The sequence below is a fragment of the Micromonospora vinacea genome (assembly GCF_015751785.1).
Classification (GTDB): domain Bacteria; phylum Actinomycetota; class Actinomycetes; order Mycobacteriales; family Micromonosporaceae; genus Micromonospora; species Micromonospora vinacea.
Genome location: NZ_JADOTY010000001.1, coordinates 4,333,889 through 4,390,563, shown reverse-complemented (window position 1 = coordinate 4,390,563; position 56,675 = coordinate 4,333,889). Strand labels below are relative to the sequence as shown.

The 56,675-nt window shown below is 70.9% G+C and carries 51 protein-coding genes (1 of these 51 cut by a window edge); 16 read left to right on the top strand and 35 right to left on the bottom strand.

The features are described from left to right. The 3 genes from IW249_RS20740 to IW249_RS20730 all read right to left on the bottom strand — a co-directional run. Window positions 1-48 carry the start of an acyl-ACP desaturase gene (locus tag IW249_RS20740; protein ID WP_181518646.1) on the bottom strand. The gene continues 894 nt to the left of window position 1, outside the view, so the window shows 48 of its 942 coding nt (coding positions 1-48); its start codon is at window positions 46-48; its stop codon lies beyond the left edge, outside the window. A 71-nt stretch (window positions 49-119) separates the two neighbouring features. Further along, on the bottom strand, window positions 120-1,448 hold the full coding sequence (gene hisS, locus IW249_RS20735; protein WP_196922289.1) for a histidine--tRNA ligase: 1,329 nt from the start codon (window positions 1,446-1,448) through the stop codon (window positions 120-122). Window positions 1,449-1,520: 72 nt separating this feature from the next. Continuing rightward, window positions 1,521-2,231: an MBL fold metallo-hydrolase gene (locus tag IW249_RS20730; protein WP_030488361.1), complete on the bottom strand. Its 711-nt coding sequence runs from the start codon at window positions 2,229-2,231 to the stop codon at window positions 1,521-1,523. Window positions 2,232-2,501: 270 nt separating this feature from the next. On the opposite strand from IW249_RS20730, the gene IW249_RS20725 reads away from it, so the two are divergent. Continuing rightward, complete coding sequence (locus tag IW249_RS20725; protein ID WP_196922288.1) at window positions 2,502-3,386, top strand: peptidylprolyl isomerase; 885 nt, start codon at window positions 2,502-2,504, stop codon at window positions 3,384-3,386. A gap of 59 nt (window positions 3,387-3,445) precedes the next feature. Further along, the gene (locus tag IW249_RS20720) at window positions 3,446-4,285 is read left to right on the top strand and encodes a peptidylprolyl isomerase (protein ID WP_196922287.1); all 840 of its coding nucleotides are present in this window, start codon (window positions 3,446-3,448) and stop codon (window positions 4,283-4,285) included. 97 nt (window positions 4,286-4,382) lie between these two features. On the opposite strand, the gene IW249_RS20715 is transcribed toward IW249_RS20720, so the two are convergent. The 8 genes from IW249_RS20715 to ruvC form a co-directional block, all read right to left on the bottom strand. Beyond that, window positions 4,383-6,905 (bottom strand): RelA/SpoT family protein, encoded by a 2,523-nt coding sequence (locus IW249_RS20715; RefSeq protein WP_196922286.1) that lies wholly within the window; start codon window positions 6,903-6,905, stop codon window positions 4,383-4,385. Between the two features lie 197 nt (window positions 6,906-7,102). After that, window positions 7,103-7,669, bottom strand: a complete 567-nt coding sequence (locus tag IW249_RS20710) for an adenine phosphoribosyltransferase (protein WP_196922285.1) — start codon at window positions 7,667-7,669, stop codon at window positions 7,103-7,105. 78 nt (window positions 7,670-7,747) lie between these two features. Continuing rightward, a complete protein-coding gene (secF, locus tag IW249_RS20705; RefSeq protein ID WP_196922284.1) occupies window positions 7,748-8,944 on the bottom strand; it encodes a protein translocase subunit SecF in 1,197 nt (398 codons plus the stop codon). Window position 8,945: 1 nt separating this feature from the next. Further along, window positions 8,946-10,865 carry a protein translocase subunit SecD gene (gene secD / locus IW249_RS20700; protein WP_196922283.1) on the bottom strand — a complete coding sequence of 640 codons (1,920 nt, stop codon included), beginning with the start codon at window positions 10,863-10,865 and terminating at the stop codon, window positions 8,946-8,948. Window positions 10,866-11,140: 275 nt separating this feature from the next. Continuing rightward, the gene (yajC, locus tag IW249_RS20695) at window positions 11,141-11,497 is read right to left on the bottom strand and encodes a preprotein translocase subunit YajC (protein WP_196922282.1); all 357 of its coding nucleotides are present in this window, start codon (window positions 11,495-11,497) and stop codon (window positions 11,141-11,143) included. Window positions 11,498-11,619: 122 nt separating this feature from the next. Next, a complete protein-coding gene (gene ruvB / locus IW249_RS20690; protein WP_196922281.1) occupies window positions 11,620-12,687 on the bottom strand; it encodes a Holliday junction branch migration DNA helicase RuvB in 1,068 nt (355 codons plus the stop codon). Between the two features lie 87 nt (window positions 12,688-12,774). Beyond that, the gene (gene ruvA, locus IW249_RS20685; protein WP_091401818.1) at window positions 12,775-13,377 is read right to left on the bottom strand and encodes a Holliday junction branch migration protein RuvA; all 603 of its coding nucleotides are present in this window, start codon (window positions 13,375-13,377) and stop codon (window positions 12,775-12,777) included. After that, a complete protein-coding gene (gene ruvC, locus IW249_RS20680; RefSeq protein ID WP_112584546.1) occupies window positions 13,374-13,901 on the bottom strand; it encodes a crossover junction endodeoxyribonuclease RuvC in 528 nt (175 codons plus the stop codon). The genes ruvA and ruvC overlap by 4 nt, the downstream gene beginning before the upstream one ends. A 343-nt stretch (window positions 13,902-14,244) precedes the next feature. On the opposite strand from ruvC, the gene IW249_RS20675 reads away from it, so the two are divergent. Together IW249_RS20675 and IW249_RS20670 are read left to right on the top strand one after the other, a co-directional pair. After that, window positions 14,245-15,027, top strand: a complete 783-nt coding sequence (locus IW249_RS20675) for a 3-hydroxybutyrate dehydrogenase (RefSeq protein ID WP_196922280.1) — start codon at window positions 14,245-14,247, stop codon at window positions 15,025-15,027. A 14-nt stretch (window positions 15,028-15,041) separates the two neighbouring features. Further along, window positions 15,042-16,961, top strand: a complete 1,920-nt coding sequence (locus tag IW249_RS20670) for a helix-turn-helix domain-containing protein (RefSeq protein WP_196922279.1) — start codon at window positions 15,042-15,044, stop codon at window positions 16,959-16,961. Window positions 16,962-17,041: 80 nt separating this feature from the next. Here IW249_RS20670 and IW249_RS20665 read toward each other — a convergent pair whose 3' ends face one another. The 8 genes from IW249_RS20665 to IW249_RS20630 form a co-directional block, all read right to left on the bottom strand. Beyond that, window positions 17,042-17,650, bottom strand: a complete 609-nt coding sequence (locus tag IW249_RS20665; RefSeq protein WP_196922278.1) for a TetR/AcrR family transcriptional regulator — start codon at window positions 17,648-17,650, stop codon at window positions 17,042-17,044. A gap of 11 nt (window positions 17,651-17,661) precedes the next feature. Next, a complete protein-coding gene (locus tag IW249_RS20660; protein ID WP_196924880.1) occupies window positions 17,662-19,230 on the bottom strand; it encodes an MFS transporter in 1,569 nt (522 codons plus the stop codon). 84 nt (window positions 19,231-19,314) lie between these two features. Then, the gene (locus IW249_RS20655) at window positions 19,315-19,986 is read right to left on the bottom strand and encodes a transcriptional regulator (RefSeq protein ID WP_307788649.1); all 672 of its coding nucleotides are present in this window, start codon (window positions 19,984-19,986) and stop codon (window positions 19,315-19,317) included. A 78-nt stretch (window positions 19,987-20,064) separates the two neighbouring features. Continuing rightward, on the bottom strand, window positions 20,065-21,078 hold the full coding sequence (locus IW249_RS20650; RefSeq protein ID WP_196922277.1) for a branched-chain amino acid ABC transporter permease: 1,014 nt from the start codon (window positions 21,076-21,078) through the stop codon (window positions 20,065-20,067). Further along, window positions 21,075-21,956 (bottom strand): branched-chain amino acid ABC transporter permease, encoded by an 882-nt coding sequence (locus IW249_RS20645; RefSeq protein WP_196922276.1) that lies wholly within the window; start codon window positions 21,954-21,956, stop codon window positions 21,075-21,077. Before IW249_RS20645 ends, IW249_RS20650 begins: the two co-directional genes overlap by 4 nt. 55 nt (window positions 21,957-22,011) lie before the next feature. Continuing rightward, window positions 22,012-23,262 (bottom strand): ABC transporter substrate-binding protein, encoded by a 1,251-nt coding sequence (locus IW249_RS20640; protein ID WP_372432985.1) that lies wholly within the window; start codon window positions 23,260-23,262, stop codon window positions 22,012-22,014. A gap of 51 nt (window positions 23,263-23,313) precedes the next feature. After that, on the bottom strand, window positions 23,314-24,006 hold the full coding sequence (locus tag IW249_RS20635; RefSeq protein ID WP_196922275.1) for an ABC transporter ATP-binding protein: 693 nt from the start codon (window positions 24,004-24,006) through the stop codon (window positions 23,314-23,316). Next, window positions 23,993-24,754 (bottom strand): ABC transporter ATP-binding protein, encoded by a 762-nt coding sequence (locus IW249_RS20630; protein WP_196922274.1) that lies wholly within the window; start codon window positions 24,752-24,754, stop codon window positions 23,993-23,995. Before IW249_RS20630 ends, IW249_RS20635 begins: the two co-directional genes overlap by 14 nt. Before the next feature lie 223 nt (window positions 24,755-24,977). On the opposite strand from IW249_RS20630, the gene IW249_RS20625 reads away from it, so the two are divergent. After that, window positions 24,978-25,835 (top strand): SPFH domain-containing protein, encoded by an 858-nt coding sequence (locus tag IW249_RS20625; protein WP_196922273.1) that lies wholly within the window; start codon window positions 24,978-24,980, stop codon window positions 25,833-25,835. Between the two features lie 101 nt (window positions 25,836-25,936). On the opposite strand, the gene IW249_RS20620 is transcribed toward IW249_RS20625, so the two are convergent. Then, entirely contained in the window at window positions 25,937-27,313 is a 1,377-nt protein-coding gene (locus IW249_RS20620) for a permease prefix domain 1-containing protein (protein WP_196922272.1), read from the bottom strand. Continuing rightward, window positions 27,310-27,633, bottom strand: a complete 324-nt coding sequence (locus IW249_RS20615) for a PadR family transcriptional regulator (RefSeq protein ID WP_231393828.1) — start codon at window positions 27,631-27,633, stop codon at window positions 27,310-27,312. Before IW249_RS20615 ends, IW249_RS20620 begins: the two co-directional genes overlap by 4 nt. A gap of 218 nt (window positions 27,634-27,851) precedes the next feature. Between IW249_RS20615 and IW249_RS20610 the strand changes: the two genes are divergently transcribed. Both IW249_RS20610 and IW249_RS20605 read left to right on the top strand, forming a co-directional pair. Beyond that, window positions 27,852-28,115, top strand: a complete 264-nt coding sequence (locus tag IW249_RS20610; protein WP_088999874.1) for a hypothetical protein — start codon at window positions 27,852-27,854, stop codon at window positions 28,113-28,115. Between the two features lie 126 nt (window positions 28,116-28,241). Next, window positions 28,242-28,988: a phosphotransferase family protein gene (locus IW249_RS20605; RefSeq protein ID WP_196922271.1), complete on the top strand. Its 747-nt coding sequence runs from the start codon at window positions 28,242-28,244 to the stop codon at window positions 28,986-28,988. Between the two features lie 6 nt (window positions 28,989-28,994). On the opposite strand, the gene IW249_RS20600 is transcribed toward IW249_RS20605, so the two are convergent. From IW249_RS20600 to IW249_RS20590, 3 genes are all read right to left on the bottom strand, one after another. Continuing rightward, the gene (locus tag IW249_RS20600; protein ID WP_231392588.1) at window positions 28,995-30,170 is read right to left on the bottom strand and encodes an alcohol dehydrogenase catalytic domain-containing protein; all 1,176 of its coding nucleotides are present in this window, start codon (window positions 30,168-30,170) and stop codon (window positions 28,995-28,997) included. After that, window positions 30,167-31,621 (bottom strand): aldehyde dehydrogenase family protein, encoded by a 1,455-nt coding sequence (locus IW249_RS20595; RefSeq protein WP_196922270.1) that lies wholly within the window; start codon window positions 31,619-31,621, stop codon window positions 30,167-30,169. The genes IW249_RS20600 and IW249_RS20595 overlap by 4 nt, the downstream gene beginning before the upstream one ends. 104 nt (window positions 31,622-31,725) lie before the next feature. Next, a complete protein-coding gene (locus IW249_RS20590) occupies window positions 31,726-32,382 on the bottom strand; it encodes a TetR/AcrR family transcriptional regulator C-terminal domain-containing protein (RefSeq protein WP_196922269.1) in 657 nt (218 codons plus the stop codon). Between the two features lie 182 nt (window positions 32,383-32,564). Between IW249_RS20590 and IW249_RS20585 the strand changes: the two genes are divergently transcribed. After that, complete coding sequence (locus tag IW249_RS20585) at window positions 32,565-33,737, top strand: acyl-CoA dehydrogenase family protein (RefSeq protein ID WP_196922268.1); 1,173 nt, start codon at window positions 32,565-32,567, stop codon at window positions 33,735-33,737. Between the two features lie 63 nt (window positions 33,738-33,800). Here the strand turns inward: IW249_RS20585 and IW249_RS20580 are convergent, their stop codons facing one another. The 6 genes from IW249_RS20580 to IW249_RS20555 all read right to left on the bottom strand — a co-directional run bounded on the left by IW249_RS20580 (window position 33,801) and on the right by IW249_RS20555 (window position 42,076). Then, window positions 33,801-34,838 (bottom strand): aminotransferase class V-fold PLP-dependent enzyme, encoded by a 1,038-nt coding sequence (locus IW249_RS20580; RefSeq protein ID WP_196922267.1) that lies wholly within the window; start codon window positions 34,836-34,838, stop codon window positions 33,801-33,803. Between the two features lie 61 nt (window positions 34,839-34,899). Then, window positions 34,900-35,436 carry a SigE family RNA polymerase sigma factor gene (locus tag IW249_RS20575; protein ID WP_196922266.1) on the bottom strand — a complete coding sequence of 179 codons (537 nt, stop codon included), beginning with the start codon at window positions 35,434-35,436 and terminating at the stop codon, window positions 34,900-34,902. Beyond that, window positions 35,436-36,044, bottom strand: coding sequence for a permease-like cell division protein FtsX (locus IW249_RS20570; protein WP_196922265.1), 609 nt, complete (start codon window positions 36,042-36,044; stop codon window positions 35,436-35,438). Before IW249_RS20570 ends, IW249_RS20575 begins: the two co-directional genes overlap by 1 nt. 93 nt (window positions 36,045-36,137) lie before the next feature. Continuing rightward, window positions 36,138-38,318 (bottom strand): FUSC family protein, encoded by a 2,181-nt coding sequence (locus IW249_RS20565; RefSeq protein WP_196922264.1) that lies wholly within the window; start codon window positions 38,316-38,318, stop codon window positions 36,138-36,140. 88 nt (window positions 38,319-38,406) lie between these two features. Next, window positions 38,407-39,819 (bottom strand): FAD-dependent oxidoreductase, encoded by a 1,413-nt coding sequence (locus tag IW249_RS20560; protein ID WP_196922263.1) that lies wholly within the window; start codon window positions 39,817-39,819, stop codon window positions 38,407-38,409. Window positions 39,820-39,892: 73 nt separating this feature from the next. Beyond that, window positions 39,893-42,076 carry a protein kinase domain-containing protein gene (locus IW249_RS20555; RefSeq protein WP_196922262.1) on the bottom strand — a complete coding sequence of 728 codons (2,184 nt, stop codon included), beginning with the start codon at window positions 42,074-42,076 and terminating at the stop codon, window positions 39,893-39,895. A gap of 193 nt (window positions 42,077-42,269) precedes the next feature. Between IW249_RS20555 and IW249_RS20550 the strand changes: the two genes are divergently transcribed. Beyond that, entirely contained in the window at window positions 42,270-42,866 is a 597-nt protein-coding gene (locus IW249_RS20550; protein ID WP_196922261.1) for a hypothetical protein, read from the top strand. Between the two features lie 220 nt (window positions 42,867-43,086). Continuing rightward, entirely contained in the window at window positions 43,087-43,959 is an 873-nt protein-coding gene (locus tag IW249_RS20545; protein WP_196922260.1) for a DUF4231 domain-containing protein, read from the top strand. 60 nt (window positions 43,960-44,019) lie between these two features. On the opposite strand, the gene IW249_RS20540 is transcribed toward IW249_RS20545, so the two are convergent. After that, window positions 44,020-45,408, bottom strand: coding sequence for a cation:dicarboxylate symporter family transporter (locus IW249_RS20540; protein ID WP_196922259.1), 1,389 nt, complete (start codon window positions 45,406-45,408; stop codon window positions 44,020-44,022). A 97-nt stretch (window positions 45,409-45,505) separates the two neighbouring features. On the opposite strand from IW249_RS20540, the gene IW249_RS20535 reads away from it, so the two are divergent. Together IW249_RS20535 and IW249_RS20530 are read left to right on the top strand one after the other, a co-directional pair. Beyond that, complete coding sequence (locus IW249_RS20535; RefSeq protein ID WP_196922258.1) at window positions 45,506-47,092, top strand: ATP-binding protein; 1,587 nt, start codon at window positions 45,506-45,508, stop codon at window positions 47,090-47,092. Next, window positions 47,089-47,784 carry a response regulator gene (locus IW249_RS20530; protein ID WP_196922257.1) on the top strand — a complete coding sequence of 232 codons (696 nt, stop codon included), beginning with the start codon at window positions 47,089-47,091 and terminating at the stop codon, window positions 47,782-47,784. Before IW249_RS20535 ends, IW249_RS20530 begins: the two co-directional genes overlap by 4 nt. A 124-nt stretch (window positions 47,785-47,908) precedes the next feature. On the opposite strand, the gene IW249_RS20525 is transcribed toward IW249_RS20530, so the two are convergent. Both IW249_RS20525 and IW249_RS20520 read right to left on the bottom strand, forming a co-directional pair. Then, window positions 47,909-48,223, bottom strand: coding sequence for a transcriptional regulator (locus IW249_RS20525; protein ID WP_196922256.1), 315 nt, complete (start codon window positions 48,221-48,223; stop codon window positions 47,909-47,911). Continuing rightward, on the bottom strand, window positions 48,223-48,615 hold the full coding sequence (locus IW249_RS20520; RefSeq protein ID WP_196922255.1) for a type II toxin-antitoxin system RelE/ParE family toxin: 393 nt from the start codon (window positions 48,613-48,615) through the stop codon (window positions 48,223-48,225). Before IW249_RS20520 ends, IW249_RS20525 begins: the two co-directional genes overlap by 1 nt. Window positions 48,616-48,891: 276 nt before the next feature. Between IW249_RS20520 and abc-f the strand changes: the two genes are divergently transcribed. Further along, window positions 48,892-50,529 carry a ribosomal protection-like ABC-F family protein gene (gene abc-f / locus IW249_RS20515; protein WP_196922254.1) on the top strand — a complete coding sequence of 546 codons (1,638 nt, stop codon included), beginning with the start codon at window positions 48,892-48,894 and terminating at the stop codon, window positions 50,527-50,529. A 44-nt stretch (window positions 50,530-50,573) separates the two neighbouring features. Here the strand turns inward: abc-f and dnaE are convergent, their stop codons facing one another. Further along, window positions 50,574-54,104: a DNA polymerase III subunit alpha gene (gene dnaE / locus IW249_RS20510; protein WP_196922253.1), complete on the bottom strand. Its 3,531-nt coding sequence runs from the start codon at window positions 54,102-54,104 to the stop codon at window positions 50,574-50,576. Between the two features lie 145 nt (window positions 54,105-54,249). Here dnaE and IW249_RS20505 point away from each other — a divergent pair, with 145 nt between their 5' ends. The 3 genes from IW249_RS20505 (at window position 54,250) to IW249_RS20495 (ending at window position 56,051) form a co-directional block, all read left to right on the top strand. Next, complete coding sequence (locus IW249_RS20505; RefSeq protein WP_196922252.1) at window positions 54,250-54,870, top strand: L-threonylcarbamoyladenylate synthase; 621 nt, start codon at window positions 54,250-54,252, stop codon at window positions 54,868-54,870. A gap of 99 nt (window positions 54,871-54,969) precedes the next feature. Continuing rightward, window positions 54,970-55,509, top strand: a complete 540-nt coding sequence (locus IW249_RS20500) for an RNA polymerase sigma factor (RefSeq protein WP_196922251.1) — start codon at window positions 54,970-54,972, stop codon at window positions 55,507-55,509. Then, on the top strand, window positions 55,506-56,051 hold the full coding sequence (locus IW249_RS20495) for a hypothetical protein (protein ID WP_196922250.1): 546 nt from the start codon (window positions 55,506-55,508) through the stop codon (window positions 56,049-56,051). Before IW249_RS20500 ends, IW249_RS20495 begins: the two co-directional genes overlap by 4 nt. Here the strand turns inward: IW249_RS20495 and IW249_RS20490 are convergent. Continuing rightward, window positions 56,048-56,341: a low temperature requirement protein A gene (locus tag IW249_RS20490; protein WP_307788830.1), complete on the bottom strand. Its 294-nt coding sequence runs from the start codon at window positions 56,339-56,341 to the stop codon at window positions 56,048-56,050. The genes IW249_RS20495 and IW249_RS20490 overlap by 4 nt on opposite strands. Window positions 56,342-56,675 lie beyond the last annotated feature (334 nt).

Genomic DNA, 56,675 nt, shown 5'->3' with positions numbered 1-56,675 from the left:
CAACTCGACGAGCAGGGCGGTCTGGCTCACTGTGGTGCTGACGGTCACGAGAAACTCCCTACGGTGGCGTAACTTACGCTACCGTAGGTCCCCGCGGCCGTCAGCGCCAGTGGGGACACTCAACCGACTGTGGGCTTGAGGTCTCCCAGGGGTGGCATCCACTCCCCCGCTGCGGCCGTGACCTGCTCACCGGAGCGGATGTCCTTCACCTCGTCGGGCGCTCCCTCGGCACCGGGGAACCAGACGTACGGGATGCCGCGCCGCTCGGCGTATCGGATCTGCTTGCCGAACTTCGCCGCGCTCGGCGACACCTCGGTCGGCACACCGCGCCGCCGCAGCGCCTCGGCCACCCGGTTGCTGGCCGTCCGCTGCTCCTCGCTGGTGACCGCGACGAGCACGGCGGTCGGCACCTCCCGCGAGACCGACAGCTCCCCCGCGCCGAAGAGCAGCCCGAGCAGCCGGGTCACGCCGATCGAGATCCCCACCCCCGGGTACGAGACGGCGCCGACGCTGGCCAGGTTGTCGTACCGGCCGCCGGAGCAGATCGAGCCGAAGCGCTCGTAGCCGCGCAGCTGGGTCTCGTAGACGGTGCCCGTGTAGTAATCCAGGCCACGGGCGATGCGCAGGTCCGCCACGCAGAGGCCGGGCGAGTGCTCGGCGGCGGTCTCCACCACCCGGACCAGTTCCTCGATGCCCTCGTCGAGCAGCGGGTCGCTCACCCCGAGCGCCCGGACGGCGTCGGCGAACGAGGCGTCCGGGGCGGAGATCTCGGCCAGGGCCAGGCACGCCTTGGCCTGCGCCTCGCTCGCCCCGGCGGTCTGGGCCAGCAGCTCGGCCACCTTCGCCGGGCCGATCTTGTCGAGCTTGTCCACGGCGCGCAGCGCCGCCTCCGGGTCGGTCAGCCCGATGCCCCGGTAGAAACCCTCGCAGATCTTGCGGTTGTTGACCTGGATCGTCACCGGCGGGATCGGCAACGAGCGCAGCGCGTCCCCGATCACCAGCGGCATCTCCGCCTCGTGGTGCGGGGCAAGGGTGTCCCGGTCGACGATGTCGATGTCGGCCTGGACGAACTCCCGGTAGCGGCCCTCCTGCGGCCGCTCACCCCGCCACACCTTCTGGATCTGGTAGCGGCGGAACGGGAAGTTCAGCTTGCCGGCGTTCTCCAGCACGTACCTGGCGAACGGCACGGTCAGGTCGAAGTGCAGGCCGAGCTGGTCGTCACCACCGGCACCCTCGGCGTCGGCGTGCAACCGCCGGATCACGTAGACCTCCTTGGAGGTCTCGCCCTTGCGCAGCAGTTGGTCCAGCGGCTCCACGGCGCGGGTCTCCAGCGGCGCGAAGCCGTACAGCTCGAAGGTGGCCCGGATCTTGTCGAGCACGAACTGCTCGATCATCCGCTGGCCGGGGGTCCACTCCGGGAAGCCGGAGATGGGCGTGGGCTTGCTCATCGGCGTACTCCTTGCGGTTCCGCGCCCGCGGCGCGGTGGTGTCGTGGGTCCGCGCGCGGCGCGGACGAAGATCTAGAGGCCCCGGGTGGGTGCGGCCGGCGACGTGCCAGCCACCTCGATGAGGTACGGGTTGCTGGCGCGCTCGCGGCCGATGGTGGTGCTGGGGCCGTGGCCGGGCAGCACGACGGTGTCGTCGGCCAGCGGAAGGATCTTGTCGCGCAGGCTGGTGAGCATGGCCGGCATGCTCCCGCCCGGCAGGTCGGTGCGGCCGATCGACCCGGCGAAGAGGACGTCGCCGGAGAGGCACAGCTCGTCAGCCTCCCAGCTCGACCCGGCGCCCGGCAGCCGGAACAGCACCGACCCGCCGGTATGGCCCGGTGCGTGGTCGACGGCGATCTCCAGGCCGGCGAGGGTGAGGGTGGCGCCGTCGGTCAGCTCGGCCACGTCCTCCGGCTCGGTGTAGCTCAGCCGGCCGCCGAAGAGCGACGTCAGGTCGGTCGAGAGGCCCTTGGACGGGTCGGCGAGCATCTCCCGGTCGCCGGGGTGCACGTACGCGGTGATGCCGCGCGCACCGCAGACCGGCGCGACCGAGAAGGTGTGGTCGAGGTGGCCGTGGGTGAGCAGCACGGCGGCCGGATGCAGGCGGTGCTCGGCGAGCAGCGCGTCGAGCTGGTCGAGCACCCCGATGCCGGGGTCGACCACCACGCACTGCTCCCCCGGCGCGGTGGCAACCACGTAGCAGTTGGTGCCGAAGGCGTCCGCGGGAAAGCCGGCCACGAGCACGGGCGCTGTCCTTTCCGTCGAGCAGCTGTCGTCCTGGACAGCAGCCTATCGGGCGCGCCGAGCGAGTTTGCCGCGTCCGTCCCACGCGCCCCGTACGGCACAGTGACAATCTCCGATAAGCGCTGCTCGGGACGGGGTGGACCTCGTACACCACATTCTCAGTCACTAGCCGTACACTCTGGCGGGCGTGTGGCGCGGCACACGTGACGCCCGGACGGGCCGGGGCGACCGGCCGCCGGCGACGACCAGGTAGAGGAAAGGGGAGCACGGGTGGCTTCCAGCAGGGACCGGCAGCGCAAACTGGCGCGGGCCAAGCTCGACCGGCAGTTGGCTCGCCGGGCCGCCTCGACGCGGCGCCGACGGCAGATCCAGGCCGGAGTTGGCGCCGCTCTGATCCTCGTGTTGGTAGTGGCCGGTTCGGCCTGGGCGCTCGGCGCGTTCGACTCCGACCCGAAGCAGAACACGGCCGCGGAGGACACCTGCCTCTGGACGCCGCAGGACGCGACGGCCAACACCAACCTCAAGGACGTCGGCACGCCGGCCACCAAGGATCTGCCCACCGACGGCACCCGGGCGATGACAGTGACCACCAACCAGGGCGGGCCGATCACCGCGGAACTGAACCTGACCAACTCCCCGTGCGCGGCGGCGAGCATCGCCCACCTGGCGAGCCGGTCGTTCTACGACAACACCAAGTGCCACGAGATCACCGCCGAGGGCGCGCTGCGCTGCGGCGACCCCAGCGGCACGGGTCTCGGTGGGCCCACCTACTCGTTCTACGACGAGGAGTTGCCGACCGTGCCGTCGGCGTCCCCGTCGGCCAGCCCGGCCCCCGGCCAGCCGCCCACGTACCCGAAGGGCACGGTGGCGATGATCTCCAACCCGCCGGGCAGCAACGGCAGCCAGTTCCTGATCTTCTTCAAGGACTTCACCACCGCCGACCCGAAGTTCCCGGTCATCGGCCGGGTGACCGGCGGGCTGGACGTGGTGGAGAAGATTGGCGCCCTCCCGACCGTGGACAATGGGACCGGGGCGAAGGTCAAGCCCAGCACCGATGTGACGATCCAGAGCCTCACGGTCGGTGAGCCGGTCACCGGTGCGGCACCGGCTCCCTCGGCCTCCGGCACCCCGGCCAGCAGCCCGAGCGCCGGCTGACCGGGCGCCACCACCCACCCAAGCGGCACCCAGCAGCAGACAGCCAGGAGGATCCAGGCGTGACGTCCACCAGAGAGCGGCAGCGCGCGGCGGCACGCGCCCGGCTCGAGAAGGAGATGGCCGAGCGCGCGGCCAAGGCCCGCAAGCGCCGGCAGACGACGGCGATCGTCAGCGCGGGTGCCGCGCTGGTGCTCGTGGTCGCCGGCACCGTCTGGCTGGCGGTGAGTCTCGGCGGCGACGACGACAAGAGCAACACCGCCGCGCCGGCGGCGGGCGCGGCCGAGTGCGCGTACAACGCGCTGCCCACCGAGCAGCGGCCCCCGCAGATCAAGGACGTGGGGTTGCCGGGCAACCAGCAGTCCGCCAAGGGCGTCCAGACCATGACGATCGACACCAACCTCGGCCCGATCACCGCCAAGGTCGACAGGTCGCTGGTGCCGTGCACGGCGGGCAGCTTCACCCACCTCGCGGAGAAGAACTTCTTCGACAACACCAAGTGCCACCGCCTGGTGACCGAGGGCATCAAGGTGTTGCAGTGCGGTGACCCCAGCGCCACCGGCAACGGCTGGCGGGACACCGACGGCCAGGGCGGCCCGAGCTACCGCATGGCCGAGGAGAACCTGCCCACCGACAAGCGTCCGCCGTACCCGGAGGGCGTCATCGCGATGGCCAAGTCCCAGGATCCGGGGAGCACCGGCAGCCAGTTCTTCATCGTGTTCGGCGACTCTCCGCTGGACCCGGCGTACACGGTGCTGGGCACCATCACCGGCGGCATGGACCTGGTCAAGGACGTGGCCAAGGCCGGCGACGACGGGGCGTTCGCCCAGCAGGCCGGCGGCGGCCACCCGAAGAAGGAGGTCATCATCAAGGACCTCACGATGAGCAACCCGCAGGGCTGACACCCGCGCAGACGACACAGCGCCCGCCGGCTGAGCCGGCGGGCGCTGTCGCGTTCTGTGGGTACGCGTCGAGCCGCGGAACCGATCCGGTGGGTTGTCAGGCCCCGGAGGTGACCCGGTAGGCGTCGAAGACGCCGTCGACCTTGCGGACCGTGGCCAGCAGGTGGCCCAGGTGCTTCGGGTCGGCCATCTCGAAGCTGAACCGGCTCACCGCCACCCGGTCGCGGGTGGTGGTGACGGTGGCGGAGAGGATGTTGACCCGCTCGTCGGAGAGCACCCGGGTGACGTCGGCCAGCAGCTTGTGCCGGTCCAGTGCCTCGACCTGGATGGCGACCAGGAACGTCGAGGCGGAGGTGAGCTTCCAACTCACCTCGACGACCCGCTCGCTCTGCGCGCGCAGGTCCTCGGCGTTGGCACAGTCGTCGCGGTGCACGCTCACCCCGCCGGAGCGGGTGACGAAGCCGAACACCGAGTCCGGTGGGACCGGGGTGCAGCAGCGGGCCAGCTTGATCCAGACGTCGCTGACGCCCCGGACCACCACGCCCGGGTCGCTGCTGCTCTGCCGACTGCGCGGCGGCCGGGTGGCGACGGCGGTCTCGGCGATGTCCTCCGCCGCGCCCTCCTCGCCGCCGTACGCGGCCATCAGCTTCTGCACCACCGACTGCGCGGAGACCTGGCTGTCGCCGACCGCCGCGTAGAGCGAGGCCACGTCGGCCAGGTGCAGGTCGCGGGCGATCGACATGAGCGCGTCGGAGGTGAGCATCCGCTGCAGGGGCATTCCCTGCTTGCGCATGGCCTTGACGATCGCGTCCTTGCCGGCCTCGATCGCCTCCTCGCGGCGCTCCTTGTTGAAGTACTGCCGGATCTTCGTGCGGGCGCGCGGGCTCTTGACGAAGCCCAGCCAGTCCTGTGTCGGGCCGGCCGTCTCGGACTTCGACGTGAAGATCTCGATCACGTCGCCGTTGGACAGCGTCGACTCCAACGGCACCAACTTGCCGTTGACCCGCGCCCCGATGCACTTGTGCCCCACCTCGGTGTGCACGGCGTAGGCGAAGTCGACAGGCGTCGACCCGGTCGGCAGCGGGATGACGTCACCCTTCGGGGTGAAGACGTACACCTCCTGGCTGGACAGGTCGAAGCGCAGCGCGTCCAGGAACTCGCTCGGGTCGGCCGCCTCGCGCTGCCAGTCGAGCAGCTGCCGCAGCCAGGTCATCTCGTCGATGTGCGCGGGCGGGCCGACGATCTGGGTGCCCTTGTGCTCCTTGTACTTCCAGTGCGCGGCGATGCCGAACTCCGCGGTGCGGTGCATCGCGTAGGTGCGGATCTGCATCTCCACCGGCTTGCCGGTGGGCCCGATGACCGTCGTGTGCAGCGACTGGTACATGTTGAACTTGGGCATGGCGATGTAGTCCTTGAACCGGCCCGGCACCGGCTGCCAGTTGGCGTGGATGACTCCCAGCGCCGCGTAGCAGTCGCGAACCGTGTCGACCAGGATGCGCACACCGACCAGGTCGTAGATGTCGTTGAAGTCGCGACCCCGCACGATCATCTTCTGGTAGATCGAGTAGAGGTGCTTCGGCCGCCCGGTGGTCTCCGCCTTGATCTTGGCGGCCTTCAGGTCGGTGCCGACTTTCTGGGTGACCTGCCGCAACAGCGACTCGCGCTGCGGCTGGTGCTCCCCGATCAGCCGGTTGATCTCCTCGTAGCGCTTCGGGAACAGCGTGCCGAAGGACAGATCCTCCAGCTCCCACTTGATCGTGTTCATACCGAGCCGGTGCGCCAGCGGCGCCAGGATCTCCAGCGTCTCCTTGGCCTTCTGCTCCTGCTTGGGGCGGGGCAGGAAGGTCAGGGTGCGCATGTTGTGCAGCCGGTCGGCCAGCTTGATCACCAGCACCCGCGGGTCCTTGGCCATGGCCACGACCATCTTGCGGATCGTCTCGGCCTTGGCCGCGTCGCCCAGCTTGACCTTGTCGAGCTTGGTGACGCCGTCGACCAGCAGGGCGACCTCGCCACCGAAGTCGGCCCGCATCTGGTCGAGGGTGTACTCGGTGTCCTCGATGGTGTCGTGCAGCAGCGCGGCGACCAGCGTGGTGGTGTCCATCCCCAGGTTGCCGAGGATCGTCGCCACCGCGAGCGGGTGGGTGATGTAGGGGTCACCGGACTTGCGGTACTGCCCGGAGTGCCATCGCGCCGCCGTGTCGAAGGCGCGCTGGAGCAGCCGGGCGTCCGCCTTGGGGTGGTTGTCCCGGTGGCTCGCGATCAGCGGCTCCAGCACCTCGCTGACCTGAGAGGTCTGCCAGGGCGCGTTGAACCGGGCCAGCCGGGCCCGGACCCGCCGGCCGGTGGGCGCGTTGGACAGCCCGAAGCCACCGCTGGGCGACGGGTCGACGCCGGCGTCGGTCGGGAACGGCACCACGACACCATCGGCGCCAGGGGACGCCTCGGCGCTCGGCGGGCCGCTGGTCGGACGCACCGCGCTCTCGCCGGGAGCCCTGCCGGAGCCGTTGCCGGTGCCCGTCACCCGGGCCGGCGCGTCGCCTGTCCGGTCGGTCACCGAGCCGTCAGCGTCGCCTGTCGGGTGCACCGTGCCCTCCGCCGGAGGGACGACATCGTGGGACACCGGCCTCCTCACCGCTCGCCGGAAACACGCCGGCCGAAGATCGGCCGACCTGGTCTCGCCCGCCGGACGGGGTACCGCCGGCGTCAGCAAAGGGCAATGCTACCCGCACGGACGGTCCCCTGCCGCTCCGCCGGACGGTCGGCGCCGGGTCCATCCGACGGGCCTGGGATCAAACGGTCAGCAGGGCACCGACCGGCTCAAACGGTCAACAGGGCGTGCACGGGACGCGGTGCCAGTCGCTCGCGCCCGCCCAGGAAGCCGAGCTCCAGCAGCACCGTGAAGCCGGTGACGGTCCCGCCGGCCCGCTCGACCAGGTCCAGCGTCGCCTCAGCGGTGCCACCGGTGGCCAGCACGTCGTCGACCACCAGCACCCGGTGCCCGGCGGTGAAGGCGTCCTCGTGCACTTCGAGGGTGGCCTCGCCGTACTCCAGCTCGTAGGAGACCGAGTGCGCCGGGCGGGGCAACTTGCCGGCCTTGCGCACCGGCACCACGCCCACCCCGGTCGCGTACGCGATGGCCGCCGCGACGACGAACCCGCGCGCCTCGATGCCGACCACCACGTCGAAGGTGTCCCGCCCGTGGTAGGCGACGATCCCGTCGATCACCTCACGGAAGACCTTGCCGTCGGCGAACAGTGGCATCAGGTCCTTGAACATGACGCCGGGCTTGGGAAAGTCGGGCACGTCCAGCACCCGACTGGCGACCAGTCGGGCGGCCTCCGGGCCACTGTCCCCGCGCGCTGCGGTGCTGTGGGTCTCCGTCACGGCTGTTTCGCTCTCCTTCAACGACGAACGGCGTCCGGCAACAGCATGCCGGACGCCGTTCGGGTGTCTCCTGTCGGGTCAGCGCCGCTTGGCGCCACCCGGCCGGTTGCCGCCGCCACCCGGGCGACCGCCCCGGGCACCGGTGGGCCGCTTGCCCGCCGGCCGAGCGCCCACCTTGGGGGCCGCACCGGCCAACGCGGCGGCGTCCGGGTCGACCGGCTCGTCCGTCGCGTCGGCCTGGGCCACCGGGCTCGCGGCACCCTTACCGGGGACCTCGCCTCGGCTGACCGCGCCCCGCCGGGTCAGGACCCGCTTGTTGTGCGCCTGGATCCGCGGGTCGTAGTTCTTCAGCAGCGCCAGCAGCGGGGTGGCCACCAGGATGGAGGTCAGGAACGCCACCGCCATACCGACGAACAGCACCAGACCGAGGTCCTTCAGCGTGCCGGCGCCGAGCAGGCCGGCACCGATGAAGAGCAGACCACCGACCGGCAGCAGGGCGACCACCGAGGTGTTCAACGACCGCATCAGGCTCTGGTTGATGGCCAGGTTGGACGCCTCGCCGTACGTCTGGTTGTTGTTGGCGGTGATGCCCCGGGTGTTCTCCTGGACCTTGTCGAAGACCACCACCACGTCGTAGAGCGCGAAGCCCAGGATGGTGAGGAAGCCGATGATGGTCGACGGGGTGACCTCGAAGCCGACCAGCGAGTAGATGCCGGCGGTGAGGATCAGGTTCGTGATCAGCGAGGCGACCGCAGCGACGGCCATGCGCCACTCGAAGCGCAGGATCAGGTAGACCATCACCAGCGCGATGAAGATGACCAGACCGAGTACGGCCCGCTCGGTCACCTGGCTACCCCAGGCCTCACTGACCTGGTTGTCGCTGATCTGGTCGGCGCTGATGCCGAGGTCCTCGGCGATCTGGGCCTTGACCGCGGTGGCCTGCTCGGCGGTGAGCTGCGGCGTACGCAGCTCGTAGGAGTCGCCGCCCGGGCCGCCGACCTTCTGACTGGTCGCCACCGTGACGCCGGTGTTCTCCGCGGCGAGGGCCGAGTTGACCTCCCGCTCGGCGTCGTCCAGGGTGCCGACGCTGGCCGGCACCTGGAACGAGTTACCGCCGGCGAACTCGATGCCCAGGCTGAACCCACGGATCGAGAAGCTGAGGATCGCGATCAGGACCAGGACCCCGGCGACGCCGAACCAGAGCTTGCGCCGGCCGACGATGTTGAGACCGGCCTCGCCGTTGTAGAGGCGGCTCGCCAGACCGTTTTCAGCCATCTCAGGCCTCCTTGGCGCGCGGGTTGCGGGGCTGAGTCGGCTGGTTGCGGGCCGGAAGTGCCCGGCCCAGACCGCTGACCCGCGGGGACAGGAACGCCCGGGTCCGGGCGAACATCGTCATGATCGGGTGCCGGAAGAGGAAGACCACGACCAGGTCCAGGACGGTGGCCAGGCCGAGCGCGAACGCGAAGCCCTTGACCGTGCCGACCGAGACCACGTAGAGCACCACAGCGGAGAGCAGGGTGATCGCGTTGGCCGAGATGATCGTCCGACGGGCCCGGATCCAGGCACGGGGCACCGCGCTACGCGGGCTGCGCCCCTCCCGGATCTCGTCTTTCAGTCGTTCGAAGTAGATGACGAACGAGTCCGCCGCCACACCGAGCGAGACGATCATTCCGGCGATGCCGGCGAGGGTGAGCGTGAAGCCGATCTGCCGACCGAGCACCACCAGCGCGCCGAAGACCAGCAGCGCCGAGAGGATGAGGCTCAGGAAGATCACCGAGCCGAGCAGCCGGTAGTAGAAGAACGCGTAGATGATGACCAGCAGCATGCCGATACCGGCCGCGAGCAGACCGGCGCGCAGGTGGCTGGCACCCAGCGTCGCGGTGACGTTCTGCGCCTCCTGCTGCTCGAAGGTCACCGGCAGCGCGCCGTAGCGGAGCTGACCGGCGAGGGTGCTGGCGTCCTTCTGGGTGAAGGTGCCGGTGATCTGGGAGTTGCCGGTCAGCACGCCCTGGATCTCCGGGGAGGAGACGATCTTGTTGTCCAGCACGACGGCCACCCGGCACTTGCCGTCCTGACCCAGCGCTGTCGCGTCGCAGGCCTGGCCCTCGTTGTTGAACGCCTCACGGGTCAGCGAGGTCCACTTGCCCTGGCCGTCGCCGGTGAAGTCCAGGCTGACCACCCAGGCGTTCGTCTGGTCGAGCACCGCGTCGGCGTCGGACACGTCGGTGCCCTCGACCTTGGCCTGGTCGAGCAGGTACTTCGACGCGCCGTCCTCGCAGGAGACCACCTGCTGCTTCGGGTCGGAGATCGACGCCGGGGGGCGCTGGTCGAGCTGCGCGCAGCCGATCGTCGGCACGTTGAACTGCATCTGCGCCGGCAGCACCGCGACCTCCTGCGGAGACAGCGTGCCGAACGGCTTGAGCTTCTCGGCCAGCGACGGGTCCGCGGTCAGATCGGCCGGGGCCTGCAGCCCGTTGGCGGCCTGCCACGCGGCGGCGCCGACCTTCTGCTCGACGACCTTGCGCTGCTGCTCGACGCTGGCCGGCACCGGCTCGGCACTGGCACTGGGTGCGGAGGCGCTCGGCGAGGCAGTGGCGGACGCGGAGGGGGTCGGCGTGGCGCTGGGCGACGCCGGGGCCATTCCGCCCTGACCGCCGCTGGGCGACGAGGTCACCTTCGGCGAGGCGCTGCCCGTCGGGGTCGGGGTCGCGGCGCCGGACGGGGTCGCACTGCCGGTCGGGGCGGCGCTACCGGACGGGGCCGGCGTGGCGGCGGGCGGCGCCTCGGCCACCCCGCTGCCGGAGGCGGCCTTGAGCACCTTGCGGAACCGCAGCTCGGCCGCCTCGCCCACGTCGTCGAGGTTCCGGTTCTCGCCGGGCAGGGAGATGACGATGTTGCGGTTGCCCTCGGTGACCACCTCGGCCTCGGCCACGCCGAACGCGTTGACCCGGCTCTCGATGATCTCGCGGGCCTCTTCGAGGTTCTCCGCCGTCGGGGGCTTGCCGTCGACGCTGTTGGTCGCCTCCAGCGTCACCCGCGTGCCGCCGATCAGGTCCAGACCGAGCTTGGGCTCGAGCCGGTCCTTCCAGCTGCCGCTGGCGCCAGCGAAGAACACCAAAAGATAAAGGACCACGAAGATGAACCCGAGCACGGCGAGCTGCCGCCCGGGGCGCATCTGTCCCTGAGGTGGTGCCACGGCTGTCCTGTCTCCCTGTACGGTCGCGCCGCTGTCGCAGCGGCGGCGGTGTCGGGCCGGGGGTCCCGCCCGACGGGGTCTGCCTTGAGCCGACGGAATGCCGACACGAGGACCGGGCACCCCGGCGCGGAACGCCGACGGTCACGGGAACGTGCCGACGCCCGGCGTCGACCCAACTATCCAGTTTTCACGTCTCGTCCGCTGCCCCGTCGGGCGCGACGACCCGGAAGCCGGCCGACCGGCCGTACGCCGGACTCGCCGCTCCCCGGGGGGGGTCACTCCTTGACGGTGTCCGCGTCCTCGGTGACCGGCTCGCTCGGCAGTTCCGCGCGGGTGACCACCCGCGCGATGGCCGGGCGGGCGTAGCGGGTCTGCACGCCCGGTGCGACCTCGATCAGGACAGTGTCGTCCTCGATGCCGGTGACCGTGCCGTAGAGCCCACCGATGGTCACGACCTCGTCGCCGGGACCGAGGTTGGACTGCATCGACTCCGCCTCTTTGCGGCGCTTCTGCTGGGGCCGGATCATCATGAAGTACATGACACCGAAGAGCAGGGCGATCATCAGGATCGGCGTGAAACCGCCGGCCCCGCCACCCGCTGCTGCGTAATGCACGGTTACTGACCTTCCCATTGGCCACCTGCCCGGCACCGTGGGTGCCGGAGCGGAGGCGGATTCTCACGTCCTGTACAGACCGCGGCGAAGTCTAAACCCTGCACCTGAGAACGCCGAATGCGGCACAGATCACGTTCACATCACGGCTGATCGACATCCAACGAGAACAAGTCGGGCACTGGTGGAGCATCTGCACCAAATGTACCATTCGGCGGTGTACGGCCCAGATGCCGCCAGGCGGCCTCGGTCGCCACCCGACCCCGAGGCGTCCGGGCCAACAGCCCGGCTCGCACCAGGAACGGCTCGCAGACCTCCTCCACCGTGTCCGGCTGCTCCCCCACCGCCACAGCGAGGGTGGACAACCCGACCGGACCGCCCCGGAACGAGTCGACCAGGGCGGTCAACACCGCACGGTCCAGCCGGTCCAGGCCCAGCGCGTCCACGTCGTACACGATCAGGGCCGCACGGGCGGTGTCGAGATCGACCACCCCGTCCGCCCGGACCTCGGCGTAGTCACGGACCCGGCGCAGCAGCCGGTTGGCGATCCGCGGCGTGCCCCGCGACCGACCGGCGATCTCGGTCGCACCCTCCGGAGTGATCGGCACCCCCAGGATCCGCGCCGAACGGTGCAGCAACGTCTCCAGATCCGCCGGAGCGTAGAAGTCGAGGTGCGCGACGAAACCGAACCGGTCCCGCATCGGCCCGGTCAACAGGCCCGAGCGGGTCGTCGCGCCGACCAGGGTGAACGGCTCGACGTCCAACGGGATCGCCGTCGCCCCCGGACCCTTGCCGACCACCACGTCGACCCGGAAGTCCTCCATCGCGCTGTACAGCAACTCCTCGGCCGGGCGCGCGATCCGATGAATCTCGTCGATGAAGAGCACGTCGCCCTCGGCGAGGCTGGTCAGGATCGCCGCCAGATCACCGGAACGCTCGATCGCCGGGCCGCTGGTCACCCGGATGCCCGCGCCCAACTCGGCGGCGACGATGTTGGCCAGACTCGTCTTACCCAGACCCGGTGGACCCGACAGCAGGATGTGATCCGGTGGCGACCCCCGTCGCATGGCGCCCTGCAACAACAGGTCGAGCTGGTCGCGCACCCGGTCCTGGGCGATGAACTCGGCCAACCGCCTCGGCCGGACGGTGGCCTCCGCGTCCCGGTCGGCGTCACTGACGTACGCCGAGACGAGCCCCTCGGTCTCGCTCATCGTGCCGCCTTCATTCGCGACTGCGGGGCTCGCAAACCCGGCTCACTCCTCGCGCTCATCGTGCCGCCTTCATTCGCGACCGGGCGGTCATCGGGTGCGGCCGAGCAGTCGGATGGCCTGCTTGAGCAGGACCGGCACCGGCGGGGTCTCACCCTCGATCGACTCCGCCACCGCGGCTACCGCCTGATCGGCCTGACCGGCCGTCCAGCCCAGCCCCACCAGCGCCTGCCGGACCTGGTCGGGCCAGCTGCCGCGGGTCACCCCGGCTACACCGTCGGCGCCGATCGGCACCGGGCCGATCCGGTCGCGCAGCTCCAACACGAGGCGTTCCGCACCCTTCTTGCCAATCCCGGGTACGCGGGTCAGGGCGGCCGTGTCAGCGTTGGCGATCGCCTTGCGCACCGCGTCCGGGGTGTGCACCGCCAGCACCGCCTGGGCCAGTCGCGGGCCGACCCCACTGGCGGTCTGGAGCAGCTCGAACAGCGACTTGGCGTCGTCGTCGGCGAAGCCGTAGAGGGTCAGCGAGTCTTCCCGCACGATCAGGCTGGTGGCGAGCCGGGCGACCTGGCCGACCCGCAGCTCCGCGAGGGTCCCCGGGGCGCAGTGCACGGCGAGCCCGACCCCGCCGACCTCGATCACGGCCTGGTCCGGACCCGTCGCGGTCACCGTGCCGCGCACGCTGGCGATCATCGTGCTCCTCCTCGTCGTGCCCGGTCGGCCGCGGCGGCCAGCTTGGAGCGGGTCCCGCCGCGCCACACGTGACAGATGGCCAGGGCCAGCGCGTCGGCGGCGTCCGCCGGCTTCGGCGGCTCGGCCAGCCGCAACAGCCGGGTCACCATCGCGGTCATCTGCGCCTTGTCGGCCTGACCGGACCCGGTCACGGCCGCCTTCACCTCGCTCGGCGTGTACGTCTGCACCGGCAGCCCGGCCCGCGCCCCGGCCAGCACGGCGATGCCACTGGCCTGCGCGGTGCCCATCACGGTACGAACGTTGTGCTGACTGAACACCCGCTCGACGGCGACGCTCTCCGGTTGGTGCTCGGCGACCAGCTTGTTCAGCGACCGGTCCAGGTGCAACAGCCGCAGCGCCAGGTCGTCGGCCGGATCGGTGTAGACCACGTAGTAGGCGACCAGCGTGCAGGGCCGTCCGGGCACACCCTCGACCACGCCCACCCCACACCGGGTCAACCCCGGGTCCACACCGAGCACGCGCACGCCGCCCCCTCCCCAGCCGTCAGCAGTACGTGTGTTCGACACCCTAACCGGCGCCCTTCCCACCAGCCCCACGGGACACGCCCCCGCACCCCGCACCCCACACCAAGATCTCCGCAACTTCCCGGATGTTGCTGCCTCCGACGCGAACGAGACAGCAACATCCCCGATATTGCGCGGATCTTGACGACGCTCGGGCCCGGCGTCGCGAGGCTCGGCGGGGCGCGGCGTCGCGAGGCGCGGCGGAGGCGGGCGGCAGGGACGGGTGGGGCCACACAGCTTTGGTACGGAGTATGTGTCGCTGGCCCATGTGCCGGGGAGCACACAGCTCGTAACTTCTTGCGCCATGACGGCAGAACCCGTGGTGGTCCCCCACGTCGTGCAGGTCGACCTCTCCGGTCGGACCGCCCTGGTCACCGGGGGCGGCGGCGGCATCGGGCGGGCGTGTGCCCTGCGACTGGGCGCGGCCGGCGCCAAGGTGCTCGTGGTGGACCGCAACCTGGAGGCGGCCAAGGCGGTGGCCGCCGAGGCTGGTGGCAGGGCCGAGGGTGTGGACCTGTCCGACGCCGCGGCGGTGGATTCACTCGACGTGGACGTGGACATCGTGGTGAACAACGCCGGGCTCCAGCACGTCGCGCCGTTGCAGGACTTCCCCGTGGAGCGTTTCGAGTACATCCAGCGGGTGATGGTGGAGGCGCCGTTCCTGCTGATCCGCCGGGCGTTGCCGCACATGTACGCGCGGGGCTGGGGGCGGGTCATCAACATCTCGTCGGTGCACGGGTTGCGCGCCTCGCCGTACAAGGCGGCCTACGTTTCGGCGAAGCACGCCCTGGAAGGGCTGTCGAAGGTGGTCGCTCTGGAGGGCGCCGCGCACGGGGTCACCGCCAACTGCATCAACCCGGCGTACGTGCGTACCGCCCTGGTGGAGAGCCAGATCGCCGACCAGGCGGCCAGTCACGGCATCGACGAGGCCGAGGTGATCGAGAAGATCATGCTGGCTCGGGCCGCGATCAAGCGGTTGATCGAGCCGGAGGAGGTGGCGGAACTGCTGGCGTACCTCTGCTCGCCGCCGGCGGCGTTCATCACCGGCGCGTCGATCGCCCTCGACGGGGGCTGGACGGCCAACTAGTGGGGTTGAGCACAATGTCGACCATGTCATCGCCGGTGGAGTTCCTGGAGTTGCTCGCCCGAGAGGCGGCGACGGTCGAGTTCGAGGGACCGCTGGTGGCCGCGCGGGCCGCCGGGCTGCCGCCGGACCGGCTGGCCGAGCTGGAGCAGGCCAAGTCGGTGGCGTTACGGGTCCGCGCGCTGCTGGAGCGTCGCCGCCGCCGGGAGAGCGAGCTGTCCGGCCTGTACGACACGGTCAGCGACCTGGCCGGGCTACGCGACCTGGACGACGTGTTGCGGGCGATCGTGCACCGGGCCCGTCACCTGCTCGGCGCGGACGTGGCGTACATGACGCTCAACGACGACGAACGTGGCGACACCTACATGCGGGTGACCGACGGGTCGGTCTCGGCCCGGTTCCAGCGGCTGCGCCTGCCGATGGGCGCCGGTCTCGGTGGCCTGGTGGCCCAGTCCGGCGCCCCGTACGTCACCGCCAACTACGGCGAGGACGCGCGCTTCCACCACACCGGCGAGATAGACGCCGGGGTGGGTGAGGAGGGGCTGGTGGCGATCCTCGGGGTGCCGCTGCGGCTCGGCTCGACGTCGATCGGGGTGCTGTACGCGGCCAACCGTTCGGCCCGACCGTTCGTCCGGGAGGAGGTGGCGCTGCTGGTGTCGTTGGCCGCGCACGCCGCGGTGGCGATCGACACAGCGCGGCTGCTGACCGAGACCCGGTCGGCGTTGGCCGAGTTGTCGGCCGCGAACACCACCATCCGGGCGCACAGCAGCTCGGTGGAGCGGGCCGCGGCGGCACACGACCGGATGACGGCGCTGGTGCTGCGCGGCGGCGGCGTGGAGGACGTGGCGGCGGCGGTGACCGAGGTGCTGGGCGGCGCGCTGCTGGCCCTGGACGCCGAGGGCCGCCTGCTGGCCCGGGTGGGTGAGATCGACGAGCCGGACCGCGCGGACATCGTCGAGGCGGTGGCGGCGTCGCGGACCGAGGGGCGCAGTGTCCGCCGGGGTCCCCTCTGGTACGCGGCGGTGGTGGCCGGCGCGGAGAACCTGGGCGCGCTGGTGCTGCGCCCGGACGACGAGTTGGTCGACGCCGACCAGCGCATCCTGGAGCGGGCCGCGTTGGTGACCGCGTTGCTGCTGCTGTTCCGCCGGACGGTCGCCGAGGCGGAGGGACGGGTGCGTGGCGAGCTGTTGGACGACCTGATCGCCCGCCCACTGCGCGACACCGACGCGCTGCGTAGCCGGGCCCGTCGGCTCGGGGTGGACCTGGACGCACCGCACGTGCTGGTGGCGGTGGGCGACGACGCGATCGCCGCGACCGGATCGGCCCGGCAGCGGGTGCTCTCGTGGGCCACCACGTACGCCTCGGCGCGCGGTGGACTGGCCGCGGCGCGTGACGGCCGGGTGGTGCTGATGCTGCCCGGGTTGGACGCGGGCGGCAGCGCCCGCGCGGTGGCCCGGGACCTGTCCCGGGTGACCGGCCGGCCGGTGACCGCCGGGGCGAGTGGCCCATCGAACACCCCGGCGGCGTTGGCCGGGACGTTCCAGGAGGCGGACCGGTGCCTGACGGCGTTGGGCGCGCTGGGCCGCGCCGGGCAGGGCGCGAGCACTGTGGAGTTGGGCTTCGTCGGGTTGTTGCTGGGCACTGTCGGTGACCGGGGTGAGAAGGACGTGACGGAGTTCCTCGGCGCCACCGTCGGGCCGGTCCTCGACTACGACGCCCGGCGCGGTACGGCGCTGGTGAAGACGCTGGAGGCGTACTTCGGGGTGGGTGGCAGCCTGGCCCGGGCCGCCGAGCAACTGCACGTGCACGTCAACACGGTGACCCAGCGGTTGGAGCGGGTCGGGCAGTTGCTCGGCGTCGACTGGCAGCGGCCCGAGCGGGCGCTTGAGGTGCAGCTCGCGCTGCGCCTGCACCGACTGCGCGCGCCGGCCAACTAACGCCGGTCGGCGGCACGAACGCCGCCGACCGAGCCACCCGACGCCACCGGGCACGAACGGCGCCGGCCGAACGGCCGGCGTCAGCGGGCCCGGATGCCCTCCAGCACGGCGTCGACGACCCGTTCGGGCAGGGACTGCTCGTCCAGGTCCGGGTTCCACTGCAGCACCCGCTGGATCAGCATCGGCCCGGTGAGCAGCGCCATCGTCACCTCGACGTCGATGTCGGCGCGGAGGACTCCCTCGTCGATGCCGCGGCGCAGCACCTCGCGCATCAGCTGTCGCCGGGGCGAGATGATGTTCTGGTAGAGCTGGAACTGGTCGGCGCTGCGGTTCACGGCGGGGGCCAGGCAGGGCATGATCTTGGCCGCTCGCGGGTCGACGTTCTTGCCGATCGCGCCGACCAGCAGCACCAGGTCGTCGCGGACGGAGTGGCCCGCCGGCTGCGCCAGGACGCCCTTGAGTCGGCGCAACGCGTCCAGCAGCAACGCGTCCTTGCCGGCCCAGCGGCGGTAGATGGTGGCCTTGCCGACCCCGGCGCGGGTGGCGATCGCCTCGATCGAGAGCGCCTCGATGGTGCTGCCCTCGGCGAGCAGGTCGAGGGTGGCCTCGATGATCGCCTCGTCGGCGCGGATGCTCCGCGGTCGCCCGGGCGACCGCGGAGCATCGGCAGTGGACGTCATGTCCGCCATTCTCCCCGAACCTATGCCGTGCCGGCCAGTTCAGGCTCGGCGACCGGGGCCGCCGGGGCGACGCTCGTGTCCTCCTTGCCTGGCATCCAGCGCAGCACCACGATGATCCCGAGTGCGGCGATGACAGCGGAGAGCCCGGCCGCCCAGTGCATGGCGGTGACGAAGGCGTCGTTGGCCGCCGAGATCAGCGCGGGCGCCGCCGGGCCGAGCTGGCCCGCTGCCGCGTACGCCCCGGAGATCGACTCGTTGGCCGCGTCCTGGGCCTGCGTGGGCAGACCGGTCAGCGCGTCACCGATGTCGCTGCGGTAGACCGCGGAGAGCACCGAGCCGAGGACGGCCACGCCGAGCGCGCCGGCCACCTGGCGGATGGTGTTGCTGACCGCGGAGCCCACCCCGGCCTTCTCCCGGGGCAGCGCCGACATGATCGACTCGGTGGCCGGCGGCATGATGTTGGCCATTCCGGCGCCCTGGATGAGGAAGACGAGCAGCACGATCCAGATCGGGGTGGAGGCGCCGATGAAGACGAAGGCGCCGAGTGACACCACGGTCAGCGCCAACCCGACGGTGGCGACCGCCTTGCCGCCGTAGCGGCGGACCATCGCGGCGCTGCGCGGCGCGAAGACCAGCTGGGCGCCGGCGAAGGGCAGGAAGAGCAGACCGGTCTGCAACGGGCTGTAGTCGCGTACGAGTTGCAGGTAGAACGAGCCGAAGAACATCGAGCCCATCGCGGCGAAGAACACCAGGCCGACGATGGCGACCGGCGCGGCGAACCGGGGCACCTTGAACAGTCGGACGTCCAGCGACGGGTGGTCGCTGCGCCGCTCGTGCTGCACGAACCAGGCCAGCACCGCGATGCCGACCAGGATCGAGCCCCAGGCCACCGGGCGGTCGAAGCCGTGCTCGCCGCCGTCGATGATGCCGTAGGAGAGGGCGACCAGGCCGACCACGGAGAGCAGCACGCCGAGCACGTCGATCCGGCCGGGCCGCGGGTCACGCGACTCGGGGACCAGCAGCGCCACCAGCACCACGCCGGCGGCGACCACCGGCACGTTGATCAGGAAGACCGAGCCCCACCAGAAGTGCTCCAGCAGCGCGCCGCCGAGGATCGGGCCGATCGCCACGGCGAGGCCGACGGCGCCGGCCCAGACACCGATGGCCCGACCACGCTCGCGCGGGTCGAAGACGTTGGAGATGATCGACAGTGTCACCGGCATGATGGCCGCGCCGCCGACCCCCATCAGGGCGCGGGCCGCGATGAGCTGTCCGGGGCTCTGGGCGTACGCGGAGAGCAGTGACGCCAGGCCGAACAGCACCAGGCCGATCATCAGGAAGCGCTTGCGGCCGGCGCGGTCGCCGAGCACCCCGAAGGTGAACAGCAGTCCGGCGAAGACCAGGGTGTAGGAGTTGATGGACCACTCCAGCTCGCCCTGGCTGGCGCCGAGGCCGTGCACCGGGTCGGCCAGGGTGCGTAGGGCGACGTTGAGGATCGTGTTGTCGAGGACGACCACGAGGAGGCTGATCACCAGCACCCCCAGGATCGCCCACCGCCTCGGGTGTCCGGTGTTGTTGTGCAGCTCCATGCCGTGCTTTCCCCCCACGCTGGTCACCCGCGACGAAATACGATACGGGTCAGACTCGTAACGCGGGTCAGCCTACGACGCGTATTAACGATACGGCACCGATCCGTATCGTATGTGGTGGGCATCACGCCCGGGTAGGACCGCCAGGCAGGCTTCGACGGCCTCCGTCAACGTGCCGAGACGGATCGCCGGATGGCCGAGCGGCTCGATCCAGCCCGGCCCCGCGCCGTACACCCGAAGGAGCGGAAAGTCCCGGGCGAAGCGCACCAGGCGGTACGCGCGGCCGGTGAGCGGCGTCTGCGACCAGAGCACGACGGTGCGCGGGCGGGCCCGGTACACAGCGCTCGTGAGGGCGGACCAGGGCAGCGCGGGGCCGAGGTTCAGACAGCCGCGGCCCTGCTCGCGCAGCGCGGCGGCGAGCGCCAGCAGACCCAGGCTGTGCGCCTCCTTCTCGGCGCCGGCCAGCAGCACCCCGCCGGTGGGCAGTGACCGGCCCGGCTCCCGGCGGTACGCGTCCAACCCGACCCGGACGCCCTCGAAGAGGGCGTGCTCGACGACGATCTCGGCGGCGGTCCGCCCCGACAGCCGGGCCAGCAGCGGACGGCAGACCTGCTCCCAGAGCGCCGGAACGCCCCACGCCCCGACCAACTCCAGCAGCACCGAGGCGACGCCGTTGGCGTCCAGGTCCTCGGCCGCCAGCGAAACCTGCTTGTGCGCGATCTCCACGGCCTCCGCCGGCATCGGATCGGTCAGCACCAGACGTACCCCCGGGTAGACGTTCTCTACCCGGGGGTTCGCTCGGAGGGCGCGCGGCGGATGCGCCGTCGCGGAAATTCAGCGGCGGCGGGCCGCCAGCCGGTGGGCCAGCGCGGCCACGCTGCCCCAGATGCCGCGCCGGAACAGCACCACGACCAGGACGAAGATGCCGCCGGTCACCAGGCCGATCGCCTCGAACCCGGAGAACGACAACCAGTCCTCCAGCCGGACCACGAGGGCGGCGCCGAGCACCCCACCCCAGAGGGTGCCGATCCCGCCGAGCACCACCACGATGACGGCCTTGCCGGAGGTGGTCCAGTGCAGCACGTCCAGCGAGACGAACCGGTGGCCGACAGCGAACAGCCCGCCACCGAGGCCGGCGATGAACCCGGAGAGCACGAACGCGGTGAGCTTGTAGCGGTGCACCGGGTAGCCCAGCGCCCGCGCCCGGGCCGGGTTGTCCCGGATGCCGACCAGCACCCGACCGAACGGTGAGTGCACGATCCGCCAGGCGGCGGCGAGCCCGAGCAGCACGATCGGCAGGATCGCGTAGTAGAAGAAGTAGTCGTCGGTGAGGTCGAGGCCGAACAGCTCCCGGGGCACCCCCTGGAGGCCGTTCTCGCCCTGGGTCACCGAGCGCCACTCGTTGGCGACGTAGTAGACCATCTGCGCGAAGGCCAGGGTCACCATGGCGAAGTAGATGCCGGTGCGCTTGACCGCCAGGTAGCCGATCGGCACCGCCAGCACGGCCGCGGCGAGGGCCCCGGCCAGCACCGCGAGGGGAAACGGCAGGCCGGCGTGGATGGCCACCAGCCCGGTGACGTACGCGGAGGTGCCCCAGAACGCGGCGTGGCCGAAGGACATCAGCCCGGTGAAGCCGAGCAGCAGGTCCACCGCCACGGCGAACAGCGCCCAGCAGAGGATGTCCACAGCGACCGCCGGGTAGAGGCCGTTGGGCAGCCACGCCGCCACGGCCAGGCCGACGGCGAGCAGGGCGTACCGGACCCAGCCGGGGGCCCGGGCCACCGCGATCAGCCCGGACGGTGGTGTCGAGCGGGACGCGTCGGTGGGGGTGTCCACGGTGTTGGTCATGCGGGGGCCTCCTCCCGACCGAACAGGCCGGCCGGGCGCCAGAGCAGCACGCCGGCCATCACGACGAAGACGATCGTCTGCGAGACGAGCGGGAAGTTGGAGAGGTACGCCTCACCCCACGCCTGCACCAGCCCGATGCCGAAGCCGGCGGCGACCGACCCGAAGATCGAGCCCAGCCCGCCGATCACCACCACTGCGAACACCACGATGATGAGGTCCGCGCCCATCAACGGGTTGACAGCGCGCATCGGCGCGGCCAGCACACCGGCGAGGCCGGCCAGCCCGATGCCGAAGCCGAAGACCGGAGTCACCCACCGTCCGACGTCGATGCCGAACGCGCGGGTCAGATCCGGCCGCTCGGTGGACGCGCGGACCACCATGCCGATCCGGGTCCGGGTCAGCACCCACCACACCGCGACGCAGAGCAGCACCGCGAAGCCGAGGATGAACACCCGGTACGTCGGGAAGTCGAACAACCCGAAGTTGACCGACCCGCTCAGCAGCGACGGCGTCTCGTACGGGCTGGACTGCACGCCGTAGCGCAGTTTCACCAGGTCCTGAAGGATCAGCGTCAGACCGAAGGTGAGCAGGAAGTTGTAGAGCGGGTCCAGTTTGGTCAGCCGGTGGATCACCGCGCGTTCCAGCGCCATGCCGAGCAGACCCAACCCCACCGGCATGATCACCAAGGCGGCCCAGAACGGCACGCCCGCCTCGCTGAGCAGCACGTACGCCCCAAACGCGCCGAGCATGTAGAACGCGCCGTGGGCGAAGTTGACCACCCGCAGCATGCCGAAGATGACAGCGAGCCCGAGGGCGAGCAGGGCGTAGAACGCCCCACTCACCAACCCGTTGAACGTGTTCTGCGCGAATCCGCTCACCGCGTCACGTCCGTTCGCGACTGCGGGGCTCGCAAAACCGGCTCACTCCTCGCGCTCACAGTTTGCAGTCCGCCGAGGGCGCGCGGAACGCCTCCGCGGCGGGGATCGTCTTGAGCACCTTCACGTAGTCCCACGGCTCGGCGACCTCGGCCTGCGGCTTCACCTGGGCCAGGTACGCGTCGTGCACCACCCGGTGGTCCTCGGCGCGGATCTTCCCGTTGCGCAGGAAGACGTCCTCGACCGTCTTGCCCTCCAGGCCCTTGACCACGGCGTCCGCGTCGTCGGTGCCGGCTGCCTGCACGGCCTCCAGGTACTGCAACGCGGCAGAGTAGTTGGCGGCGTGCGCGAAGGTCGGCCGAGTGCCGACCTTCTGCTGGAAGCGGTCGGCGAACTCCCGGTTCTTGGCGTCGAAGTTCCAGTACCAGGCGTCGGTGTACGTGGTGCCGGCCAGCGCGGCCGGGGTGAGCGAGTGGATGTCGGTGAGGAACATCAGCCCCACCGCCAGGCCGACGCCCTTGTCCCGCAGCTTGAACTCGTTGTACTGCTTCACCACGTTGACAAGCTCCGCGCCGGCCTGCATGGTGCCCAGCACGTCCGGCTTCGGGTTCAGGTTCGGCGCCTTGAGCAGGAAGGTGGAGAAGTCACCGCTGGTGTTCGGGAACGGCGCCCCGTCCTTGCCGACCACAGTGCCGCCGGCCGCCGTGATCGCGGTGGAGAAGCTCTTCTCCATGTCCTGACCGAAGGCGTAGTTCGGGTAGAGGATGTACCAGTTCTTGCCGATCTGCTCGGTGGTGGTCTTCCCGGTGCCGTTGGCCAGCATGTACGTGTCGTACGCGTAGTGGAAGGTGTACTTGTTGCAGCTCTTGCCGGTCAGGTCGGTGGTCGCCGCACCGATGTTGAAGTAGAGCTTCTTCTTCTCCTTCGCCACGTCGGCGACCTTCAACGCGGCCGACGAGGTGGGCACGTCCAGGATCAGGTCGACGCCCTTGCGGTCGTACATCTCCTGGGCCTTGGAGTTGGCCACGTCCGGCTTGTTCTGGTGGTCGGCGGTCTCCACTGTGATGTCGGTGGTCACCGCCTTGTCGCCGTACTTCGCTGTGAAGTCGGCGATGGCCATCTCCACCGCCGCCACCGAGTTCTTCCCGGACAACTCCGAGTACGCCCCGGACTGGTCGTTGAGCACGCCCAGCACGATCTTGTCGCCGGTCAGCTTCTGGTCGCCACTCGACTGGGGGCCACCGCCGCCGCATCCGGCGACCAGCACCACCACGGCCGACGCCGCGGCCACACCCATCGTCCTGCGCATGCCCACTCCATCCATCCCGCGCGCCGTCGCGCGGGTCGTCGTTGAGAAAATTCAGATCCCGAGGTACGCGAGCAGTTCGCGCTCGCGTGAACGCACCTCGGAGTTGTCCATCGCCTCGGCGACCCGGCCCTCGGCCAGCAGGTAGTGCCGGTCGGCGACACCGGTGGCGAAGTGCAGGTTCTGTTCGACAAGCAGCACTGTCACCCCGTGCCGCTTGGCCTCGCGCAGCAGGTCGCCGACCTGCTGCACCAGCAGTGGCGACAGCCCCTCGGTGGGCTCGTCGCAGAGCAGCAGTCGGGCGCCCATCCGCAGCACCCGGGCCAGCGCGAGCATCTGCTGCTCGCCGCCGGAGAGCATGGTGGCCGCCGAGTCCCGTCGGGTGTGCAGGGCCGGGAACGCCTCGTACACCCGCTCCAGCGACCACGGGTCGGGACCGACAGTGGGTGGCAGCGTGAGGTTCTCGGTGACGGTCAACGTGGCGTAGCTGCCCCGGTCGTCGGGCACCCAGCCGAGCCCCAGACGGGCCCGCTTGTGCGCCGGCAGCCTGGTGATGTCCCGCCCGTCCAGCTCCACAGTGCCGCGCTGACCAGAATGCAGTCCCATCACGCAGCGCAGCAGTGTGGACTTGCCGGCACCGTTGCGGCCGACCAGGGTGACCACCTCGCCGACGGAGACCTCGAGGCTGACGTCGCGCAGCACCTGCGCCTCGCCGTAGAAGGCGGACAGGTTCTCAATGCGCAGCATCGGCCACTCCCAGGTAGGCGGTGATCACGCGCTCGTCGGCGCGGACCTGCTCGTACGGGCCCTCGACGAGGACCTTGCCGGCCTGGAGCACTGTGACGGTGTCGGCGAGCCGGCCGACCACGCTCATGTTGTGCTCGACCATCACCACGGTCCGGCCCTGGCGGACCCGACCGATCAGCTCGACGGTGCGGTCGACGTCCTCCAGGCCCATGCCCGCTGTCGGCTCGTCGAGCAGCAGCACCTTCGGGTCCAGCGCCAGGGCGATGGCCAACTCCAGGGCGCGTTTGCGGCCGTACGCCAGGGCCGCTGAGGGGGCGTGCGCCAGCTCGGCCAGCCCCACCATGGCCAGCAGTTCGTCGGCCCGCTCGGTGTAGCGGCCCATCAGCTTGGCCGAGCGCCAGAAGCGCCAGCCCAGCCCGCTGGACGACTGCAACGCCAGCGCGACGTGCTCGCGGGCGGACAGCTGCGGAAAGAGGCTGGTGATCTGGAACGAGCGGGCCACACCGAGCCGGGCCACCTGCTCGGGGGGCAGCCCGGTGACGTCCCGCCCGGCCAGCTCGATCCGGCCACCACTGGGTCGCAGGAAGCCGGTGAGCAGGTTGAACAGGGTGGTCTTGCCCGCGCCGTTCGGGCCGACCAGCGCGTGCACACTGTCCGACGCCACGTCGAGGTCGACGTCGTCGACCGCCCGGAAGCCCCGGAAGTCGCGGGTCAGCCCACGGGCCGACAGGAGCGCTTGCCCGGCCATCGCCTCATCCTCCGCACGTCGCGGCGACGGTCGGTTCGGTGACCGTGGTCACAGGCCCGTCGCGTGGACGAAACCTACGGCGGGCCGCCAGAGTCGAACCATGTCGATCGGCTCCATATTCGACAGGCGTTTGGCGTGCCCGAACGCCACTCCCCCGCGCCGTCGACTTGACCGGACCCCCTAGGTTGATGATCCACACAGCCCACCGGAAGGTCCCCACCCCATGCCCGTCGGCTTCACCATGGCGATCGTCTTCGCCGTCGCCCTGGCGGTCAGCGCCGTCGTCGCTCTCGTCGCTCCCGCACGGTCGTTCAAGCGGATGGCCGCCCTCGCGGCGCTCGGCTTCCTCGCCCTCACTCTGGTGGTCGGCGTCGCCTCCAGCGCCCACTCGGTGCCCATCCGCTCGGTCGGCATCGTCACCAGCTTCGGCAAGCCCACCGGCGAGGTGACCGGCTCGGGCCTGAAGTGGGTGGCGCCCTGGCAGAAGGTCGGCGAGTGGGACGCGGGCCGGCAGAAGTACGACCACATCGGCGGCAACAACTGCGTACGTGTGCGAACCGGCACCCTCGCCGACGCCTGCGTCGAGGTGCTCGTCGAATGGCAGGTCAAGCCGGAGAACGCGCCGAAGCAGTTCATGGACTACAAGGGCGACTTCGGCAGCTTCCGGGGTCAGCGGGTGGGTGTGCAGCTCGACAGCGCGGTCAACGACGCCTTCGCCGCGTACAACCCGCTGGAGAAGATCGACGCCCAGACCGGTGACCTCAACGTCGACCTGAAGCCGTTCGCGGCGAACATCAAGACCAGTGCGGAGGCCCGCCTCGCCACCGACGTGGACATCCTCTCGGTGACCATCACCCGGGTGAACCACGACGACAAGACCGAGGGCAACATCAAGGCGTTCCAGGACAAGCTCGCGCAGACCCGCAACCTGGAGCAGGACCGCAAGAACGCCGAGATCTCCAAGCAGATCACCGAGACCAACGCGAAAGTCGACAAGGTGACCCGCTGTCTGGAGATCGCGGAGAAGAACGGCGCCAACCCGGGGCTCTGCATCAACCCGGGCATCGTCACCGGCAAGTGACCCGCAGCCGGCCCACCCGCGAGGGGTGGGCCGGCTCGCGCGTCACGGTCCGCCTGACCGGTCCGCGCTGACGTCGGTGCGCGGGTGGTCGATCGCGCCGACTAGGCGAAGCTGAACAGCGGCGGGAAGACGAGGACCACGATCCAGGCCCACACCGCGTACACCGGCAGGTAGCCGGTCTGCCAGCGTTCGAGTGTCGCGAACGGCGTGCGCCGACGGATGAAGGACAGCAGGAGCCACGCCGACCACGCGAGGTTGACCAGGAGGATCACGTTCTCGCCGAGCGCGGCGGCCCGGTTGGGCGTACCGCCGTACTCGTCGGTGATGCGCCCGGTGATCTCCAGCAGCACCAGCACGTCGATGGCCAACGCACTGACCACCAGCGCGAGTTGGAGTTTGTCGAACGGGCCGGGCGGGGCCAGCGGGTCACGGGCCGAGAGTGAGTAGAGCAGCAACCCCAGCACCACGACCAGCAGGAGGTCGAACAGCAGCAGCGCCTCCCGCTCGACGTCGATGCCGTGGCTGGTCCAGACGACAGCGACGAGGAAGGCGAGCAGGGCGGCGGTGAAGAGCGGGGTGAACAACCGGGTGAGGACCGGCGCGATGTTCTCGACGACACTCTGCTTGGCCTCGACGAGCCAGCCGGCCACCACGACCGCGGCCGCGGCACCACCGGGCAGCAACCACTGCGAGATGAACGCCTCCGGGACGATCCCGATGGCCGCGAAGGTGTTGAACAGGAACGCGGCGAGCACGCCCCCGCCGAGCGCCATCAGCACCAGGTAGATGAACCACTCGCCGGTGAACCTGATGAAGTCCATGCGTCGACGCGACGAGCGCCAGTCGTCGGCGACATAGGCCAGACCGACCACCAGCCACAGGGCGATGGGGAGGTGGATGCTGGTGACGACCACTGACTGCGAATCGTCCGCCAGAGGGTAGGCGTTGGCCGCCACGGCGCCGAGGACGAAGAGCGCCGCCAGTGCCGCGATCACCGTCCGTCGGGCTCCCCGGCGCCACGCCAGGTACGCCGCCAGCCAGGGCAGCACGAACACTGTGAAGTTGCGCGCGTAGAACGAGCCGTCGTCGGCGAAGCTCAGCCCGAACAGTGCCGGCACCTTGACGGAGACCAGCGCGCCCGCGGCACAGCCGAGCATGACCCACAGGTCCCGGCGCGAACGCGTGCCGCCGACCGGGCTGCCGGAGTCGCCGGTCAGCACCAGTTGCTTCCACAACCGTTCCGAATGTTCCCGGGCGAACTCACGGGAGAGGTCGTCGAGGCTGCCCATCCGTTTCACAGCGACCAGGAACGCCTCGTCCGGGCTCAGGCCGGCGGCGACGAGCGCGTCGACCGAGCCACGGAGGTGGTCTTCCAGCTCGTCGGCGTCCACTGCCTGCAGCTCCCTGCGGCGCAGCACGTACTGACGCCACTGCTCGAACTGCGCTTCCAACTCCGGCGGCCCGTCGTGCGCGGTCATGCGAGACCCTCCAACGGGTGCGCCGTGAGCGGCGCGCGGTCGTGCCAGATCTCCTTGAGCGCGCCTACCACTGTGTCCCACTGCCGGCGCTGCTCGGCCAGCTCGGCCAGGCCCCGGTCGGTGATGCGGTAGTACTTGCGCTTCCGCTCGCCGGCGACCGCCTGCCAGCTCGACTCCAGGTGGCCGAGGCGCTCGAGCCGGTGCAGCAACGGGTAGAGCAGCCCTTCGGTCCAGTCCAGCTCACCCCCGGACAGCTCGTTGATCCGCCTGATGATGGCGTAGCCGTAGCTCTCGCCCTCGGCCAGGATGCCGAGCACCATCGGCGTCGCCGAGGCGGCGACCAGATCCTTGGCGACCTTCACGTAACCTCCCACCACTGAACCTAGAAGTACGATGCATAGTACTGCTAGGTATAGCTCCCGGCGCAACGGCCGGGAGCGAGACAACGACCGAATCGCCGTCCCGGGCAACTGTGGTGCCGCGATCGGGCACTTCCGGGTTAGCCTTGGCGCATATGGCTACCTTTCGCAGCGCCTCAGTGCTCCTTTCCTCAGACGGCACCAGGACCCCCGGCACCGCCGCGCTCTTCGCCGAGCCGGCCCGTAGAGGCGGGACCCCGCCGTGGGCGGGCGACTTCCGACCCGCAAACAGCGCCGGCAACGGCCCCAAGAACGCAGTTGGAAAGACCTTCACCCTGGAGTTGCCCGACGGCAGCACCGGCAAGGTCGTCGTACAGGGCCTCAAGAGCGGCAAGGGCGGCGTCGTGCTGGCGCTGATGGGCGAGGACGCCCCGCCCTTCTGACCAGTCGCACGGCTCGCGTCGCTCAGACGCCCAGGTTGGCCCCGTCCGGGGTCAGCCCGGGGCGCCTGGCCAACCACGCCCGTCGTCCCGGGAAACCGCTGGGCCGTCGATGGTCGGGGCGCGACAATGGCCGCTGTGCCGGAGGTCGAAGTCGTCGTCGCCCACCAGGAACGCGCCACCCTGCGCGTCGGCGACGTGTTCCTGAAGATCGACGCTGACCCGGGGCGTACCGACGTCGAGGTCGAGGCGATGGTGCTGGCGCCCGTCCCGACCCCCGAGGTCCTCTGGCGTAGGACGCCCGTGCTCGCGCTCGCCGCCCTGCCCGGAACGGCGCTCGGTCGCCTCGGCGAACCGTCGACCGCGTCCCCGGCGGCGTGGGCCGCGGCCGGCGCCGCCGCTCGCACGCTGCACGACGCGCCGCTACCGCCCTGGCCGGGCCGCAGCCGCGAGGAGTTGACGTCGCAGCTCGACGCCGAGTGCGCGTGGCTGGTCGGCAACGGCGTCCTCCCCACCGACCTGGTCACCCGCAACCGCCAGGTTGCCGAGGCGGCGCTCCGCCCGTGGACACCGGTATTCACCCACGGCGACCTGCAGATCACCCACGTGTTCGTCGACGGTGACGAGATCACCGGCGTCCTCGACTGGTCCGAGGCGGGCCAGGGCGACGCCCTCTTCGACCTGGCCACCCTGACGCTCGGCCACGAGGAGCACCTCGGCGACGTCCTCGCCGGCTACCGCGCCGACGTCGACCTCGACGTGATCCGCGCGTGGTGGTCGTTGCGAAGCCTGCTGGCGGTCCGCTGGCTCGTCGAGCACGGCTTCGACCCGTACGCACCAGGCTGCGAGGTCGACGTGCTGAGATCCCGGCTGTGACGAGCGTCAGTCCACTGTGACCACCCAGCGGGCGCCCTCGCCCCGCGCCAGCCGGTCGAACGCCGCGGGCGCCTCGTCCAACGGGATCGTTCCGCTGACCAGCACACCCAGATCCAGTGCGCGGTCGGCGAGCTCGGCAGCCAGCACCGGCACCTCCCGGTCCGGGTCGGACGAGCCGTACACCGAGGAGCGCAGGGTGCGCGCGGAGTGGAAGATGTCCAGCGCGCCGAGGCTGACCATGTCGTCCTTCGCGCCCATGCCGACCACCGTCACCGCTCCCCCACGCCGGGTGAGCCGCCAGGCGGCGCGGATGGTGGCGGCCCGGCCGACGCACTCGAAGGCATGGTCGACGCCACGGCTCTCGGTGCGCGCCCGTACCTCCTTGGAGAGCCGGTCGTCGGAGAGCAGGAAGTCGGTCGCCCCGGCGGCGAGCGCCAGTTCCCGCTTCGCTTCGGCGACGTCGATGGCCAGGATCGTCGTGGCACCGGCCCGGCGGGCCGCGCTGAGAACGGCGAGCCCGACCCCACCGAGCCCGACGACAGCGACCGACTCGCCGGGTGCCACCCGGGCGGTGTTCCGGACCGCGCCGACGCCGGTGAGCACCGCGCAGCCGAGCAGTGCGGCCTGCTCGGGCGGCAGCCCGGCGGGAATCGGGATGACGGCACGTTCGGGTACCACCACCGCCTCGGCGAGCGCGCCGAGGCCGAGGGTCAGGTGCAGCGGGACCCCGTCGTCGGTCTCGCCGCGCGGCACCGTCGGGGCGGTGGTGTCGGCGCAGAGCCACGGCTCGCCGCGCCGGCACCACCAGCAGGCCCGGCAGGCCGGCGCCCAGTTGAGCACCACCGGGGTGCCGACGGTCAGGTGGCTGCCCGGCCCGACCTCGGCCACCACCCCAGTCGCCTCGTGCCCCAGCGCCAGCGGGAACCTCGCGGCGAGGGTGCCGTTGACCATGGACAGGTCGGAGTGGCAGACACCGGCCGCCCTGATCGTCACCCGCACCTCGCCGGGGCCGGGCGCGGGCAGGCGTACCCGCTCGACCCGCAGCTCGGCGCCGGAACCGCGCGCGACAAGCGCGCGAACGATGACCGGCGCGGACGCCGGCTCGGCGCCGCCGCCCGGCGCGGTCGGGGACAGGTCGGGCCGGCCTGCGGGCGCGGCCGGGGACAGCTCGCTGTCTTTCATCGCTGGATCGCCTTCAGCTCGCAGAACTCGGCCAGGCCGTGCACGCCCAACTCCCGGCCCAGGCCGGACTGCTTGTAGCCGCCGAACGGGGCGAGCGGGTTGAACGGGGCGCCGTTGATGTCGACGGCGCCGGTGCGCAACCGCCGGGCCACCGCGAGCGCCGCGTCGGTGTCGGCGGACCAGACCGCGCCGGCCAGCCCGTACTTCGAGTTGTTGGCGATGGCGACCGCCTCGTCGGTGTCGGCGAACGGGATGACGGCGAGCACCGGGCCGAAGACCTCCTCCTGGGCGAGCGCGCTGTCGGGGTGCACGTCGGCGAAGACGGTCGGGGCGACGAAGTGCCCCCGAGTCGGCACCGGGGCGTCGGGCCCGCCGACGACCAGTCGGGCGCCGTCGGCGAGGGCCCTGTCGATGTGGCCGCGCACCCGCTCGGCCTGGGCGGCGGAGACCAGCGGGCCGAGCCGGGTCGCCGGGTCGAACGGGTCGCCGAGCCGGTAGCCGGCCACCGCCGTGGCGATCAGGTGCAGGGCCTCGTCGTACCGGTCGCGGTGCACCAGCATGCGGGTCCACGCGGTGCAGGTCTGCCCGGAGTTGAGCAGGGCGTTGCCGACGCCCACCTTGACGGCGGTGGCCAGGTCGGCGTCGGGGAGGATCACGTTGGCGGACTTGCCCCCCAGCTCCAGGGCGACCCGGGCGATCCGGTCCGCGGCGGCCCGCATGATCCGCGCGCCGGTGGCGGTGGAGCCGGTGAACGAGACCAGGTCGACGTCGGGATGCCCGGCGAGCGCCTCACCGACCACCGGCCCGGTGCCGGGGACCAGGTTGAGCACCCCCGGCGGCAATCCGGCCTCGGCGACCGCGTCGAAGAGCAGGTACGCGGTCAACGGGGTCAGCTCGCTGGGCTTGAGCACCACCGTGCAGCCGGCGGCCAGGGCGGGTGCGAGCTTCGCCATCACCTGGTGCAGTGGGTAGTTCCACGGGATGATCGCGCCGACGACGCCGATCGGCTCGCGGACGACGAGCGAGTTGCCGATGCTCTCCTCGACCGGCGCGCGGGCGGCGAGCGCGACGTGGTCGCGCAGCACGGTCAGCGGCAGCCCGACCTGCACCCGGGTGGCGAGCTTGAGCGGCGCGCCCAGCTCCACGGTGATGGTGCGGGCGAGGTCGTCGGCGCGGGTGGTGAGCGCCGTGTGCAGCCGGTCGAGGTGGGCGGAGCGCTCGGCGGGGGTGGCGGCCGACCAGGCGGGAAACGCGGCCCGGGCCGCGGCCACGGCGCGGTCCACGTCAGCCGGGGTACCGGCCGGCACCTGCCCGACCCGCTCCCCGGTGCTCGGGTTCTCCACGTCGATCAGGTCGGTGCCGGCGGGTGACGTCCACTCCCCACCGACGTGCAGGTGGTGCCGGAGGCGCAGGGAGTCGGGCAACTGCGACGGCGGGGCGGCGAGGTCCATGTCGTCCCTTCGATGGTGGGCGATGGGCGATGGCGACGGGGTCGCGATGGGGGATGGCGACGACGTCGCGGCGGGCGATGAAACTAGCGCTGGGAGTTTGGACGCTACCCGTTGGGCCGGGCGGACTCCACCGTGTCGACGGTGCGGGTGTACTCGGCGGCCAGTCCGTGCAGCAGGGCGTCCAGGCCGAGCGCGAAGGCGCCCTCGTCGACGCTCTGCTGGTGCTCGGCGAGCCGGTGTGCCTGACGCAGGTGCGGGTAGTGCGCCGCGTACAGCTCCGGGTCCTCGACGAAACCGCGGGCGAACGAGCCGAGCGCCGACCCGGCCACGAAGTAGCGCAGCGCCGCGCCGATGTGGGTGGCGCGGGCCGGCGGCCAGCCGGCCCGGACCAGGCCTCCGTAGACCGCGTCGGCCATGGCGAGGGCGGCTGGACGACGACCCGGCCCCTGGGCCAGGTAGGGCACGATGTTCGGGTGCGCGGTGAGCGCCCGCCGGTACGACCAGGCCCAGTCGCGTAGCGCGGCGACCCAGTCGCGGCTGGCGAAGCCACCGGTGTCGACGGCGCCGGTGACCGTGTCGGCGACCGCGTCGAGGATCTCGTCCTTGGTGGCGAAGTGGTTGTAGAGCGAGGGACCCTGCACGCCGAGCGCGGCGGCGAGCCGGCGGGTGGAGAGTGCGCCGAGCCCGTCGGCGTCGATCAGCGCGAGCGCCGTCTCGACGATCCGGTCGCGGGTGAGCAGCGGCCGCCGAGGTCGGGGCACGTCAGACCTCCTCGGTGTGGGGCGTCCCTGCCCGTGGGAACCACCTGTTCACGCACCCTATCGGGGACCGTCGTCGGGTCGGCGTCTCCACGAGGGGTCTGGACGAATGAAAACTTACACCGCTAGTTTAGGGATGACCGCTGCGACCCGCAGCGGCGCACCACGCCGACCGAGGGGGAACCGTGGACTTCGCACTGTCCGACGAGGAACGCGCCGTCCGAGACACCGTGCGCGCGTTCATCACCCGCGAGGTGATGCCCCTGGAAGCGGAGGTGCTCCGCCGCGAACGGGCGCACCAACCGGGCCTCGACCACTCCGAGGTGCGCGAACTGCAACTCAAGGCGCGCAAGTTCGGCTTCTGGGGCCTCGCCACCCCGGAAGAGTACGGCGGGATGAACCTGCCAGCCGTGCTCCAGTCGTTGATCTGGACCGAGCTGGGCCGCACGTTCGTACCGTTCCGCTTCGGTGGCGAGGCGGACAACATCCTGTTCCACGCCACCGAGGAGCAGAAGCGGGAGTTCCTCATCCCCACCATCGAGGGTGAGCGGCGTTCCTGCTTCGCGATCACCGAACCGGGCGCCGGGTCCGACGCGGCCAACATCCGGCTGTCCGCCCGCCGCGACGGCGACGACTGGATCCTCGACGGCGAGAAGACCTTCATCACCGGCGGTCACGACGCCGACTTCGCCATCGTGGTCGCGGTGACCGACCGGGAGAAGGGCGCCCGGAACGGCGGCGCCACCGCGTTCCTGGTGGACCGCTCGATGGGCTGGCGCTCCGAGTTCATCCAGACGATGGGCGAGGGCGGGCCCGCGTCGCTCATCTTCGACGGCGTACGCGTGCCGCACCGCAACATCCTCGGCGAGATCGGGCAGGGCTTCACGCTCGGCATGGAGTGGATCGGCAAGGGGCGCTACACCATCCCGTCGCACGCCATCGGCATCGCCGAGCGGGTGTTGCAGATGGCCATCGAGTACGCCAACACCCGGGAGACCTTCGGCGCGAAGATCGGCACCAACCAGGCCATCCAGTGGATGATCGCCGACTCCGAGACGGAGCTGGAGGCGGCCCGTTGGCTGGTGCTGCGCTCGGCGTGGACCGTCGACGCGGGCCTGGACCCCCGGCACGCCTCGTCGATGGGCAAGCTCTACGGCGCCGGCATGGTCAACCGGGTGGTCGACCGGGTGCTCCAGATCCACGGCGGCATGGGCTACACCCGAGAGCTGCCGATCGAACGCTGGTACCGGCAGGTCCGGCTCTACCGGATCTTCGAGGGCACCGACGAGATGCAGCGGCTGATCATCTCGCGGGACCTGCTGCGCGGCTACACGAAGATCGGCGGCCACCTGGCCTGAGCCGGAACGTCTGATGCCGTCGAGGACGGCCGGCTGCGCGCCCGGCCGTCCTCGACGGCGGGTTCAGCCGGTCAACGCCGTCAGCGCGGCATCCACGTCGGCCTCCGTGGAGTAGACGTGGAACGAGGCCCGGACCCGTCCGGCGCGCACCGCCGCCCGGATGCCGGCCGCCGCGAGGCGCTGCTCCGCGTCGGGCACGTCCACGCTGACGATGGCGCTCTCCCCCGACGGTCGACCCAGCCCGGTCAGGAACCGGTTGGCCAACGCCACGTTGTGCGCCCCGATCGCCGACACGCCGATCTCGGCGACCACCTCCAGTGCGGGCGCCGCCCCGACCCAGCTGAACCAGGCCGGTGAGATGTCGAACCGGCGAGCGTCGTCGGCCAACCGCAGCGGCGGGCCGTAGTAGGAGGCGTGCGGGTCGGCACCCGCGTACCAGCCGGCCGCGTCGGGGCGCAGCCGCTCGCGCAACGCCGGGGCCAGATAGGCGTACCCCGTCCCGCGCGGATTCATCAGCCACTTGTAGCCGCCCACCGCCACTGCGTCGGCCCGGCTGCCGTCGAACGGCAGCCAGCCGCACGCCTGGGTGGCGTCCACCGCCACCAGCGCGTCGTGCGCGCGGGCCGCGGCCACGATCTCGTCGTACGCGGCTACCGCCCCGTCGGCCGACTGGACCAGGCTGAACGCGACCAGGTCGGTGTCAGCGTCGATGGCGTCGACCAGCGACTCCAGTGGCACCGTGCGGACCCTGACGCCCCGTTCCTCCTGCACCAGCCAGGGGAAGAGGTTCGAGGTGAACTCGACCTCCGGGACCACCACAGTGGCACCGGCCGGCAGTGCCGCCGCGACCGGTGCGAGCAGCTGGGACACCGCCGCGCCGACCGCCACGTCACCGACCGGCACCCCGATGAGGCCGGCGAAGGCGACGCGAGACCGCTGCGTCGACTCGCCCCAGCCTTCCCACGACGTACGACCAACCCGCCAGGCGGCGAGGGCCTCCTGCACCGCCGCCCACGCCGGCTCCGGCGGCAACCCGTAGCTGGCGGTGTTCAACCAGCCCGGCTCCGGCTGCCACAGCTTCTGCGCCTGCTCGATCTCCATGCCGTCGACGTTAGGCCGGGCGGCGCGCGACGGGCACGGCCAATCGGCGACCGGCGGCCTGTCAGATTCGTACGAAGTCCTGCCCGAGCAACGCCCGCAGCTTGGTCAACGCGCGGGCGTTCTGCATCTTGACCACCGACACGGAGACGTCGAGGGTGCTGGCGACGGCCTCGACGCTCTGATCCTCCCAGTGCCGGAGCACCACGATGGCCTGGTCGCGGATCGGCAGGGTGGCCAACGCCTGGAGCAGGGCGATGTGCAGCTCCCTGGTGTCGTCGGGCCGTTGCGGCGACACCTCCGGCAGCTCGGCGAGCACGACCTCGGCGGCACTGCGCCGCTTGTTCTGGTCGAAGACGGCGTTCATGAGGACCCGGCGGCTGTACGCCTCGAGGTTCGCGGTGCGCCGGACCCGGCCCCAGTTCGCGTACATCTTCGCGAAGGTGGTCTGGGTCAGGTCCTGGGCGAGGTGCCAGTCGCGACACATCAGGTAGGCGGTACGCCGCAGTCTCGGTGCGGTGGTCTCGACGAAAGCGGTGAACTCCGCCTGCTGGGCGGTCTGCTCGCGTCGTCGAGCCGCGCCCCAGCGGGCAGATGCCATCAGTCGACCGCCGACGCGTTGGTGCCGGCCGGGCAGTCGATGCCGATGACCTCGTCGACCCCGGGCGTGCGTTTGAAGCGCTCCGCCAGCTCCGCGAACTGGGTCCGTACCACGAGCGTGATCCGGAATGACTCCGGCAGTTGGCTGGGCACGATGTGGTCGACGAGTTCGGGTGTGTCCGCGTACACCTTCTTGAACTTCCTCAGCGCCTCTTCGCGGCTCTGGAACACCACGGTCCCGACCGCCGGGTCCGCGTCCAGCGCGCGGTTGACCACACCGCGCTGCTGGTCGGTGATCTCGGGAGCAAGGTAGACCGCGGCGTCGGTCGCGGTCTCGTCAGCGGGGGCCTGGCATGCCCTGTTCACGAGCATGCCGAACGCCGCCGACACCGTTGGTGGCGGCGCTGATCGGTGCGGCGGTGTCGCCACGTTCACCGCCCCCACCACCGCGACGGCGACCACGGCGGCAACACCTGTCGCCACCAGCCGTTGTCGGCGTCGACGCAGGCCGGCGCCAGCGGCCACCGCATCACCGACCAGGTCGACAAGAGGTAGTTCGGGCTCGTCGGCGACAGCGCGGTCGAAGAGCACCCGTAGGTTCTGATCCATGTTTCCTCCCGTGCCCCGGTGGGCTTCCACATGTGTTGACTGGTTGGGGCACCGGATCGGTCACATCGATGCTGGGCAACACAGGCGTCACGGCTATCGGCGGTGCCCGACCGACTCGTCGGCAACGGGTGGGCGGGCGCGAGCGAGACTGTCGGCGAGGCCGGCGAGCCACCTGTCGACCTCCACCAGGTGCCGGACCGCCTGATGGTCGGCCTCGCCGAGGAGCGGACGGACGCGGTCCAACTGGTCGACGCAGGTGCTCGAGACCAGCGTCCGGGGCGATGTCCGGCCGTGGGCGACCTCGTCGGCGAGGGCGTCGTACGCCGACCGCAGGCGCCCGGCGGTGTCCCGCAGCAGCGCCGCCGCCTCGGGCCAACCGGCGAGGCAACCGGGCGGGTTGCGTCGCAGCAGCGACTCCGCGCCCGGCACGACGTGGTGCCCGGTGCTCAGGACGGCATCCCAGTTCACCTGCTGACGGTGCGGATCGTGCCGCTCCGAGTGGTACTGGCAGTACGACGAGTCGATCAGGACCATCCGCCGACGGACACGGTTGAGGGCGCCCTCGGGTGGCGGAGCGTCGCCGAGCACCGCCTGGACGGTCTGGTCGACGGCGTCCGCGCTGGCCTTCAGGTATCGGGTGGCGTTGTGCCGCAGGTCGTGGCCCGCGCCGCGCGGCCACATCGCCACCCCGGCGAGGACGCCGATCACCGCTCCGAGCAGCACGTCGACGAGGCGGGCCTCGGCGAGCCGCCACCCTGGCGGGCTCAGCTGGGCGAAGACGACAGTCAGCAGCACGGTGAACAGCGCCTGCTGCCACACCGGCCCGAGTAGGCGACCGACGCCGAAGGCCAGCAGCAGGGTGATCGGCAGGACGATGGCGTACACGATCGGCTCGTCGACGACGAGCATCACCCCGCCGCTGACCACCGCGCCGATGATGGTGCCCAGCACGGCCGGCCGCAGCGCGGTGCGGGTGTCGGAGGCCGAGGTGCGCAGGACCGTGAGGGTGGCCAGCAGGACCCAGAAGCCATGGGTCAGCTGCAACACTCCGGCGGCGACCCGGGCGATGGCGAGCGCCACGGCCAGCCGCAGCGAGTTGTGCAGGTGGGCCGAGCGCGGCGCCAGGTGGGAGCGGAACTGCCACCAGTACAGCGTCCACGGGCTGCGCCGGGTGTACTCGAACAGCCCCGAGGAGGCGTCCTCGTCGAGCCGCACCCCGGTGGCCACCCGGGAACCGACGGCGAAGACCCGCACCTGGTCCGCGAGGGCCAGCGCTGTCGCGTCCCGACACAACCGGGGTACGTCCGGCGCGTCGCGGACCCGGCCCTCTCCCACGGGGTACGCCGCCTCGGCTCGTCCGACCGCCACGTCCAGGTCGGCGGGGGCTACCGCCGGGGCCCCCGGCGACAGGCTCCGGCCGGCGGCGCGGGTGGTGTCCGCGCACGAGCGCAGCAGACGGGCCGCCGCCAGGTCCGGGATCGGCTCCGGCGGGGCGTCCGCCGCCAACCGGTCCGCCTCGGCGAGCACCTCCCGTAACGCGGCGGCGCAGATCCGCAACGCCCGGTCCTGAACGCCCGCCGCGGAGGGCGCCCACGCCGGAGGGCTGCGGTTCAGCTCGATCGCCGCCACCACGTCGTACGCCCGCCCGCGCCGCGTGTCCCGATCACCAGCGGCGGCGTGCGGGTCGGTCAACCTGTCGGCGGCGGCGTCGAGGAAGGCGGCGACGCCGTCCGCCGCCTCGGCGAGGCGCTGCCGGTAGGAGACCGGCACCGGGTCGGGCCAGACGAACACCTCGGCGGCGGCGAGCAGCACGACGGCGAGCGTCACCCCGCCGAGTCGTTCCGGCAGGGTGCCCGGCTGGTACGGCGGGAACGACGCCAGGATGTAGAAGAGCTGGAACGCGCTGGCCAACCCCACCAGGCGTGGGTTCCCGACCCCGGCGAACGCCACCACGAACCCGACGACCAGCATGCCGCCGGCGGCCGCCCACGTGCTCCACGCCACCAGTGAGCCCACCGCGATCAGCGCCCACACCGCCGGCAACGACAACACGAGGATCCGCGCCCGTTGCGGCGCCGGGCCGGGCAGCTGCGCGAACGACCCGGCGGCGATCGTGCCGAACAGCCCGTAGGTGGCGAGCGTCGAGTTGCCCGCCCCGTACCGGCAGCCGTAGAAAACGACGGACGCGACGAGCGTCAGTCGGGCCGCGCGTCGCAGGATGGCGTCACCTGGGTCACGGCGGCGAAGCCGGCCAAGGAGGCTGGTTCCGAGCACGACCGCTCCCCCGGGTTCGTCGCAGCACCCCTCCCCGGCCCACCATTCTCCACCGCGCCTCGGCGGGGGCGGCGGGTTTGGCGACGAATCACCGTCGGGCGCTGCCGAGCAGACCGAGTCGGAGGGCCCGGAACAGGGTGCCGGGACGGCTCAGGGCGGCCGGGTGGTCGAGCATGGTGGTGACCCGACCCAGCCGTGCGTTGAGCACCGGATCGGTCAGCGACGCCCGGAAGAGCAGATCCCCGAACCACTTGGTGACCTTGTAACCGGGCGGGTAGGGCCCGTCGACGTGCGGCAGCTCGATGTCGGCGGTGGTGGAGATCTGCCAGGCGGCGTCGACCACCACCCGAACCTGGTCGAAGTACGCCCGTGCGGGCTCGTCGTGCGGCTTCGGACCGGAGCGCAGGTACTTCGACAGGCAGGAGGCGTGCAGCGTCGCGGAGGTCATGCCCTGGCCGTACACCGGGTTGAAGGACGCGACCGCGTCACCGGCGGCGACCAGCCCGGCGGGCAGCCGGTCGAGCTTGTGGAAGTCGCGGCGCCGGCTGTCCGCCTGGTGGTACGTGACCACCCCACCGAGCATCTCCCCGTGTTCGGCGATGTCACCGAACATCTGCGGGTAGTGCTCCCGGCAGCGGGCGGTGAAGTCGGCGACGTCGCGGCTGGGTCGGTCCCCGTCGTAGCCGGCCACCAGCATGATCCAGCGGTCCCCCTCGACCGAGTTGATCCCACCGATCCGGGCGGTGCGCCCCTTGCCCGCCATGGTGTGGAAGACCGCCACCCAGGCGTCGCTGACCTTCTCGTCGCGCGTGAAGAGGGCCGTGGCGTAGTTCAGTTTGATCGGCATGCGGTGCATCGGCGGGCGCGGCCAGCCGTGCTCGGCCAGCCAGTCGCTCAACCGGCTGGACCGCCCCATCGCGTCGACCACCAGGTCGGCCGCTTCGACGACGGGCTCGGTGCCCCCCTCGGGCAGGTACCGGACGCCGGTGACCCGCCGTTCGTCGAAGAGCAGGCCCTCCGCCCGGCCGTACACCATCCGGATGTTGTCGACGGCGAGGGTGCGCCGCCGGACCAGCGCCTCCAGGAACGGACGCGTCGTGATCAGCGCAGGCCCGGTGCCGGTCGGCGCGGGCGGCAGACCCAACATGCCGTTCACGAAGACCTTCGCCGTGCTCGGGTCGCGTGGCGGCGGCGGGGCGCCGAGCGCGAGCGCCTCGTCGGCGATGCCGGGGAACCAGCGCTCCAACTGGACCTGACCGGCGGGCAGCAGCGCGTGCACCTGACTGCCCTGGGGCACACCCGGGCGGGGCCCGGCGTCGACATCGGACGGGTCCCGTTCGATGATCAGCACTTCCTCGGCGTGGTCGCTCAACACCCGGGCCGCCAGCAACCCGGCCATGCTGCCGCCGAGCACCACCGCACGTCGCATGACCACTCTGGTCTCGGCCGGTGGTTCGGCCGTCGCTAGCTCGGCGAAGAGCCGGGACGGAGAGGGGGGCATGTGATCACTCCTCGAACGGTCGGGAAACCTCGGCATCCACGACCGTAACCACCGCAGCCCCTGCCGTCAGCGCTCAGTTGGCCCGCCACTTCTGGTTGGCGTTGCCGTTGCACTGCCAGATCTGCAGCCGGGCGCCGTTGTTCGGGTTCGAGTCGAGCACGTCGACGCACCTGTCCGCCCTGGTGTTCACCAGGTCGTACGCCTTGTTGAGGGTGAACCTCTGCGATGCCGCGCCGGAACAGTCGGCCAGTTGGACGGCAGCACCGTCCTCGGTGGAGTGGCCGGCGACATCCAGGCACTTGCCCATCGAACGGACCGTGCCATCCGCCGGGAAGGTCCACAGCTGCTTCGCGGTCCGCCGACAGTCCCAGATCTGCAGCCGCGCGCCGGCGACAGCGTTGCCGTCCGGGATGTCGATGCAGCGGTCACTGGCGAAGCTGGAGATCTGCTTGCCGGCGGGCGTGCCGCCCTGCGTGGGGGACGGCGGCGGCGGGGCAGCCGGCTGCTGCGTCGCATTTCCCGGGCCGATCGTCGTGCCGCTGCCCGTCCCGGGCGACGGCGGCCCCGCGCTCGCTGATGATGGCGGTCCAGCGGGTCGGGACGGCGGGACACCCACGACCGGCAGGCCCTGGAAACCATCAGCGATCAGCGCGAAGACGGCGGCGCTCGCGGACCATTCGGCGGCGGAGGTGGTCCAGTCGATCGAGTACGCGTGCCCGTTGTGGCCGACGAAGGCACGGCTCAGCATGTGCATCGGCGTGCCGTCCTCGTCGGTGTACGTCCACTCCCACTCGGCGGCCCGCAACTGGTAGCGCAGCGCGTCGAGGCGGACCTGCCGGTAGTCGGCGTACTGCCCGCGCTGCGCACCCTCTCGCTCCCGCAACTCGGCGACCAGGTCCGCTGGGATGGACCGAAGCTCGTCGACGACGAGCACGCGACTGCCGTCCGGCTCGCGGAACGCGGCGCGCTCACCGTCGCGCCGCGCCTGCCAGCCGTCCGGCACCGGTACGAGGAAGCGGGGATCGTCACGGTAGTAGCGCCAGCCCGCGGGCGCCGGTGGCAGCACCCTGGACACCGGCGTCTCGGCTATCGGCGACGGGTTCACTGCCGGCGCCGCCACTCCACCGTCACCCGCGCCACCGAACAGCCCGCCTTCAAGCAGGGACGTGGTCGCCAGCAGGACGACGAGCAGCGCGGCGGCCCCGATCGACCCGATCAGACGAGCCCGACGCTTGCGGCCCGCCCCGGACCCCGGCCCAGCGGGGACAGTCGGCGACGTGGGGACAGTCGGCGACGTGGGCGGACCGGGCTCGGCGGTGACGAACTCGGGCACGATCGTCGGACAGGGCCCGTCGCCGGCGGGGGCGGTGGTCGTCGTGGCGGTGAGCCGGGTTAGCGGCCCGCCGTCTGTGGTGCTCACCTCGGCGGCTGGCACGTCCGGGGTGGCGGCCTGCCGCAGGAGACGATCCGCCTCATCGGCGCTGATCCGCTGATCCGGCTCGCGGCGCAGCAGTCCTTCCAGGAGCGGGGTCAGCCGACCGGCTCGTTGCGCCGGCGGTGGCGGCTCGGTGGCGAGGGCTGCCAGCGTGGCGATCGGAGACGAGCGGTGGTACGGGGTACGTCCCTCGACCGCCGCGTAGAGGGTGGCGCCGAGCGACCACAGGTCGGCCGCCGGCCCCACGTCGCCGTCGGTGGCCCGCTCGGGCGCGAGGAACGCCGGCGAGCCGAGCACCATCCCGGTCTGCGTCATCCGTGGGTCGCCGGGGAGGGTGGCCAGACCGAAGTCGGTAAGCACCACTCTGCCGTCGTCGCCGAGCAGCACGTTGGCCGGCTTGACGTCCCGGTGCAGCACGCCGGCCTGGTGTGCGGCGCGCAGCGCACCCAGAATGTCCAGCCCGATCCGTGCAGCGCGGTCCGCCGGCATCGACCCCTCGGCTTCGAGCACCTGATGCAGGGACCGGGACGGCACGAGCTCCATCACGATCCAGGGGTCGCCGCCCGCGTGCAGCACGTCGAAGACGCGTACCACATTGGGGTGGCCCAGGCGGGCGACGGCCCGCGCCTCGCGCATGGACCGTTCGCGCATCTCCCGGCGTTCGTCGTCGCGCAGGCCGGGCGGCGCCACCAACTCCTTTATGGCGACGTCGCGCTGGAGCATCTCGTCGCGGGCCTGCCACACGCGGCCCATCCCGCCCTGACCGAGCGGACGGACCAGCCGATAGCGATCGGCAATCAACTGTCGAGAGGCGTCTGGCACGACAGGAAGGTACCCGCCGTGCTTTACGCGCCCAATTTCTGTGGCCGCTGGAAAAGCGACAGTTGGATTTGTCACACGCAAGATCGACTGCTTACCGATCGTTCATTTAGACATAACTCCACTATCGGCACGAGCACTGTCGCCCACCGCGATGTTACCAACGCGTATATCGGTAACCTGCTATGAATATCGAATGAATTCGAATTCCGCAGAACGCCGGACCGGCCGCGCCACGGCCTGGTGTGGCTTCCTGTGCCTGGCGGTGGTCCTGTCCGCCTGCACGTCGGCAGGTGACTCGCGCCAGCGCACCACGCCGCCGGCCAACAGCGCGGCGCCGTCGACGGGCGCCAGCGTTGGGGTGCTGCCCTGCACGCCGTCAGTCGACACGCTGCCGGCACCGCCGGCGGGCTACCGGTTGGTGGGGAAAGACGTGGCGGTGCCCGACGCCCCCGTGCTGTCGGCAGAGACATCCGGGGAGGTCGATCCGGCGGCGCGACTGTTCGCCAAATGGGGGCTCGTCGTCCGCGCCGGCCGCGTCGTCGACCTGCGGGTGGCACCGGGCTGGCAGGACAAGGCCCGGCTCGGATGGGGCCGCACCGGCACGCCCGGGGCGACCGCCACGGTGCACGCCTGCACGCCTGAGGGTGGGCAGGCCCAGTGGATGGCCTTCGTCGGCGGCACCTGGGTCGCGCGGGCCGCCTGCGTACCACTGATCGTGACGTCGAACGGCCAAACCGACCGCGTCAACGTCGGCATCGGCACCCCCTGCGACAAGACCACCACGCCGTAGCCCCGCGCGCCCCACCGCGCCCACGGATGATCAAGAGCTTTGCGTCATCCGCCGCGGCGTGTCGTGACGCAAACCTCTTGATCACCGCCGGCCGGGGTGGGGGTGGGGTGGGGTCGTTGCGGGCGGTTGGGGTGGACGGGGGCGTCTACTGTCTACACAGCCTGCGTACCGACTGCTCACCCCGCCGACACCCTGGACGTTCTGTCGAGAGGTCAACGACATGCTGAAGGCCGAGGATCTTCCCCCGTTTCAGCGCGCCGTGTCCTACGAGTCGCAACGCGGCCAACACGTGTACGCAACCCTGATCGCGCTGCGGCTGTCCCTGCTCCTGGTGGCCGCCGTCGCGGGGGTCGCCACCTGGAAGCTCGACAATTTTGCCCTGGGCCCGGCGCTCGCGGCGGGCGCCTTCGCCGCCACCTCGATCGTCGAGGTCTTCCTCCTTACCAATCGCCCCGACGAACGGTGGTACGTCGGCAGAGCCCTCTCCGAATCCATCAAGTCGCTCACGTGGCGATTCACCATGGCGGCGGATCCTTTTCCCCGATCGCGGAGCGAGTTGGAAAGCGTCGAGGAATTCACCAACCGGCTGTTGGGTCTGACCCGGGACATGTCGGCCGCCGGGTTGGCCGCCCCAGCGGTGGCCGGGCAACAAATCACGGAAGGAATGCGGAAACTACGGGCGGCCTCCCTTGCGGACCGCCGCGCCGCGTACCTGACCGGCCGCCTGGAGGCCCAGCGAGCCTGGTACGCCGAGCGATCGCTGTCGAATCGGGCGCGGGCGACCCGCTGGTCGGTCGGCATGCTCGTGCTGGAGATAGCCGGGGTGACCCTGGCCGTGTCGAGGGCTGCCGGGCTGACCGACCTCGACCTGCTCGGAGTGGCCGCCGCGGCGGTCGCGGCCGGCGCGGCGTGGACGCAGACGCGGCAACACTCCGGGGTGGCCACCGCCTATGCCCTGGCAAGTCAGGAGCTTGCCGCCATCGGGTCCCTCGCCACCCGGATCAGCTCGGAAGCCGAGTTGTCGCGGTTCGTGAATGACACCGAGACGGCGATCTCCAGGGAACACACGATGTGGCGTGCACGCCGACGCTGACACCTCGCGGTCGAGGGTCGCGGCGGCACCCGGCCGCCGCGACCCCGGCCACGCCGTGGATCAGGCCGGCACTCCGGCCGGCGCGGCCTCCTTCTCGTCTGCGCGCGGCGTCGCCGCCTCGTCGTCGTCGTGCTCGTCGACCATGGTGGCCTCGTCGAACGGGTCGTTGCCGCTCAGCACCGCAGCCGCCCGATCCCTGTCGAACTCTCCGGTCCAGGTCCCCACCAGTACTGTCGCCACCGCGTTGCCGGCGAAGTTGGTCAGCGCCCGAGCCTCCGACATGAACCGGTCGATGCCGACGATCAGCCCGACCCCGTCGACGAGGTCCGGCCGGTGTGACTGGAGGCCGCCGGCCAGCGTGGCCAGCCCCGCGCCGGTGACCCCGGCGGCGCCCTTCGAGGCGATGATCATGAACAGCAGCAGCGAGATCTGCTCGCCGATGGCCAGCGGTTTGCCCAGCGCGTCGGCGATGAACAGCGACGCCATGGTCAGGTAGATCGCCGTACCGTCCAGGTTGAACGAGTAGCCGGTCGGCACCGTGATGCCGACGACCGGCCTGCTCACGCCGAAGTGCTCCATCTTGGCGATCAACCGCGGCAGCGCCGACTCCGACGACGAGGTGGACAGGATCAGCAGGAACTCCCGGCCCAGGTAACGCAGCAGCGAGAAGATCGAGACCCGGGCCACGAACCACAACAGCGCGCCCAGGAAGACCAGCACGAAGATCAGACAGGTGGCGTAGAAGCCCACCATGATCTGGGCGAGGCTCTTGAGGGCGTCCACGCCGGTCGCGCCGACCACGGCGGCCATCGCGCCGAACGCGCCGATCGGCGCCAGCCACATGATCATGGCGAGGACCTTGAAGACGACCCGCTGGATGACGGTGATCGCGCTGAGAACCGGCTCACCCCGCCGGCCCATGGCCTGGACGGCGAAGCCGACAAGCAGGGCGACCAGCAGCGTCTGGAGCACCTTGCCCTCGGTCAGCGAGGAGAGCAGCGTCGTCGGGATGATCCCGAGCAGGAAGTCCGCCGTACCGGCGGCCTCGTCACCGGCGGCGGCCTTGCCAGAGCCGGCGAGCTCCGGGCCGAGGTTCAGGCCGGAGCCGGGGTGGATGAGGTTGCCGACGACCAGGCCGATGGCGAGCGCGACAGTCGACATGGTCAGGAAGTAGCCGAGGGCCAGGCCGCCGACCTTGCCGACCTTCGCGGCCTGCCGCACGGAGCCGACGCCGAGCACGATGGTACAAAAGATGACCGGGCTGATCATCATCTTGATCAGGTTGACGAAGCCGGTGCCGATCGGCTTGAGTTCCTTGCCGAAATCGGGGGCGACCAGGCCGACCACGATGCCGGCGACCACGGCCACGATGACGGCCAGATACAGGTAACGGGTACGGTCCCGGCGGACCGCCGGTGCCGGGGTGGGGTCGGGTGCGGTGGTGTCCATGTCGACAATGTGAAGCGCGTCTCACCCGTTGACAGCCTTGCGGTCATTCTGTTCACCGCGACGGCGTCAACGGTGGCGTGACAAGGAGGTGGTGGAGGTGGCCCGACGCCAGTGGAGCATCGCGGGGCAACTCTTCGCCCTCCAGGCGATGGTGGTGACGCTGCTCGTGCTGGCCGGCGCGGCGGGCGCCGTCTGGCTGGCCCGCAGCGACGCGCGTCAGGCCGCGCAGGAGGAGGTGCTCGCGGTGGCGCAGACCGTGGCCGGCTCCCCCGACGTCCGCGCGGCCCTCGCCACCACCGACCCCGCGAGGGTCCTCCAGCCGTACGCCGAATCGATCCGGAAGGCCACGGGCATCGACTTCGTGGTGGTGATGGCCCCCGACCGCACCCGTTTCTCGCACCCCACCAGGGAACGGATCGGCGAGCCGTTCGTCGGCGAGATCGGGCCGGCGCTGGCCGGCCGCCCGTTCACCACCACAAACGTCGGCACGCTCGGCGAGTCGGTGCGCGCTGTCGTTCCGGTGTACGACGAGCAGCGGCGCCTCGTCGGTCTGGTCTCGGTGGGCATCACCACCCGTGCGATCGACCGTAAGTTGCTCGGCCAGTTGCCGGTGCTCTTCGGTGTGGCCGCGCCGGCTCTGGCGCTCGCCGCGATGGGCTCCTGGCTGCTCAGCCGCCGGCTCCGCCGCCAGACGCACGGCCTGGGGCCGGCGCAGATGACCCGGATGTACGAGTACTACGACGCCGTTCTGCACTCGGTGCGCGAAGGTCTCGTCGTGCTGACCACCGATCGTCGGGTGGCGCTCGTCAACGACGAGGGCCGCCGGCTGTTGGGGCTCGACGCGGACGCGCCGGTGATCGACCAGCCGGTGGCCGGGATCGACCTGCCGCCCGCGGTGGCCGAGCTGCTCGACTCCGGGCGTGACGCCCGTGACGAGCCGATCCTCGCCGGCGACCGGGTGCTCGTCGCCAACCAGCGGACCACCCGCTTCGAGGGCGCGGTGCTCGGCACCGTGCTGACCCTGCGCGACCAGACCGAGTTGCGCACGCTGGCCAGCGAGCTGGATTCGGTGCGGGCGCTGACCGAGGCGTTGCAGGCGCAGACCCACGAGTCGGCCAACCGGCTGCACACAGTGCTGACCCTGGTGGAGCTGGGCCGCGCCGACGACGCCGTCCGGCTCGGCACCCGGGACCTGGCCCTCGCCCAGCAACTGACCGACCGGGTGGTCGGCGCGGTGACCGAGCCGGCGTTGGCCGCCCTGCTGCTCGGCAAGTCCGCACAGGCCGGCGAGCGCGGGGTGGACCTGGTCATCGAGCCGGACTGCCGCCTCGACGACAGCCCACTGCCCACCGGTGACCTGCTCACAGTGGTCGGCAACCTGGTCGACAACGCCCTGGAGGCGGTCGCCGGCACGCCGCCGCCGCGCCGGGTGCGGGTCTTCGTCGGTACGGCCGACGACGAACTGGTGGTCCGGGTCGCCGACAGCGGCCCCGGGCTGGCACCGGAGCGGGTCGCCGACGCGTTCCGGCGCGGCTGGTCCACCAAGAGCACCGGCCGCGGCCTCGGCCTGGCACTGGTCGGGCAGGTGGTGCGCCGGCACGGCGGTAACGCCGAGGTCTGTCGCTCGGACGACGGCGGCAGCCTGTTCACCGTCCGACTACCGGTCGTCGGGGCACGCCGATGAGCGACATCCGGGTGCTGGTCGTCGAGGACGAGCCGCTGCTGGCCGAGGCGCACAGCGCGTACACCGAACGGGTTCCCGGTTTCGTGGTGGTCGGGGTGGCGCACACCGCGCGGGCGGCGATGGCGGCCCTGCGCGCCAACGACGGCGGCGACGTGGACCTCGTACTCCTTGATTTTCGGCTGCCCGACCTGCACGGCCTGGACGTCTGCCGGGCGCTGCGCGCGGCCGGCAGCAGCGTCGACGTGCTCGCGGTGACCTCCGCGCGGGACCTGGCGGTGGTACGCACCGCCGTGTCCCTCGGGGTGACCCACTACCTGCTCAAGCCGTTCACGTTCGCCGCGTTCCGCGACAAGCTGGAGCGGTACGCCGACTACCGCGCCCAGGCGCTCGCCGACGGCGAGGTCGCCGCCCAGCACGAGGTCGACCAGATGTTCGCCACCCTGCGCGGCACCGCCGGGCACAGCCTGCCCAAGGGGCTCGACGCGCAGACCCTCGATCGGGTACGCGCCGCGCTCACCGACGGCTCCCGCGCGGAGGTCGGTCTGTCGGCGACCGAGGTGAGCGCGCTGACCGGCATCTCCCGGGTGACCGCCCGTCGCTACCTGGAGTACCTGGTGACTGTCGACCGCGCCGCCCGCACCCCCCGCTACGGCACCCCCGGCCGCCCCGAGGTCGAGTACCGCCCCCGCTGACGCGCCACCGCGTCGATCTTGCACTTTCTGTGGGGACTATTGGCCGCAACAGCGACATCTCAACAACAGCAATTGCAAGATCGACGAACGTAACGGGGGCGGGGCCGCCACCACGCCAAGCAGGTCAGGCGATCTGACGGAGGTCGTCGCCGTAGTCGAAGATGATCCGCATCCGGGCGCCGAGCGCTCGTGCATATCGGCTCAGCGTCGCGACCTCGTTGGCCTCCAGATCACCGTTCTCGATCTGGCTGACCCGACCGGGCGTGACACCCATCAGCTCGGCCACCTGCCGCTGGGTCAGGCCCAACCGCTTCCGCTCTTCGGCAAGATGGAAGGCGCTGATCCACGCCTCGGTACGGGCACGTTCTACGTCGAGTGCTTCATCGTCCCCGTCGTGCAGCTCAGCCCGAATGTCGTTCCAGTCGTGGAAGTCGCTCATCAGCCCTCCCTCCGTTTCCTCTCGAAGGCAAGCCAGCCCTCATACGCAATCTCGGCCACTGGAATCGCCTTGTCGTACCATCGATTCCAATCGCCTGCCTTGTTTCCGGCTACCAGCAGCACGGCCTGGGACCAGGGATCGAAGACGAACAACACCCGAACGGCGACGTCCCTTCCGGATCTCGGTCGGAGTTCTTTGAGATTGCTGATGGTCGAACCCCTGAGGGTGTCAACCAGTGGACGCCCCAGGCCCGGACCGCTATCGGCAAGCATGTCGATCGCTACGTTGACGGACCGGTACGTCGCGGGGTCGGTCTCCCGCAGGGATCGCAACCAGTCGCGGACATCCGTTGTCGTCTTGATCGCCCAGCGACGTGGCGGCTCATGAGACATGGAACAACTATAGCCTGAGCTATACACGGAGCGCTGCGCCCTATTGTGGTGGCGGGGCGAAGATCCGTTGTTAGACTCGGCGGAGTTGGGTTAGCGGTACGACCAGGGAGACCAGACATGGCGGGTGACGACGACATCTCCGGGTGAGACCGGACATGTTCGGCCATCGGTTCGGCGCGCGTAGGCGCAGCCGCCGTGGCCATGACGTCGTTCCACCGGTTCCCGTTGTCGTCGGGCGGCTGAGGCGCGCCCACCCCACCCTTTGAGGTCACTCGCATGTCTGATGCTTTCATCGTCTGCTCGAATCTGTCCTTCTCCTGGCCGGACGACACCCCGGTCTTCTCGGAGCTGTCCTTCACCGTGCCGGGCGGTCGCACCGGCCTGGTCGCGCCCAACGGCGCCGGCAAGAGCACTCTGCTGCGGCTGATCGCCGGGGAGCTGCGGCCCAGCGGCGGCAGCGTCACCGTCGACGGGGTGCTCGGCTACCTTCCGCAGACGCTGCCGCTGGTCGGCGACCTGAGCGTGGCGCAGGTGCTGGGCGTGGCCGAGCGAATCGCGGCGTTGCACGCCATCGAGACCGGCGATGCCAGCGAGGAGCACTTCGCCACCATCGGCGACGACTGGGACATCGAGGAACGCACCCGCGCCGAGCTGGACCGGCTCGGCCTCGGTGACCTGGAACTCGACCGGCGGCTGCACACCCTCAGCGGAGGCCAGGTGGTCTCCCTCGGTCTGGCGGCCCAACTGCTGCGCCGCCCGGACGTGCTGCTGCTCGACGAGCCGACGAACAACCTGGACCTGGAGGCCCGGCACAAGCTCTACGACGTGCTGACCGACTGGTCCGGGTGCCTGCTGCTGGTCAGCCACGACCGGGAGCTACTGGACCGGATGGACCGCATCGCCGAGCTGGACCAGGGCGAGATCCGCTGGTACGGGGGCAACTTCACCGCGTACACCGAGGCGGTGCAGGCGGCGCGGGAGGTGGCCGAGAGCAACCTGCGCAACGCCGAGCAGGAGGTCAAGCGGGAGAAGCGGGAGATGCAGCAGGCCCGGGAGCGGGCCGACCGGCGGGCCAGCAACGCCTCGAAGAACCTGAAGAACGCCGGCCTGGCCCGGATCGTCGCCGGCGGGTTGAAGCGCAGCGCGCAGGAGTCGGCGGGCAGGGCGCAGGAAACCCACTCGTCCCGGCTCGGTCAGGCCAAGGCTCGACTCGACGAGGCCGGCCGGGCGGTACGCGACGAGGACCGGATCGTCGTTGACCTGCCGGACACCACAGTTCCGGGCGGGCGCACCGTCTTCTCCGGCCACGGGATGCGGGCCCGCTTCGACGACCGGGAGCTGTTCGGCGGCGACGGCGCCGACCTGGTGATCCGGGGTCCGGAGCGGATCGCGCTCACCGGGGCGAACGGCGTCGGCAAGTCGACCCTGCTGCGCCTGGTCCAGGGTGACCTGCAGCCGTCCGGCGGTGAGCTGAAGCGCGGCGACGGGCGGATCGCGTACCTGTCGCAACGGCTGGACCTGCTGGACCTCTCCCGCACGGTCGCGGAGAACTTCGCCGCGTACGCGCCGAACCTGCCGGACGCCAAGCGGATGAACCTGCTGGCCCGGTTCCTGTTCCGGGGCGCCCGGGTGAACCTGCCCGTCGGGGTGCTCTCCGGCGGTGAACGGCTGCGCGCCACCCTGGCGTGTGTGCTCTGCGCCGAACCGGCGCCCCAACTGCTGCTGCTCGACGAGCCGACGAACAACCTGGACCTCGTCAGCGTGGGTCAGTTGGAGAGCGCGCTGTCGGCGTACCAGGGGGCGTTCGTGGTGGTCAGCCACGACGAACGGTTCCTCGCCGAGATCGGCGTGCAGCGCTGGTTGCGGCTGGCCGACGGCCAGCTGCGGGAGATCAGCGCCCCCGAGCGGGGCTGAGCCTGGCGGTCCGGCCGGCGCACGCCGGCCGGACCGAGGCCCGCTCAGCTCACGTTGGCCGGGCCGAGGACGCTCTTCAGGTCACCCATCAGCGCGGTCGTCGCCGCCACCCGGAACGGACCCAGCCGCAGGGTGGTGGTGCGCCCGCCGTTCTGGAGTTTGACGTGCACCTCGGTGTCGCCGGGGTGCAGAACCAGGGTTTCCTTGAGTTTCTCCACCAGCGGTGGTGTGCAGCGGTGCACCGGGATGGTGAGGGTGACCGGCTTGTTGGTGGCGCTGGTGCTGACGTCCGGCATGGACATGTCCATCGCCATGATCCGTGGGGTGTCGTCACGGCGGTCCACCCGACCCTTGACCACCACGATGGCGTCCTCGGCGATGTACTGCCCGATCACCTCGTAGGTGTTCGGGAAGAACAGGGTCTCCACCCCACCGGCCAGGTCCTCCAGGGTGGCCGATGCCCAGGCCCGGCCCTGCTTGGTGACCCGGCGTTGCACGCCGGAGAGGATGCCGGCGAGGGTGACGACCGCCCCGTCGGGCACCGCGCCCTCCTCGGCCAACGAGGCGATGGTGGTGTCGGCTGCCGCGTTGAGGATGTGCTCCAGGCCGAACAGCGGGTGGTCGGAGACGTACAGGCCGAGCATCTCCCGCTCGAAGGCCAGCTTGTCGCGCTTGTCCCACTCACTGTCGCCGATGGTCGGCATGACAGTGGTGCTGCCGGTGTCGGCGTCACCGAAGCCGGCGCCGAACAGGTCGTACTGGCCGACGGCCTCCTTGCGCTTGACGTCGGCGTACGCGTCGATCGCGTCGGCGTGCACAGCGAGCAGGCCCTTGCGGGGGTGGTCGAGGGAGTCGAACGCACCCGCCTTGATCAGCGATTCGATGGTCTTCTTGTTGCAGACCACCGCGTCCACCTTGGAGAGGAAGTCGTAGAAGTCGGCGTACTCGCCCTTCTCCTCCCGGCAGCGCATGATCGAGGCGACCACGTTCGCGCCGACGTTACGCACGGCGGCCAGGCCGAAGCGGATGTCCTTGCCGACCGGGGTGAACGGCCCGGCCGAGGTGTTCACGTCCGGCGGCAGCACCTGGATGCGCATCCGGCGACACTCGGCCAGGTAGAGCGCCATCTTGTCCTTGTCGTCGCCGACGCTGGTCAGCAACCCGGCCATGTACTCGGCTGGGTAGTGCGCCTTCAGGTACGCGGTCCAGTAGGAGACCAGGCCGTACGCCGCGGAGTGCGCTTTGTTGAAGGCGTACCCGGCGAACGGCACCAGGACGTCCCACACGGCCTGGATCGCCTCGTCGGAGTAGCCGCGCTCGCGGCAGCCGTCCCGGAACGGGATGAACTCCTTGTCGAGGATCTCCTTCTTCTTCTTACCCATGGCCCGGCGCAGCAGGTCCGCCTGACCGAGGGTGTAGCCGGCGAGGATCTGCGCGGCGCGCTGCACCTGCTCCTGGTAGACGATCAGGCCGTGGGTGGGCGCCAGGATCTCCCGCAGCGGCTCCTCCAGCTCCGGGTGGATCGGCGTGATCTCCTGGAGGCCGTTCTTGCGCAGCGCGTAGTTGGTGTGCGAGTCGACGCCCATCGGGCCGGGTCGGTACAGGGCCAGGACGGCGGAGATGTCCTCGAAGTTGTCAGGCTTCATCAACCGCAGCAGTGACCGCATCGGCCCACCGTCGAGCTGGAACACGCCCAGGGTGTCACCGCGGGCCAGCAGCTCGTACGCGGCCTTGTCGTCCAGCGGCAGGCCCAGCAGATCGAGCTTGAGGCCGTGGTTCAGTTCGATGTTCTTGACCGCGTCGTCGATGATCGTCAGGTTGCGCAGGCCGAGGAAGTCCATCTTCAGCAGCCCGAGCGACTCGCAGGTCGGGTAGTCGAACTGCGTGATGATCGCTCCGTCGGCGTCGCGGCGCATCAACGGGATGTGCTCGATGATCGGCTCGGCGGACATGATGACGCCGGCGGCGTGCACACCGGTCTGCCGGATCAGCCCCTCGATGCCCTTTGCCGTGTCGATCACCTTGCGGACGTCCGGGTCGGAGTCGTACAGGCCGCGGATCTCGCCCGCCTCGGCGTAGCGGGGGTGCTTGTTGTCGAAGATGCCGGTGAGGGGAATGTCCTTGCCCATCACCGCCGGTGGCATCGCCTTGGTGATCCGGTCGCCGACCGCGTACGGGAAGCCGAGCACCCGGGCCGAGTCCTTGATCGCGGCCTTCGCCTTGATCGTGCCGAAGGTGGCGATCTGGGCGACCTTGTCGTCACCCCACTTGTCGGTGACGTACTTGATCACCTCGCCGCGCCGACGCTCGTCGAAGTCGATGTCGACATCCGGCATCGAGACCCGCTCGGGGTTGAGGAACCGCTCGAAGATCAGGCCGTGCTGGATCGGGTCCAGGTCGGTGATGCCCAGCGCGTACGCGACGAGCGACCCGGCGGCCGAACCACGGCCCGGGCCCACGGCGATGCCCTGGTTCTTCGCCCACTGGATGAAGTCGGCGACCACGAGGAAGTAGGACGGGAAGCCCATCTGGTTGATGACGCCCAGCTCGTACTCCGCCTGGACGACGTGCCCCTCCGGGATGCCGTTCGGGTAGCGGCGGGCCAGGCCGGCGAAGGTCTCCTTACGGAACCAGGACTCCTCGGTCTCCCCCTCGGGCACCGGGAAGCGCGGCATCAGGTTGTGGAACTCGAACATGCCCTTCGGGTCGACCTTCTCGGCCACCAGCAGGGTGTTGCGGCAGCCCTCCTGCCACAGCTCGGACGAGTCCACAGCGCGCATCTGGTCGGCGCTCTTGATGAAGTAGCCGCCGCCCTCGAACCGGAACCGGTTGGGGTCGTCGATGTTGCTGCCGGTCTGTACGCAGAGCAGCACGTCGTGGGCGGTGGCCTGCGCCTCGTGGGTGTAGTGGGAGTCGTTCGTGACCACCGGCGGGATGTCCAGCTTGCGGGCGATCTCGGTGAGCCCCTCGCGGACCCGGCTCTCGATGGAGAGGCCGTGATCCATGATCTCCAGGAAGTAGTTGTCCTTGCCGAAGATGTCCTGGTAGCTGGCGGCGACCTTGAGGGCTTCGTCGAACTGGCCCAGCCGCAGCCGGGTCTGCACCGCGCCGGACGGGCAGCCGGTGGTGGCCATGATCCCCTCGGCGTGCTCGGCGATCAGCTCCATGTCCATCCGGGGCCACTTGACGTAGTGCCCCTCCATGGAGGCGCGCGAGTTGAGGGTGAAGAGGTTCTTCAGACCCTGCGCGTTCTTCGCCCACATGGTCTTGTGGGTGATCGCGCCGTTACCGGAGATGTCGTCGCTCTTCTGCTCCGGGCGACCCCACTTGACCCGAGCCTTGTGATAGCGCGACTCCGGCGCCACGTACGCCTCGACGCCCAGGATCGGGGTGATCCCGGCGGCCATCGCCTGGTTGTAGAAGTCGTTCGCGCCGTGCATGTTGCCGTGGTCGGTGATCGCGACAGCGGACATGCCCAACCGCTTGGCCTCGGCGAACAGGTCCTTCAGTCGGGCCGCTCCGTCGAGCATCGAGTACTCGGTGTGCACGTGCAGATGCGCGAACGAATCAGCCATGCGTGGCGCCCCCCGGCGGTGTGGATCTTGTTGGTCGGAGCCGACCGGGACCTACCCTACCGAGGTGATCTCGGCGGCTCCACCGTCCGCGCCGAGGGTGGCCCTCGTCTCCTGATCGCCCCCGGGTACGCCTAGGCTCTTCAGGATGGCGAGGTACTACGACGTACACCCGGAGAACCCACAGACCCGGGTCATCGGGCAGGTCGCCGACCTGATCCGCGCCGGTGGGCTGGTCGCCTACCCGACGGACTCCTGCTACGCGCTCGGCACCCGACTGGGCAACCAGGACGGGCTGGACCGGATCCGGCAGATCCGACACCTCGACGATCGGCACCACTTCACGCTGGTCTGCCACGACTTCGCCCAGCTGGGTCAGTTCGTCCAGATCAGCAACTCGGTCTTCCGCCTGGTGAAGGCGTCCACCCCGGGCAGCTACACGTTCATCCTGCCGGCCACCCGGGAGGTGCCCCGCCGGATGCTGCACCCGAAGAAGCGGACCGTCGGCGTGCGGGTGCCCCGGCACACAGTCACCCAGGCGCTGCTGGCCGAGTTGGCCGAGCCGCTGGTGTCCAGCACGCTGGTCCTGCCCGGCGACGAGGAGCCGATGACCCAGGGCTGGGAGATCAAGGAACGGCTCGACCACCAACTCGACGCGGTGCTCGACGCCGGCGACTGCGGCAAGGAGCCGACGACCGTGATCGACCTGTCCGGGCCGGAGCCGGAGATCCTGCGCCGGGGCGCCGGGGACCTGTCCCGGTTCGACTAGCGCGCCCGTTGCGCGTCGGGTGCCGGACGGTACGGGGCCGCCGCGCCGGCACCGGTCGTACGCTCAGGGATCGGCACCGGCGAGCATTGGACACCCGGCATGCCCGACGCGGACGACATCGACGCCCTGGCCCGGTCCGCCGCGCACGGCGACCCGGCCGCGCTGAACGCCCTGCTGGTCGCGGTGCGCCCGGAGGTGCTGCGGCTGTGCGCCCGATTCCTGCCCAGCCGGGAGGACGCCGAAGAAGCCTGCCAGGACACCCTGCTGGCGCTGGCCGGCGGCATCACCCGGTTCGAGGGCCGCTCCTCGTTCCGCACCTGGCTGCACCGGCTGACCGCCAACCGGGCCCGCTCCACGTACCGCACGCTGCGCCGCCGCTGCCGACTGGAGGCCGAGGGCGTACCGCTGCCCGACCAGCCCGACCCCCGACGGACCAGCGTGGTCGCGGGCACCCGCCTCGACCTGCTCGACGCCTTCGACTCGGTGCATCCCGACCTCGCCGAGGTGGTCGCCCTTCGGGATGTCCTGGGGCTGAGCTACCCCGAGATCGCCGCCCTGCTCGACGTGCCGCTGGGCACTGTGAAGTCCCGGTTGCACCTGGCCCGGCGCCAGGTCCGGCAGCGGCTCGGCGCGGAATGAACCGCAGGTCGTTCCGCCGGGTCGTCGTCGTCCTCGCGGCCACCGTGGGGGTCGCCGCCTGCGGCGCCGACGCCGTCTCGCCCCTGCCCGTCCAACCGGCCGGCCCGACCCTCTCGACCCCGACCCTCTCGCCGCCGTCCCCCTCCGCGATCCTCCCGATCCCCGCGCCCACCGGGTCGCCGTCCCGACCGCCGCCGGCCAGCGCGCGCCCGGCACCGCCCGCACCCACCAGAACACGGGGTACGCCCCGAACGACTCCCCCACCGACCGACGCGACGCCGGCCTGTCAGGGCGCGGTCCGCTACGACCTGCCGCTCGCCGAGACCGAGATCGAGCTGCTGAAATCGCTCTGCTTCGCCACCGGTGCGGTGTTGCGCATCCAGGGCATCGGGCCGGGGCTCGTCACAGTCGACCGCCCGGAGTTGGTCTCCCAGCAGTACGAGGCGGGCGTGGTGGACATCCGCTTCGTCCGCGCCGGCACCGTCGCCGTGACGATCCCGAAGGACGGCCGTGAGCACACCATCACCGTGGTGGTCCGCTAGCCGGGATCGACGCCGGGCGCGGAGGAACTCGGCGGCGGCGTCCCCAGCAGCACCAGACCGGCGGCGACGCCAGCCGGGCCGGGTGGGACCCCGGTACCGCTGTAGATCAACCCGTGGTCACCGAACGCCGTGGGCAGCGCGGCGGCCATCAGCATCAGGCCGAACATGGTACCTAGGATCAGCAGTGGGACCGGCTGCCTCAGAGGGCTGTAGCTGTCCGTGATCAACGCGGTGGTCACCCACACCGCGAACAGTGTCGACAGTAGGAGCAGCGCCTGGGTGATGCCGATCCAGCCCTGGTCGCGGCCATCTTCCTTGAGGTCATCGCCAGACCACTGGTGGAGTACACGTATTCGATTCCTGCGCTATTCCCTGATCATGAGGGTGGCTTGGCGCTGCGAGGCCCGGCTCAGGTTGGGGCCCTGGTGCCAGTGGAGATCCCGACTGGCTATGACGGGACGAGATGGGCTCCACGGGAACGGCCATAACTGGCCCCCACCACCGGCTGACTGTCGCTCCTCCCGGTTAGCGAACGTAGTCCGCGCTGGTGCTTATCGATCGGCCATGGCGCCGACCCGCGCGTTGTCTGCAACAAATGAGGGTGGTCGTCATTGAGGTGTCATA

Excerpts from the sequence above, each read along its gene's own strand:
- hisS (WP_196922289.1), bottom strand. The coding sequence starts at position 1,448 with ATGAGCAAGCCCACGCCCATCTCCGGCTTCCCGGAGTGGACCCCCGGC.
- secF (WP_196922284.1), bottom strand. The coding sequence starts at position 8,944 with ATGGCTGAAAACGGTCTGGCGAGCCGCCTCTACAACGGCGAGGCCGGT.
- yajC (WP_196922282.1), bottom strand. The coding sequence starts at position 11,497 with ATGGGAAGGTCAGTAACCGTGCATTACGCAGCAGCGGGTGGCGGGGCC.
- ruvB (WP_196922281.1), bottom strand. The coding sequence starts at position 12,687 with ATGAGCGAGACCGAGGGGCTCGTCTCGGCGTACGTCAGTGACGCCGAC.
- ruvA (WP_091401818.1), bottom strand. The coding sequence starts at position 13,377 with ATGATCGCCAGCGTGCGCGGCACGGTGACCGCGACGGGTCCGGACCAG.
- IW249_RS20675 (WP_196922280.1), top strand. The coding sequence starts at position 14,245 with ATGACGGCAGAACCCGTGGTGGTCCCCCACGTCGTGCAGGTCGACCTC.
- IW249_RS20670 (WP_196922279.1), top strand. The coding sequence starts at position 15,042 with ATGTCGACCATGTCATCGCCGGTGGAGTTCCTGGAGTTGCTCGCCCGA.
- IW249_RS20665 (WP_196922278.1), bottom strand. The coding sequence starts at position 17,650 with ATGGCGGACATGACGTCCACTGCCGATGCTCCGCGGTCGCCCGGGCGA.
- IW249_RS20660 (WP_196924880.1), bottom strand. The coding sequence starts at position 19,230 with ATGGAGCTGCACAACAACACCGGACACCCGAGGCGGTGGGCGATCCTG.
- IW249_RS20650 (WP_196922277.1), bottom strand. The coding sequence starts at position 21,078 with ATGACCAACACCGTGGACACCCCCACCGACGCGTCCCGCTCGACACCA.
- IW249_RS20640 (WP_372432985.1), bottom strand. The coding sequence starts at position 23,262 with ATGCGCAGGACGATGGGTGTGGCCGCGGCGTCGGCCGTGGTGGTGCTG.
- IW249_RS20635 (WP_196922275.1), bottom strand. The coding sequence starts at position 24,006 with ATGCTGCGCATTGAGAACCTGTCCGCCTTCTACGGCGAGGCGCAGGTG.
- IW249_RS20630 (WP_196922274.1), bottom strand. The coding sequence starts at position 24,754 with ATGGCCGGGCAAGCGCTCCTGTCGGCCCGTGGGCTGACCCGCGACTTC.
- IW249_RS20625 (WP_196922273.1), top strand. The coding sequence starts at position 24,978 with ATGCCCGTCGGCTTCACCATGGCGATCGTCTTCGCCGTCGCCCTGGCG.
- IW249_RS20620 (WP_196922272.1), bottom strand. The coding sequence starts at position 27,313 with ATGACCGCGCACGACGGGCCGCCGGAGTTGGAAGCGCAGTTCGAGCAG.
- IW249_RS20615 (WP_231393828.1), bottom strand. The coding sequence starts at position 27,633 with ATGGTGCTCGGCATCCTGGCCGAGGGCGAGAGCTACGGCTACGCCATC.
- IW249_RS20605 (WP_196922271.1), top strand. The coding sequence starts at position 28,242 with ATGGCCGCTGTGCCGGAGGTCGAAGTCGTCGTCGCCCACCAGGAACGC.
- IW249_RS20600 (WP_231392588.1), bottom strand. The coding sequence starts at position 30,170 with ATGAAAGACAGCGAGCTGTCCCCGGCCGCGCCCGCAGGCCGGCCCGAC.
- IW249_RS20595 (WP_196922270.1), bottom strand. The coding sequence starts at position 31,621 with ATGGACCTCGCCGCCCCGCCGTCGCAGTTGCCCGACTCCCTGCGCCTC.
- IW249_RS20580 (WP_196922267.1), bottom strand. The coding sequence starts at position 34,838 with ATGGAGATCGAGCAGGCGCAGAAGCTGTGGCAGCCGGAGCCGGGCTGG.
- IW249_RS20575 (WP_196922266.1), bottom strand. The coding sequence starts at position 35,436 with ATGGCATCTGCCCGCTGGGGCGCGGCTCGACGACGCGAGCAGACCGCC.
- IW249_RS20570 (WP_196922265.1), bottom strand. The coding sequence starts at position 36,044 with ATGGATCAGAACCTACGGGTGCTCTTCGACCGCGCTGTCGCCGACGAG.
- IW249_RS20560 (WP_196922263.1), bottom strand. The coding sequence starts at position 39,819 with ATGCCCCCCTCTCCGTCCCGGCTCTTCGCCGAGCTAGCGACGGCCGAA.
- IW249_RS20550 (WP_196922261.1), top strand. The coding sequence starts at position 42,270 with ATGAATTCGAATTCCGCAGAACGCCGGACCGGCCGCGCCACGGCCTGG.
- IW249_RS20545 (WP_196922260.1), top strand. The coding sequence starts at position 43,087 with ATGCTGAAGGCCGAGGATCTTCCCCCGTTTCAGCGCGCCGTGTCCTAC.
- IW249_RS20540 (WP_196922259.1), bottom strand. The coding sequence starts at position 45,408 with ATGGACACCACCGCACCCGACCCCACCCCGGCACCGGCGGTCCGCCGG.
- IW249_RS20530 (WP_196922257.1), top strand. The coding sequence starts at position 47,089 with ATGAGCGACATCCGGGTGCTGGTCGTCGAGGACGAGCCGCTGCTGGCC.
- IW249_RS20525 (WP_196922256.1), bottom strand. The coding sequence starts at position 48,223 with ATGAGCGACTTCCACGACTGGAACGACATTCGGGCTGAGCTGCACGAC.
- IW249_RS20520 (WP_196922255.1), bottom strand. The coding sequence starts at position 48,615 with ATGTCTCATGAGCCGCCACGTCGCTGGGCGATCAAGACGACAACGGAT.
- abc-f (WP_196922254.1), top strand. The coding sequence starts at position 48,892 with ATGTCTGATGCTTTCATCGTCTGCTCGAATCTGTCCTTCTCCTGGCCG.
- dnaE (WP_196922253.1), bottom strand. The coding sequence starts at position 54,104 with ATGGCTGATTCGTTCGCGCATCTGCACGTGCACACCGAGTACTCGATG.
- IW249_RS20505 (WP_196922252.1), top strand. The coding sequence starts at position 54,250 with ATGGCGAGGTACTACGACGTACACCCGGAGAACCCACAGACCCGGGTC.
- IW249_RS20500 (WP_196922251.1), top strand. The coding sequence starts at position 54,970 with ATGCCCGACGCGGACGACATCGACGCCCTGGCCCGGTCCGCCGCGCAC.
- IW249_RS20495 (WP_196922250.1), top strand. The coding sequence starts at position 55,506 with ATGAACCGCAGGTCGTTCCGCCGGGTCGTCGTCGTCCTCGCGGCCACC.